This is a genomic window from Bacillus sp. cl95 (assembly GCF_900115925.1).
Taxonomy (GTDB): Bacteria; Bacillota; Bacilli; order Bacillales; family Cytobacillaceae; genus Neobacillus_A.
Map to the genome: position 1 here is coordinate 1 of NZ_FOYF01000002.1, position 57,439 is coordinate 57,439.

Genomic DNA, 57,439 nt, shown 5'->3' on the forward strand with positions numbered 1-57,439 from the left:
ACGGGAAGTAGCTCAGCTTGGTAGAGCACTTGGTTTGGGACCAAGGGGTCGCAGGTTCGAATCCTGTCTTCCCGACCATTAGTTTTATGATTTATGGGGCCTTAGCTCAGCTGGGAGAGCGCCTGCCTTGCACGCAGGAGGTCAGCGGTTCGATCCCGCTAGGCTCCACCATAAATTGAATATTTGGCGGTGTAGCTCAGCTGGCTAGAGCATTCGGTTCATACCCGAAAGGTCGTGGGTTCGACTCCCTCCGCCGCTACCAAATATCCATTTTTGAATCATTTATTCTAACAGGTGAAAACCTTAATTGGACCTTTAGCTCAGCTGGTTAGAGCAGACGGCTCATAACCGTCCGGTCGTAGGTTCGAGTCCTACAAGGTCCACCAAGAACTACTTTTTATTTCGGAGGTATACCCAAGTCCGGCTGAAGGGATCGGTCTTGAAAACCGACAGGCGGGTAACACCGCGCGGGGGTTCGAATCCCTCTACCTCCTCCATTATTTTCATAATAAATATTATTGTCGCGGGGTGGAGCAGCCCGGTAGCTCGTCGGGCTCATAACCCGAAGGTCGCAGGTTCAAATCCTGCCCCCGCAATTAATGTAAGTTATTTTCAAGGAAACTTGAAAAAACTTTGGTCCCGTGGTGTAGCGGTTAACATGCCTGCCTGTCACGCAGGAGATCGCCGGTTCGATCCCGGTCGGGACCGCCATATGTTTTTGGCTCAGTAGCTCAGTCGGTAGAGCAAAGGACTGAAAATCCTTGTGTCGGCGGTTCGATTCCGTCCTGAGCCACCTTATAGAAATTTCAATATTATAATGGCGGTTGTGGCGAAGTGGTTAACGCACCTGATTGTGGTTCAGGCATTCGTGGGTTCGATTCCCATCAGTCGCCCCATTTATATTGCGGGTGTAGTTTAATGGTAAAACCTCAGCCTTCCAAGCTGATGTCGTGAGTTCGATTCTCATCACCCGCTCCATAATGGGCCTATAGCTCAGCTGGTTAGAGCGCACGCCTGATAAGCGTGAGGTCGATGGTTCGAGTCCATTTAGGCCCACCATTTCATTTTTTTATAAAAATGAAATTTATTTTACTATTCCGCAGTAGCTCAGTGGTAGAGCATTCGGCTGTTAACCGAACGGTCGTAGGTTCGAGTCCTACCTGCGGAGCCATATGGGGAAGTACTCAAGAGGCTGAAGAGGCGCCCCTGCTAAGGGTGTAGGTCGGGTAACCGGCGCGAGGGTTCAAATCCCTCCTTCTCCGCCATAAAGGCCCCTTGGTCAAGCGGTTAAGACACCGCCCTTTCACGGCGGTAACACGGGTTCGAATCCCGTAGGGGTCATACGAAAAAACTGATAGCATAGGCTATCAGTTTTTTTGTGCTTATTTTTTGATTTGGACAATATATACTTCTAACAGAGACCATTGCTGCGCGACTAAATGCTTCTATCTCCCTAAATTTAGCTTTCATTTGTCCAAATTTGGAACAAATCAATCCAATTCACCACTCAATCTGTCCAGTGTCACGAAAAGTACAAGTATATAGCGATTAACTCGCACAATCAGTCGAATCTCTCATCTCTCTCTTTCAGCTTCTGGCCAGGATTGTTCAAATCGATCTCAGACAGAAATCCTGGAGAGGGTCCACGAAACATATCGCCCACAGCGAGAATCTTTCCATCAGGTGTATCGAACAAAGGAGTCCCCAATTCTAGTTCTTTTTCACGTAATAAGAATTCTTCTTCTTTGTTTGCCATCATCATTCCACCTTTACTTTTATTGTCTTATTTTGTCTAAAAGAGTTTAAAGATATGTCTATTTGACTTACTTCTCGATGAATGAGGTCGAATTTTGTCCTACCTTAGAAGAAAGTGTCAGAAAACATAAAAAACTATTTAATGGATTCAAGGGCAAATCAAGGTATTATAGATAAAAGTTATTACTTAGATCGATATTTTTATTGGGACGGGGAGAACCATGGCAGTGAATACACTATTTCCAACCGAATATGAATTGTTTTTATTTCATGAGGGGACTTTTTTTCAAAGCCATCGACTATTTGGAGCCCATCTTTTCAAGGATACTGAGAAAGTACGTACTCGCTTTTGTCTTTGGGCACCAAATGCCAGCAAGGTAAGACTTATTGGTGATTTCAATGGCTGGAATGGATCAGGGTATGAATTAATAAAGGTTAATAACGAAGGTGTTTGGGTCTTAGCCGTAGAGGAAGACCTTGAGGGACATTTATACAAATATGAAATTACGACGCAAACAGGAGATATTCTTCATAAATCTGATCCATACGGTTTTCATTCTGAATTGCGCCCTCATACAGCATCGATTGTTTATTCATTAAGCAATTATGAATGGAACGATCAGAAATGGCTTCAAAAAAAGGAAAAGAAAAATCCACTTTCAGGTGCAATGACTATTTATGAACTTCATTTAGGGTCGTGGAAAAACAAAGGGGAAGAGAAGTTCTATACGTATAGGGAGCTTGCACACACGCTTATTCCTTACATTTTGGAGCAAGGATTTACCCATATCGAAGTATTGCCTCTCGTTGAGCATCCGCTCGACGCATCATGGGGATACCAGGGCACAGGTTATTTTTCACCTACATCCCGCTACGGTACACCACATGACTTTATGTATTTCGTTGATCAATGTCACCAGAATGGAATTGGTGTCATTTTGGATTGGGTACCAGGACATTACTGCAAGGATTCACACGGTTTATATCAATTTGATGGAACACATACGTATTCCTACACAAATGAACAAGATCGTGAAAATTTTGTATGGGGTACAGCAAATTTTGATCTTGGGAAAGGTGAAGTTCAAAGTTTCCTTATCTCTAATGCCATGTATTGGTTGGATTATTTTCATATAGATGGATTTAGAGTCGATGCAGTAGCGAATATCATTTATTGGCCTAATAGAGAAGGAAGAAATGTAAATCGTATCGGAATCGATTTCTTAAAGAAATTGAACAGTGCAGTAAATGAATTTGACTCTACATGCTTACTCATTGCGGAAGATTCAACTGATTGGCCAAAGGTGACGACTCCCGTTGAGTACGGAGGTCTTGGATTTACATACAAGTGGAATATGGGCTGGATGAACGATGTTCTTGACTATATGGAAACAGAGCCAGAACAGAGAAGACACTGTCATTCAAAATTGACCTTTTCCCTTATGTACGCATTCAGTGAAAATTTTGTCTTGCCCTTTTCCCATGATGAAGTCGTACACGGAAAAAAATCACTGTTGGATAAGATGCCAGGAGAATATAACGAGAAGTTTGCTCAATTGCGTTTGCTGCTAGGATATATGATGGCCCATCCAGGGAAGAAGCTGCTTTTTATGGGCGGGGAATTTGGTCAATTCATCGAGTGGAATGAAAGAAATCAACTCGATTGGAATTTATTTAATTATGACATGCATTTTAGATTGAATGCATATGTTAGAGAGTTGCTTAAAATTTATAAGAACGCCAAACCCTTATTTGAATTGGATCAACTTCAAGAAGGTTTTGAATGGATAGATGTTAATAACGCGGATCAATCCATTCTTTCTTTTATTAGAAAAGGTCGAAAACCAGAAGACTTCCTCGTAGTCATCGGAAATTTCACCAACCGATCTTATGAAAAGTACAGGGTTGGTGTCCCCGTTCAATGCAACTATCGGGAGATTATCAACAGTGACAAAGACGGATATGGGGGAACCGGAGTTGTTAACAAAAAAGTGATTTCTAGTTCAGATCATCCTTTTCATGGAAAGCCGTATTCCTTAGAATTGAACGTTCCGCCATTTGGAATTGTGATATTAAGACCTGTTAAACATCGAAAGGAGCGAATCGGAAATGGTAAAGAAGAAGTGCGTAGCCATGCTGTTGGCAGGAGGTCAAGGAAGCAGACTTAATTCTTTGACGAAGAACTTAGCTAAACCAGCAGTACCTTTTGGAGGTAAGTACAGAATTATCGATTTTACATTAAGTAATTGTACGAATTCAGGTATTGATACGGTAGGCGTCCTTACTCAGTATCAACCGCTTGTTCTAAATTCATATATTGGAATCGGAAGTGCTTGGGATTTAGATCGTAAGGATGGCGGTGTCACTGTATTGCCTCCTTATACAGAATCTTCAGAGATGAAATGGTATACAGGGACAGCAAGTGCGATTTACCAAAACTTAAATTACTTAACTCAATATGATCCTGAGTACGTGTTGATCCTTTCAGGTGACCATATTTATAAAATGAACTATGAATATATGCTCGAATACCATATTTCGAAAAGAGCAGATGTGACGATCTCTGTTATCGAAGTTCCTTGGGAGGAAACGGACCGATTCGGAATTATGAACACGGATGCTGAATTGAACATTACAGAGTTTGAGGAAAAGCCTAAACATGCGAAAAACAATTTAGCTTCAATGGGCATTTATATTTTTAACTGGAAGGTTTTAAGAGAATACCTTATTCGTGACGAACAAAATCCAAATTCAAGTCATGACTTCGGCAAGGATATTATCCCTATGCTTTTAAAAGAAGGGAAAAAGCTTTCAGCCTATCCTTTTAAAGGTTATTGGAAAGATGTCGGTACTGTAAAAAGCTTATGGGAAGCCAATATGGATTTACTTAATGAAGAAAGTGAATTGAATCTGTTTGACTACGACTGGAGAATTTACACGGTCAATCCTAATCAGCCGCCTCAATATATTTCGCCTGAAGCAGAAGTAGTGGAATCACTTGTGAATGAAGGATGCATGATTGAAGGGAAAATCGAGAAGTCTGTCCTTTTCCAAGGTGTTAAGGTCCATAAGGGAGCTTTTGTAAAAGAATCAGTTGTGATGCCAGATGCGGTCATCGGTAACAATGTGGTCATTGAGAGAGCCATTGTGCCTCAAAACATTACCATACCGGATGGAACGATCATTCGTTCTAAAGAAAACGAAGACATCATTCTCATTAACGAAGACATGCTGAAAGAATTATCTTCTTCATTCTAAAAGTATCCGGAGGGAATTTAACGATGAACAAACAGTTATTAGGTGTAATAGATGCCACAACAACTCATGACAATTTAAAAGAAATGACGACGCACCGTTCACTTGCAGCACTACCTATTGGTGGTCGTTATCGCTTAATCGATTTCGTCCTTTCCAATATGGTGAACTCAGGCATTCGAAGTGTTGCGATATTTCCTAATGCACAAAATCGCTCCTTAATGGATCATCTAGGATCAGGGAAAAATTGGGATTTAAACAGGAAGCGTGATGGATTATTTTTCTTTCCATCGACAAATGTGGCGGGCAGTGGCACGGGAATCGGCTGCTTTGAACACTATTCTGCTAATCTTGATTATTTTTACCGAAGCACACAAAAATATGCTTTAATTACGAATTGCTTCACTGTATTCAATATGGACTTTGGGCCAATGCTCGATATGCATGTTGCTTCTGGTTGTGATATTACAGAAGCTGTTAATGATAAAGGTTCAATGCAATTGTATCTCATTAAAACATCGCTCTTAATACAATTGCTCGAAAATAGAAAAGCGACCGGATATACGTGTATGCGCGATGTTGTAACGGACCTGCAACAGCCTTACCGCATTTGCCACTATAAATATAATGGTTTTGTCTCCATGATTGACTCTGTTGAGACATATTTCAAAACGAGTATGAATCTTTTAAATCCTCAAATTTGGAACAGCTTATTCTTGAAAGAACGACCAATTTTCACGAAAGTAAAAGATGAACCACCAACGCGATACTTAAAAGGCTCCAAAGTTCAAAATGCAATGATTGCAAATGGATGCCAAATTGATGGCATTGTTGAAAATAGCATTATTTCACGCGGGGTGAAGATTGGAAAAGGAACGCATATCAAGAATAGTATTATTATGCAAAAATGCAATATTGGTGAAAATTGTGTGTTAGACACGGTAATAATGGATAAAGATGTAAAAGTGGAGGCGGAGAACATAATCATTGGAAACTTACAATCTCCGTTTGTAATCGAAAAAGGTACGATACAAGGAGCGCTGATGAACAAGTGAAGGTTTTATTTGCAGTTTCCGAATGTGTTCCGTTTGTAAAATCAGGAGGGCTTGCCGACGTTGCAGGCTCTCTTCCAAAGGAATTGAAGAAGCTTGGCACTGACGTAAGAGTGATTTTACCTAAGTATGGAATGATTCCAGACACTTATAAGAAACAAATGAAAAAGGTAAAAGAATTCACGGTTTCTGTTGGATGGAGAAATCAATATTGTGGAATCGAGGAACTCACCTTACAGGGAGTTACTTTTTATTTTGTTGATAATGAGTATTATTTCAACAGGAATCAATTATACGGAGACTATGACGACGGAGAGCGCTTTGCGTTTTTTAACAGAGCTGTCTTGGAAAGTTTGGAGAAACTAGACTTTTTCCCAGATGTGCTTCATTGTCATGATTGGCATACTGCCATGGTGCCTTATCTACTGAGGACAGAGTATTATAGACGCAAGAATTATGGTGGAATACGAACTGTGTTTACGATTCATAATCTACAGTTTCAGGGCATATTCCCTAAAGTGATTCTTGGAGAGTTACTTGGACTAGATGACAGTGAATTCCAGCCTGAGAAATTGGAGTTTTACGGCAATGTGAATTTCATGAAGGGTGCACTTGTCTCCGCAGACAAGATTACGACTGTAAGTCCAACGTACAAGAATGAAATACAAACCGAGTTTTACGGAGAAAAGCTCGATGGGATTTTAAGAGGGCGTGAAGAAGATTTAATCGGGATTCTTAATGGAATCGATGAAGATTTTTATAATCCCTCATCCGATCCATCTCTAAAAGCTAAATACTCTGTTAGAAACATAGAAAAGAAAGTCATGAACAAAATAGAAGTTCAAAAACTTTTTGAGCTTCCCGAGAACGCTGATGTACCGTTAATGACGATGATCACAAGACTGACAAAGCAAAAGGGACTTGATCTTGTTAAATGTGTTCTCCCAGAAATTTTAGCAGAGGATATTCAATTTGCGATTCTTGGGACGGGGGACAAAGAGTATGAACAGTACTTTTTGGAAATGGCGTCCCAATATCCAGATAAGCTAAAAGTCTATATCGGTTTTGATGAAGAGTTAGCACACAAGTTATATGCAGGTTCTGATATGTTCTTAATGCCTTCACTGTTTGAACCTTGTGGCTTAGGCCAGATCATTGCCATGAAATATGGTTCTGTTCCAATAGTGCGTGAAACGGGAGGATTGAACGATACGGTTCAGGCATGGGATGAATTCAAAATGAAGGGGAATGGATTCTCTTTCGGCAATTTTAATGCTCATGATATGCTTTATACGGTCCGTAGAGCAGTTCAATTTTATCATGGGAAGGATTGGTCCAAGATTGTGGAAGCGAGCATGAAGATGGACTACAGTTGGGCTAATTCCGCCTTTCAATATAGTCAGCTTTATGCGGAACTTGTTGCAAGGAGTGAGACCCATGTTTTCTAATAAGGAACAATTCAAAGAAGCTTTCCTGCAAAGGGTAGAGATGGCTTGTGGGAAAAGCTTTGTGGAGAGTACGAAGTGTGATCAATTCCAGACGTTAGGAAATATGGTAAGGGAGCACGTGAGCAGGGATTGGATCAAGACGAATGAAAACTATCGGACTTCTAAGGAAAAACAAGTTTATTATTTATCGATAGAATATTTGCTTGGCAGGCTTCTGCGAGTAAATTTGATGAATGCCGGAATTGAAAGTGTAGTGGAGGAAGGGCTGCAAGAGCTTGGAATCTCTTTGGATGATTTGGAAGACATTGAAGCAGATGCAGGGCTTGGAAACGGAGGGTTAGGTAGGCTAGCTGCCTGTTTCCTCGATTCACTTGCTTCCCAAGGTCTTCCAGGTCATGGGTGTGGAATCCGCTATAAGCATGGTCTTTTTGAGCAAAAGATGGTGAATGGCTATCAAGTAGAGTTGCCAGAACAGTGGCTAAAGCAGGGGAATGTATGGGAAGTACGTAAAGCTGATTTGGCTGTGAAGGTTCCTTTTTGGGGAAAAATAGAAAGCAGGCTTGAAAATGGCCGATTAATGTTCAGCCATGTGCATGAAGAAGCAATTATGGCTGTACCTTATGATATGCCTGTCGTCGGTTTCAATACGAATACTGTGAATACATTGAGGCTCTGGAGTGCAGAACCAGCATCCTTTCCAACTGATAAAGACGTTTTGAAGTATAAGCGGGAAACAGAGGCCATATCTGAATTTTTATATCCAGATGATACACATGATGAAGGGAAGATCCTTCGTCTAAAGCAGCAATATTTTCTTGTTTCAGCAAGCATTCAATCGATCGTTAAAAGATTTAGAAAACAGTACGGGAAACTAGATCAGTTTCATCATCATATTTGTATCCATATCAATGATACTCATCCGGTATTGGCCATCCCCGAACTGATGAGGATACTAATAGATGAAGAAGGTTTTGATTGGGAACACGCCTGGTATATTACGAGTAATACAGTATCATATACAAATCATACAACATTGTCAGAAGCTCTTGAAAAATGGCCAATCCATCTCTTTCAATCATTAATGCCACGGATTTATATGATCGTTGAAGAAATCAATGAGCGTTTTTGCAAGGAACTGTGGGAGGAAAAGCCAGGTGATTGGCAAAGAATCGAGAATCTTGCCATCATTGCCCATGGTCAAGTGAAGATGGCCCATCTTGCCATTGTCGGGAGCTTTAGTGTGAATGGCGTTGCCGCCCTCCACACCGAAATTCTAAAAAAACGTGAGATGAATGATTTTTACAATGTGTTTCCCGAAAAGTTTAATAATAAAACGAACGGAATCACGCATCGCCGTTGGCTGTTAAAAGCAAATCCAAAGCTTGCAGGACTCATTACCGATTCTATCGGGTCTCGTTGGATTCACGAACCCGAAGATTTTAAGAGACTGCTAGAATACAAGAATGATCCATCTTTTCTTGAAGAATTGCAAAGAATTAAGGGATTGAACAAACAGCGTCTTGCAAAAATCATTGAGCAACAGAACGGAATTTCAGTCGATGTGCACTCAATATTTGATGTGCATGTCAAACGTTTGCACGCATATAAGCGTCAGCTATTAAATGTACTTCACATTATGTTCCTTTATAATCGCCTTAAAGAGGATGCAAATTATTCAATGCCTCCGCGTACATTTATTTTTGGGGCGAAAGCTTCTCCAGGTTATTATTATGCAAAAAAGATCATCAAGTTGATCAATACGCTGGCGCATAAGGTAAACAATGATCCTAAAGTTTCAGAGAAAATAAAAGTTGTCTTTTTGGAGAATTATAGAGTGTCACTCGCAGAAAAGATTTTTCCGGCTGCGGATGTAAGCGAACAAATCTCCACAGCGAGTAAAGAAGCTTCTGGTACAGGGAATATGAAGTTCATGATGAACGGAGCATTGACCATAGGCACTATGGATGGGGCAAATGTTGAGATTTTTGAAAGAGTAGGCGCGAACAATATTTTCACCTTTGGATTATCAGCAGATGAAGTTTTAGGATATTACCAAAATGGTGGCTATTATTCTCGGGAGTATTATCAACATGATTCAAGGATTCGTCTTGTTGTCGACCAACTTGTGAATGGCTTTTTTCCAGATGTTTACGATGAATTCGAACCCATTTTCGATTCTTTATTGGATGAAAATGATCAATACTTTGTGTTGAAAGACTTTTCTGGATATGCAGAAGCACAACAGCGGCTTGGAGAAGAATATTTAGACCAACGTGAATGGGCAAAGAAGAGCCTAGTAAATATCGCGCAATCAGGATATTTTTCAAGTGACCGTACAATCATGGATTATGCAGAGGATATTTGGAAGGTCAGTTCTGTTTCTTCCTTAATCAAATAGAAGAAGGTGTCCTAAAAGTTATACTATTAGGACACCTTCTTTTGTTTTGAAAATGTGATAATGTGCAAATTCTAAGTGAATGGGGAATTTTTTAAGGGAATAGAAGAACAAATTGGGGACAGTGCATTGGTGATTAGTACTTCATAAGCATGGTGAAGTACTATTCTCGCTTATGTTTTTTGGGAAAAGTACTTCATAAGCATGATGAAGAACAAATCTCGCTTATGTTTTCGAGGAAAAGTACTTCATAAGCGAAAAAAAACAAATTAATAGGTGGAATCCACTCTACATAGTTCGCGGAAGAAAAAAAACTGACTCAAGAGATCGTTATTAACGACCTTTTGAGTCAGCGTCTTTTTGTTGCTCATTTATTCAGTGAATAGATGGTATACGCTAAATAAGTTGCAAAAGAACTCCATAGCACATATGGGACTAATAGCATGGAAACTGTTTTTGATTTCTTAGCACTAGAGAAAACGAGCATCAATGAGGTGAGCGCTACGAATACACAGTCAACGGTAGCTAACCATAAATTCTTCATATTGAACTGGAAGAAGCTAAAAGCTTGATTGAAAATGTAGTTAATAACTAAAAGCCAATAGTAATTGCCTCCGTCCTTCCCGAAATTCGTTTTTCTAGCTACCAGGACAGTCGCTAGAGAAATCAATCCGAAAAGGACTGCCCAAATGATGCCGATACCTTGTCCAGAAGGAGTCCAAGACGGTTTTTTTAAGGAAGCATACCATTCCTTATCAATAGGAAAAAGAAACCCTGCGAGAGAAAATAAGGCATAGACAATTACAAATAGGCCAACTTCTTTCTTACGGGGAAATCTCATTCAGTATCATCTACATAGCTATCCGTTCGTTTATATGGAATGTTTCCAATAGGTGATTCCAAATTCTCATCATCGAGCATTTGCTCATATTCTTCATGCTTTTTGGAAGGATATACTTTTCTTTCCTTTCCGGTAATATCAGTAGCCGAAAATGTTTCGTAGTCCTCTGCAGATCCTTCCTCATTCGATCCTTCGTTATAGAGACTCCCGTAATCCTCATAGTCACCTTTTAAGTCTGAAGGCGTTTCGGAAGTGCCGTATCTTGCAACTTCCTGAAAACTGTCCTCATTGTCAACCATTTCAGTATTTTGTTTATGTCTGAACGTATTACCGTGTGCCGGTTCAAGGACGTCTTCCTCGACTGGACGATCTTCGGCAATTTTTTGTTCTGGAGTGTGGTCCACGCAGTACAGCGTGGATGGAACTACTTCAAGTCTCTCATAAGGAATATCATTTCCGCATGTTTTACAGGTTCCGTAACTTCCATTTTCGATAGCTGCCAATGCGTCTTCAACTTTACCTAGCTCGGAATCTGCATGCTCTTCTAAGGCGAAATCTTTTTCTCGTTCATAAAGTTCTGTACCAAGGTCGGCAGGATGATTATCATATGCCGATAATTCGCCTACTGTATCACGATGGCTTACACCTTCTAAACTGCCATCCTTGTTTCGGTCTAATTGTCCTTCAAATGCCTTCTTATCTTCTTGCAACAGGTTTTTTAAAGTATTTAACTGTTCGTTTGTTAACATATTTATCACATCCTCAATGTAATACCTTCTCACTTTAGTATGAGCGTTAAAGGGTAAATCATGACGAAATTTCTAGTCTTTTTCATACATTCCCCTTTGAAAGTTAGGTAAAACATAAAAAAGCTTTTACCTTGGAGGCAAAAGCTTCGACTTTTTATAAAGTAATGATGTAATTGATCAATAACCCTACGCTTAGCAAGAAACCGAAAATGGTATTTGTTTGAGCCGTTGCTTTCATTGCTGGCATCATTTCAATCGGCATTGTTTTCCCGATGAAGCCTTTTGTAGCTTTAATGGCTTTCGGGACACTTAGGATAATAACTGCCAACCAAGGTGATACAGTTCCAGTGAAAATCATGGCAAAAATCCATACATATGATACTGCAAACATGACTCCAAGTAAGCGAATGGCATTCTTACGACCCAATAAAATTGCTAATGTCTTACGACCATTAATTTTGTCGCCGTCTAAATCGCGAATATTATTGGCCATCAGAATTTGACCTACTAGTATGGAAATAGGAATGGATACGAGAATACTTATTGTATCAACTGTACCTGTTTGTAAAAAGTAAGCAATGAGAATGATCAAAATTCCCATGAAAAAGCCTGCGACCACTTCACCGAAAGGGGTATAGGCAATCGGCAGAGGACCGCCTGTGTAAAAATAACCGGCTGCCATACAGATAATTCCGATAAGTGCCAACCACCAGCTGCTGTTCGCACAAATGTATAAACCGAGCAAAAACGCTAAACCATAAAATCCAAAGGCTAATTTTAGAACCGTTTTTGGCTGAACACCATCACGAACAATGGTACCGCCTATTCCAACAGAATTCTCATTATCCAAGCCTCTTTTGAAATCATAATACTCATTGAACATGTTAGTCGCAGCCTGAATGAGCAAGCTGGCAATTAGCATACTTAGAAAAAGGCCAATATGGATGTCATGAGTATCAATCGCAAGCACTGTACCCAATAAAACGGGAACGAAGGCTGCTGTTAATGTATGTGGACGAGTCAGTTGCCACCAAACACGAAAACCTTTGTTTGATTGAATGACTGGTGATGAACCTGTTTGCACTTGTGGTTGCATACGATTCTCCCCTTTACTTAAAGATATGATATATTTAGCCAATTTAGGCAAACTAAGTAATTGCAGATTTGTTACCAAAGATAAGTGTAGGTAATATGGACGGGTGTGTCAATGTTATTTTCATGCCACGTAACGGGAGTTACTTCCATATTTTTGGATGAAACTTGTATAAATAATGGTTCGCAGAATTTTTCTTCCTATTAATAAGGAAAAAACTAGTCTGACTGTGAGTAGTATTATTGACATATTTGCTTGATGAGTAGTATCTTAAAATGAGTTTAAAATGAATGGAACACAGTCACTTCGGCTGTTTTGGGGGGATTTTTTTGGTAACCATTCAGGGCACGGAGCTTAAAGAAGGAATCTTGCAGGCGATTATGAAGGCAAAGCAACTGGAGAGACCAGTTCTTGTCAGTGAAGTACATCAAATAGAAGATGTAGACTCGCTGGCGTTTTTTCATAGTGGTGAGAAACGCTTTTTAGGTGAACGCTTTTTTTGGAAGGATCCACTAGATGAAAACATCTTAATTGGCATTGGTATATGTGAACTTATACAGACGGATCAGGTTTCTGACCGCTTTTTTCGTGTTGAAGAAGAGTGGAAGCGTTTTATTGACGAAAGTATTATATATAACCCTTTTTCTACTACTGGGGCGGGTCCGCTCTTATTTGGAGGATTTTCGTTTGATCCTTTAAAAGATAAAACCGAGCTATGGTCCAAGTACTCTGATACCTTATTCCATTTGCCAAAGTACATGTTGAGTAAGGTAAATGGGATCACATACCTTACAACGAATGTTGTTTGCACACGACATGATGATGAGAATACTTTGCTCAATAAAGTAACAGAGGAACGCAACATCCTGCTGGCGGATTCTTCCGTATCAGAAAATAAAACGAATCCTGTCTTGATCAATAAAGAAGCGATAAACCCGCAGGCTTGGAAAGAATCCGTTCAGAAAGTCGTAGAGGAATTAAAAGACGGTGTCCTCAAAAAAGTAGTTTTGGCTAGAGAACTTAGACTATACTTTAAGGATTCAATCGGATTAAGTGATGTTCTAACAAGACTGCACAATGAACAACACGAAAGTTTCATCTTTGCTTTCGAATCGAATGGCGATTGTTTTGTAGGCGCATCACCAGAAAGGCTAATAAAAAAGCATGATAAAGACTTATTTACGACATGTCTTGCCGGATCTATCCCACGCGGAAAGACGGAAGATGAAGATAATTTGCTCGGAAACTTACTATTGCACGACCAAAAAAACCTGATCGAACATCAGTATGTCGTTGATATGATTCAACAGGCAATGGATGGTGCATGTGAAGAAGTTGTTCTTCCTGACCGCCCTGAATTAATGAAAATGAGGGATATCCAGCACCTGTACACACCAGTTATCGGTAAAAGCAAGGAAGACACTACTATACTTCAAATGGTTGAAAAGTTGCATCCAACCCCTGCGTTAGGCGGTCTTCCAAAATTGGAGTCACTCAATAAAATCCGAGAAGTTGAGGAGCTAGACCGAGGTTTTTACGCTGCACCTATCGGTTGGATTGATTATCAAGGGAATGGTGATTTTGCAGTTGCAATACGTTCAGCGCTCATTCAGGGGAAAGAAGCTTCATTATTCGCAGGATGTGGCGTTGTCGCCAATTCAGATCCGGAAAGCGAATATATGGAGACAAACATTAAGTTTAGGCCAATGCTATCGGCTCTTGGAGGAAAAGTGATATGAATCATCAAGAAGCACTTACGGCATATATAGCTGCCTTCGTAGCTGAACTCGTGAATACAGGAATAAAGGATGTTGTCGTCAGTCCTGGTTCGCGCTCAACCCCTATGGCGCTTGTTATGGCCGAGCACCCTGGTTTGAATGTTCACATTCAAGTGGATGAGCGTTCCGCAGCATTTTTTGCTTTGGGCATTGCTAAATCAACGGGCAAACCTGTAGCACTACTTTGTACTTCTGGTACAGCTGCTGCAAACTACTATCCTGCAATTATTGAAGCTTATTATTCAAGGGTCCCACTCATTGTGCTAACAGCAGATAGACCACATGAGTTAAGGGATGTAGGGGCACCCCAAGCTATAGACCAGATTCATCTTTACGGCAAACATGTGAAGTGGTTTGTAGAAATGGCACTTCCCGAAAATAATGTTGAAATGATCCGCTATGCAAGAACGGTTTGTGCACGTGCAGCAGCAACGGCATCAATGGCGCCTTCCGGTCCAGTGCATTTGAACTTTCCGTTTCGAGAACCACTCATCCCTAACTTGCAAAAAGAAGGATTGTTTGAATTTCAAGATAGGGACAAGAGCTATGTGAATATCAATATTGGTCATCTTGAACTCAATCAATATGAAGCTGAAAACTTGGCGGATTTATTGAATTCTTGTAATAACGGAATCATCGTTTGCGGTGCGATTGATCATCCGGGTTTTGCTGAAGCAGTTACTCGGCTGGCAAAACACTTGAATTTCCCTATCCTCGCCGATCCACTTTCACAACTGCGAAGCGGAAAACATGATGGTGTGAATATCATTGATTGCTACGATACCTTCTTACGCAATGGAGACGCCAAAAACGAACTAAGACCTGAGGTCATCATCCGTTTTGGAGCGATACCGGTATCAAAGGCATTGACCATTTTCTTAAAGGAGAATCATGAAGTCCATCAATTTGTAGTAGATGGTGGTGCTGGATGGCGTGACCCATCTGTTCTATCCACACATATGATTTATGCTGATGAGACATTGTTTTGTGAAAAGATGGTGGCTCTTACTTCAGAAAAGGGAGCATCACCGTATCTCGAAAAATGGAAAAAGGCCAACCTTATTACCGCGGAACAGCTCCAATCCGTACGGGATATCACTGATATGAGTGAGAGTAAGTTATTTGTTCAGCTAAATGACCTGCTTCCAGAAAATGCGACCCTGTTTGTCAGCAATAGTATGCCAATCCGAGACCTTGATACGTTTTTCCATATCAACCGTAAGAATATAAAAGTGATGGCAAACCGAGGAGTCAACGGAATTGATGGCATCATATCGACTGCCCTAGGTGCATCCCTCTATGCTCAACCTTTATTTTTAGTTGTCGGTGATTTAACTTTTTTCCATGATATGAACGGATTATTGGCAGCGAAGTTATATAAGTTGGATATTACCATCATTTTAATCAATAATAATGGCGGGGGGATATTCTCATTCCTTCCTCAGTCAGAGCATCCAGCGCATTTTGAACTACTATTTGGGACTCCGTTGGGAATAGAGTTTGAGCATGTGGTGAAAATGTATAAAGGTACACATGAGAAAATCACTGATTGGGAACATTTCGCAGCATCATTAAAGAAGCTTTCCAAGGAATCCGGTTTGAAGGTTTTAGAAATTGTGACAAACAGAGACAGTAATCTAGAACAGCATCGAGAATTGTGGAATTCTGTTTCCCGGGAAATAAGCTTGTGGACTCATGGGGGTTGCCGATGAAATTTGTCATCGATGGCGTCCGTTATCATGTCGATAAGTGCGGAAATGGTTATCCGTTGGTAGCACTGCATGGTTTTACGGGGAGCGGTGAAACATGGAGACCTTTTTGTGACGAGTGGAAAGACCATTCTACTTTGATCATGCTAGATATCATCGGGCATGGTCAGTCAGATTCTCCTACTGACCTTGAAAGGTATAAGATAGAGAATGTCGCTTGTGATTTAATTAAGATTCTTGATAAATTGGAAATAAATCAAGTTGATCTTCTAGGATATTCAATGGGTGGAAGGCTGGCGCTTACTTTTGCCATGCTCTACCCTCATAGAGTGAGAAAGTTAGTACTTGAAAGTGCTACACCAGGAATTGAAAAGCCGCAACATCAAGAAGAGCGAAGATTGAAGGATGAAAAACTTGCTGATTTTATAAAAAAAGAAGGCGTTGAAAGCTTTATTAACTTCTGGGAATCAATTCCGTTATTTGAAAGTTTGACGAAATTGCCTGAGGATAAAAAAGAGAGTCTAAGGATGCAACGTTTGAAAAACAATCAAAAAGGTCTTATCAATTGTTTGCTTGGAATGGGCACTGGATCCCAGCCATCATGGTGGGCAGATTTGCACCAGTTAAGATGCGATGTACTTCTGATTACCGGAAATCAGGATAAAAAGTTTTGTAATATCGCAGAAAAAATGACTTTCCACCTGAAAAATGTCGATTGGCAGGTCATTGAAGACTGCGGTCATATAAATCATGTGGAGAAATCAGAAATATTTGGTACAATAGTAAGTGAGTTTTTGTCGAATACATATTAGGAGGGCTTTGTTTTGACTTTTGAATGGGTAGCAGGTCATCAGTACGAAGATATTTTGTATGAAACATATAATGGTATCGCTAAAATTACCATTAATCGTCCTGAAGTGCGAAACGCTTTTCGTCCTAAAACAGTGATGGAATTGATCGACGCGTTTGCATATGCACGCGATGATGAAAACGTTGGAGTCATTATTTTAACAGGTGCAGGAGATATGGCATTCTGTTCAGGTGGAGACCAAAAAGTTCGTGGACATGGCGGTTATGTTGGGGAAGACAAGATTCCTAGATTGAACGTTCTTGATTTGCAACGTTTAATCCGTGTTATTCCAAAGCCGGTTATTGCAATGGTAAAAGGATATGCAATCGGTGGCGGACACGTTCTTCATATCGTTTGTGACTTAACGATTGCGGCAGACAATGCGATTTTTGGTCAAACTGGTCCTAACGTAGGTAGCTTTGATGCTGGTTATGGTTCAGGATACTTAGCTCGAATCGTTGGCCATAAAAAAGCTCGCGAAATCTGGTTCTTGTGCCGCCAGTACAATGCACAAGAAGCATTGGATATGGGTCTTATAAACACGGTTGTTCCTCTTGAGAAAGTAGAAGAAGAGACAGTTCAATGGTGTAAAGAAATTCTTGAGAAGAGCCCAACAGCTCTACGATTCTTGAAAGCAGCTATGAACGCTGATACTGACGGTTTAGCTGGATTGCAGCAATTTGCTGGTGACGCGACATTGCTTTACTACACAACTGAAGAAGCAAAAGAAGGCCGCGATGCTTTCAAAGAAAAGCGCAAGCCTGATTTTGGCCAATTCCCAAGATTTCCTTGATTTTAAAGTAGAAAAAGTTATTAAAAGCAGCTTGATGGATGTTCCCATCAGGCTGTTTTCGTATATAGATTGTTTGACGACTATCCAATGGAGATGAACAAATTGAGCAAAGAAAAGATTCCAAACTACTTGATCAAAAGGACGTTCTTAACTCCAAATCGTGTAGCAGTGTACTTTCAAGATGAAGTTCTGACTTTTAAAGAGCTTCACGATCGGGCAATGAAGATGGCACGAAGGCTCTCTTCCCAAGGAGTGAAAAGAGGACAATTTACAGGTATTCTGTTGAAAAACTCCCTTGAGACAATCGTGATTTTGTGCGCATTACAGTTAATCGGGGTAAGGGCTGTAATGCTAAATAATCGTTTGTCATGGGAAGAACTCAAGTGGCAGCTCGAAGATTCAAATGCCTCTTTTTTTATCACAGAAAAATCTTTTCATGTGATTCAAAGTGATTTAGTCATCCCTACTCTGATAAAAGAATATATGCATAAGTTGGAAGAAGTGGATTTTCACTTGAATGATGAAATTGATACAGATGAAGTCTGCACGGTTATGTACACTTCGGGGACAACCGGGCGGCCTAAAGGTGTGCTACAATCCTACGGAAATCACTGGTGGAGTGCGATTGGTTCTGCACTTAATATGGGGCTTACAGAAAAGGATTGTTGGTTATGTGCGGTGCCACTATTTCATATCAGTGGATATTCCATTCTCATGAGAAGCTTGATCTACGGCATGCCGATTGTTTTACATGAGAATTTTCATGAATCGGAGGTCATCAAAGACATCTTCGAAAAGAAAGTCACGATTATGTCTGTTGTAACAACTATGCTGATGAGAATGGTTGAACAATTAGGAGAGGAAAAGCTTCCTGAACATTTCCGTTGCATGCTATTAGGCGGCGGGCCAGCTCCGTTGCCTCTATTGGAAATGTGTGCCGAAAAAGAGATTCCCGTATATCAAACGTATGGAATGACAGAAACGGCATCTCAGATCGTCACACTTTCTCCTGAGTATAGTTTAAGCAAGCTTGGATCCGCAGGTAAACCGCTTTTTCCAGCGCAGTTAAAAATTCAGTTACCATCAGGAGAAGAAGCGGTTCCTAATGAAGCAGGAGAAATTCTCGTAAAGGGCCCGAATGTAACCAAAGGATATTTGAATCGCCAACACGAAACTGAGGAGAAGTTGAAGGAAGGCTGGTTACATACAGGTGATATAGGACAATTGGACGCCGAAGGATTTCTTTATGTGTTAGATAGGCGCTCAGATTTAATTATTTCAGGTGGCGAAAATGTTTATCCAGCCGAAATTGAAGCAGTCCTCTTAAGGTGTGAAGCCATTGTGGATGCTGGGGTTACCGGGGTACCTGATGAAAAGTGGGGACAAGTTCCAGTTGCCTTTGTGGTGAAAAGAGAAAACAGCAGTGTAACGGAATCCGATATCCTTGAATTCTGTTCAAGTCGTTTGGCAAAATACAAGCTTCCAAAAGAAGTTCATTTTATAGAGGAATTGCCAAGGAATGCAGCCCGTAAACTCCTGCGCCGCAAATTGGTAGATTTCATTACAAAGGATGATGGAAGTTGAATCTTGCGGAGATACGCCTCTACGTAATTAAAATGCAGCTAAAGACACCTTTTGTGACGCACCTTGAGACCGTCACGAACCGCAAAGCCATCATATTAGAAGCAATAGACGAAAACGGATTGAAGGGGTACGGTGAAGTGGTTGCTTTTTCAAGCCCATGGTATACCGAAGAAACCGTAAAGACATGTTTGCATATGCTAAATGATTTTCTCATTCCATTGTTAAAGACCAATCCGATAAAACATCCTAAAGAACTAACAGCATTATTCTCGGGTATAAGAAGAAATAACATGGCAAAAGCCGGACTGGATATGGCACTCTGGGACTTATATGCGAAAAAGGCCAATGTTCCGCTAAGTAAATTGCTTGGTGGAACCCTGCAAAAGATTCCATCGGGTGTGGTCGTTGGTACAGATTCGATAGAAAAAGCAAAGTTGCAAATTTCTGAGTACCTTCAAAAGGGATATAAACGCGTAAAAGTAAAAATTCACCCATCAAAGGACTTCGAAGTGCTTTCCGAGATCAGAAAAGCTTTTCCTAATCTTGAGTTGATGGCAGATGCTAACTCGGCCTATACACTTGAGGATGTCATGCTCTTGCAAAGGTTAGATGAACTTAACTTGATGATGATTGAACAACCTCTGGCTGTTGATGATATTATTGACCATGCCACGCTTCAAAGTCAGTTGAGAACACCCATTTGTTTAGATGAAAGCATCAACAGTTTTGAAGATGCAAGAAGGGCAATAGAACTGGGGAGTTGTCAGGTTATTAATATTAAAATTGGAAGAGTCGGTGGTATTACCGAGGCATTACGAATACACGATTATTGCTTGCAAAAAGGAATCAATGTCTGGTGTGGTGGAATGATTGAATTTGGAATTTCAAGGGCTCATAACATTGCGCTTGCTTCATTGCCTGGATTTACGATTCCCGGTGATATCTCTGCTTCAAGCCGATACTGGGAAAAGGATATTATCTATCCAGAGGTAGAAGTGGACAATGGTACCATTTCGGTTCCGACAAGTCCCGGAATTGGCTATGGTCTGAACATGCAAAGATTAAAGGAAGTTACTGTTGAGGAACATGTATATATCATGTAAAAAGAGTCTGGTGTCAGCCAGACTCTTTTACTTTGTGTAAAAATCTTTGGTTAAACGAGTTTCTTCATGACTTAAGATAGTTGGTCAACAGGTTCAAACGTTTTGCAGTCTGTTTGGTGTTGAGTCTCTGCCGTATTTCCAGTATGACTCACAACATAAATTTGCTCGGCAGCACAACGATTTCCTTCTTTCCAGTAACTGCAGTTATTGACTTCGCATAGTACGTCTTGTGCCATCTGTATCTCTCCTTTATATTGGGATACATTATAGCTTTTGACGTTCATGGACCATTCATCCGTAACAGAAATAGGAAAGAAGTTATTTCGCTTTGGCTCCTTCTTTTAAATAGCGCTTATCCTTCATGAACAAACTCCAGAAATAAATAAAGCCTGGAAATAATATTGCAAAGCCGGCAATATAAGTAGCGAACACGGCACGGAAAGAATTAGGGTCCGTAAATGCCGATTGAATGGTTACTTCAGGATAAACAATATAAGGCAGATGCGCTTTTCCGTAGACATAACTCGCAATCAGATACTGAATGGTGATGGCTACGACTGATAATCGTGGCATACCGACTCCTCCTTTTTTAAAAGAGGGGATAAACAAGCCTACTCCACCAAGCAAAAAGAAACCGAGCGAAAGATAAAGAAGGTGAATGTCTTCCATCATTTTCGAGTAAAGCCAACCTGCATCATCTTTTAATGTAAGCATAATGAGAAAAGCCATTAGTAACGAAATCGGACCAAGTAGAATCGCATCACGCCGATAAACTATGTATGCTTCGTATTCTTCTGCGACTTTTGAATAGTCGGCAAGCAGTAATGAAGAAAGGAATAATGTGCTGCTTATGGCAAATCCAATAAAGGCATATTCATTAGGATCTTTGAAAAGGCCGATTAAATCCAAGGTTTGTCTTCCATCGGCAATATCGACGTAATTGCCGTGTGTGATAGGTAAAACACTGATGAGTAAACCAGGAATGAGTATTCCAGTAATTCCAGAAACATAAGTCAATGGCTTTTTGTATTCTTCTGCAATATGGGAAAACACAAGGAAAGCACTGCGTATGGCAAGAAGTAGCAGGATCATGCTTCCGGGAACCAATAAAATGGTTCCAAGCGTGTAAGCACCTTTTGGAAAAAGGCTATAGACTGCTACGACTAGTGCAACAATAAAGGTGTTGGTTACTTCCCATGTTGGCGATAAATACCGATTGGCTATATTCGTTGCCTTTGTTTTCGTGCGATTGATATAAATCATGGACCAGAATCCGGCTCCAAAATCCATCGTTGCCATAACTGCGTATATAAAAACAAAACCCCATAATACGGTTATGGCCAGGTAGGCATCAGGCACAACGTTTTCCTCCTTTTATTATTGGCTGTTTTCGCATTGATTTTTGCTTTTAGCATGGTCTCTCATCCCGAATTCTTTATGGCTTCGGGGCTCTTTTCGAGAAGTTCCCCAATCAAGATTTCATAACAAATCGTAAAAATTCAGAAGCCGATTTTTACTTTTGCGTGTGAAAGCGTCAAAGTTTACGAAAAGAGCCTAAGTATTTGATTCGAACAAGGGAACGCCTTTTTGTTCAACGCGGTTCAAGTCATCCTGAACCGTGTTCTTCTTAAAGAAATAACGAAGTACGAAAAGGACTGAAATAGCTAACACCAAGTAAACCAAGACAAACAAGATAAATAGGATGCCTAGGTTCGTGGCGGTCGTAACTGAGTCTTCAGTGGACAACATCCGGTAAATGGTCCAGGGCTGTCTCCCAGTACATGCAAAGATCCAACCAAATTCAATGGCAAGGACGGAAAGGGGGCCACATGCCACAAAAGTCCACATTAGCCATTTAGGGTGTTTTTCTTTCTTGAATAATTTTTTCCAAAGCAATCCTGCGAAAGAGACTACAATTAGGAGTGTACCGATGCCGACCATTGCATTGAACAATGTATGAACAAATAAAGGTGGCCACTCCTTTTCCGGGAAGTCATTCAAACCGACAACTACGGTATCAAAGCTGTTACCAGCAAGAAAGCTAAGTGCCCAAGGAATTTCAATGCCCCATCTTACTTCCTCCTCTTCACGGTTTGTAAATCCACCGATAGCAAGTGGTGCGTGTGATTGCGTTTCAAAAAGTCCTTCTGCAGCAGCGAGTTTCTCAGGCTGATATTCGTGGAGAAGTTGTGCTGACTCGTGTCCATTAACAGCTGTTAGCAAGGAGAAGATAGCCCCGACAATCAAGCTTAGTGTAAGAGCTTTTTGATGAAAACGATAAATCCGCGATCCAAAATCAGCTTTCAGCATCTTGAAAGCTGAAACGGAGGCAATGACAAACGCTCCCACGACATAAGCAGAGAGGGCAACGTGACCTGCCGTAACAAAAAAACTTGGATTGAAGAAAGCTGCCCATGGATCAACATCAACAATTTCACCATTAACGATTCTAAATCCAGCCGGAGTACCTTCAAAAGCGTGAACATTGGTAATCAGAACTGCTGAAGCCATTGCACCTAATGCCACAAGAACCAGACTGATAATCCTCATCCACGGTGGAATCCTTTCAGCTGCGTATACGTAAATGGACATGAAGAGAGCTTCTATAAAAAATGCGTAAATTTCAATCTGAAAAGGGAGAGCCATGACCTTGCCAATGACCTCCATGAAGCCAGGCCATAACAGTGATAATTGAACGCCCGCAATCGTACCGGTCGGAATTCCGACACCTAGTAAAACTGCAAAAGCCTTTGTCCATCTTTTAGCCATCACCACATAATCCTGGTCTTTTGTTTTTTGATAAAGTATTTCAGCGGTGAGAATCATGAATGGCAATCCGACACCAATCGTAGCAAAAATAATATGAAATCCCATTGTTGTGCCAAACATCGAACGGGCAATAACCAAATCATCCATATATAACATCCTTTCTGCATACCTTCACATTTGGTTAGTATTTACAGTTAGGATAGAAGTATGTAATTATTTTCCTCAAAACAGCAAAAACCTCCTTTGGAAGGAGGTTTTACCATTTAGTCATTTAATGCTTTTTTAAGTGTTTCAACGTTTTGATTCATTAGAGTAAAATATGTTTCTTTGTTTTTGATATCTTTATCGGATAAAGTTGATAAGTTGTGAAGTTGCAAAGGTTTTGCGCCGATTTCCTTTTCAACAATATCGCCTAGTTTTGAGGTGATGTTTTGTTCAAAAAGGACATAGTTTAGACCTTCTTTATTTGCCGTATCAATAATTTTTTCAAGTTCCTTTTGTGAAGGTTCGTTTGCTGATGACAATCCTGAAATACTGATTTGTTCAAGACCATAGCGTTGTTCCCAATAGCCAAAAGCAGCATGTGTCACAATGAATTTCTTGTGTTTTGAAGTATCGGCAACATTTTTGAAATCATGGTCTAATTTTTCAAGTTCAACTGCAAGTTCCTGATAGTTCTTTTCGTATTCTTCCTTGTGTTTAGCATCTTTTTTGATAAGTTCCTCTTTGATTGTTCCTGCCATTTCAATGGAATAAACCGGATCTAACCATAAATGTGGATTTACATCTCCATGCCCATGCTCATCTACTTCATGACCTTCATCAGTGTGTTTTTCTTCACCATCATGCTCAGAATCGATTTTCACGTGCTCACCGACAGAAATCATCTCAACATTTTCGTTCTTTAATGTTTCCTTGGATTTTTCAACAAAACCTTCCAATCCCAATCCTACGTAAAAAAACATGTCTGAATCCGCAATTTTCATCATATCTCTTTGTGAAGGTTCAAAAGTATGCTCATCTGAACCTGGTGGGTATACAGTATCAACATTTACGTGTTCTCCACCAATTCTTTTTGCAAAATATTCTAGGGGATAGACCGTTGCATAAACTGAAATTTTACCATCTTTGTTTACAGTGCTCGAGTTTTTTTCCTGTGAGCATGCTGATAATAATAAAGAAAAAGTCATTATGATTGTAATGATAGCCATTATTTTTTTCATGTTCGTCTCCTTAACTATAAAACGTATTTATTACGATTTAATAACAAAAAATAGATTGTGAAATTGATATAATTCGTAATCATTCCGATTTCTTTTGTATCTTACAAAAAAAATTTCAATCATGCAAGTAAAAAATTTGTATATAGCTGATAAAAAGGTATTCTATTTATATATAGAAAAGGAAGGATGCGATACCATGACAGAAATTACATTATTAGACGAAGTACTTTCCCACAATGCTAAATTTGTTGAAACAAAAGAATATGAAAAATATGAGACGACAAAGTTTCCGAATAAACGGATGGTCATTTTGACCTGCATGGATACCCGGCTCATGGAATTACTTCCAAAAGCGATTAACGTAGGCAATGGCGATGTGAAAACGATTAAAAATGCAGGGGCAACCATCATGCATCCATTTGGAAGTATCGTGAGAAGCATTATTGTGGCCGTATATGAGCTTCAGGCCGAAGAAGTATTTGTGATTGGTCACCATGATTGCGGGATGAGTAATATCCAGTCAGATGTAATTATAGAAAAAATGAAGGATCGAGGCATTAAAGAGGAGTCATTAGAAACATTGGAGTACTCGGGCATCGATATCAAAAAATGGCTAAGAGGATTCGATAACGTTGCCGATAGTGTTAAGCACAGTGTTAATACTGTCAAAAACCACCCTTTGATGCCCAAAGATGTATCAGTTCACGGTTTGGTTATCGATCCTCATACAGGAAAACTTGACCTAATTGTTAATGGCTACGAGGATTAACTTTTTTGTTTTTTTCGCCATTGTTCTGGAACAGGATCGAATCCTCCAGGATGGAAGGGATGACACTTTAAGATTCTCACGATAGTAAGATATCCTCCCTTTAAAGCTCCAAAACGACGTACAGATTCAACTCCATAATGGGAACAGGTTGGATAAAATCGGCAGGTAGGAGGCTTTAATGGCGAAATGACAATTTGATAAAAACGAAAAAGACCTATAAGTCCTTTTTTTAACAAAGGTATGACCTCCTTATTTTCATAAGTTGAAGATAACATATCGAAGTTGTTACGTCTAAAATGATTAATTCATATAAAGTTGATGAAAAAACTCGGAATTTAAGTTATACTTAAGAAAGTAATTAAAAGGAGTGATTGTGAATGCCTTCAGTAGAAAGCTTTGAATTAGATCATGATGCCGTTAAGGCTCCATACGTGAGACACTGTGGTGTCCATAAAGTAGGAAGTGACGGAGTAGTAAATAAATTCGATATCCGTTTTTGCCAACCAAACAAACAGGCGATGAAGCCTGATGCTATTCATACACTTGAACATTTGCTAGCATTCAACATTCGTAAGCATTCCGAAAAGTATGACCACTTTGATATTATTGATATTTCTCCAATGGGGTGTCAGACGGGCTATTATCTAGTGGTTAGCGGTGAGCCGAAGGTAGAAGAAATCATCGACCTACTTGAGGATACAATGAAAGATGCTGTAGAAATTACTGATATTCCAGCTGCAAATGAAAAACAATGTGGTCAAGCAAAGCTTCACGATTTAGAAGGAGCAAAGCGCCTCATGCGTTTCTGGTTAGAACAAAGCAAAGAAGAATTGAAACAGGTTTTTGCATAATCCAGCAATAAGAAAAGCTGACTTTTTTGGTCAGCTTTTTTTATTTGGATCAGTTGTGTTTTCCTCTTGGTTAGACAAATGAGGATTATCTTCGAGCGGATCGACGGAATGCTTAAAGTCATATGCTTTAGATGTCGTGATGACGCTTAATAACAAAACGATTACAACAATAATGATAGAAACAACAAGAACTGTATACATGCTAGATTCCTCCTCATCTTATATTTTATCATGCCAAAACCGTTGTTTAAATAAATAAACAATGGTTTTCTTTTCTTTAAAGCAGGGTAGAAAAAAAGCAGGAGGGGATCATACATGTCAAAAAAATTAGTTGATTCAGTAAATGGACAAGTAGCCAATTTTTCAGTACTTTATTTTAAATTGCATCATTATCACTGGTTCTTAAAGGGAAGGCACTTCTTTGAACTTCACGTAAAATTTGAAGAACTATACAATGAAGCGGCTCTTCACCTTGATGAAATAGCAGAAAGATTACTTGCAACTGGAGAAAAGCCACTTTCAACCATGAAAGAATTTCTGAAGGCTGCCTCCGTCAAGGAAGCGACGGGTAAGGAAAAGACAGAAGAAGATATGCTTCAGTCTGTGATTGCCGATTTTTCAAACGTTTCCGAAGAGTTAAAGGAGACGATTAGTCTTGCTGAAGAGGAAGAAGATATGGTTACGGCAGATATGTTAACAGGTGTGAAGCAAAGTCTTGATAAGCATGTCTGGATGCTTAAATCATTCCTTGGAGAATAAATAAACAAGGCTCTTTTCGTAAACTTTGTTGTTTTCACGAGCAAAAGTAAAAATCGGGTTTTGGATTTTTACGATTTTTTATGAATTCTTGGTTCAGTAACTTGTCGAAAAGAGTCCCGAAGCCATAAAGAATACAGGATGAAAGTAACATCCGAAAATCAACAATTCAATGAGAAAACAGCAATAAACAAAGAAACAAGCAGCCTATGCTGCTTGTTTCTTTGTTTATTGGATTTTATTAGCCGCTACTTCTTATATTGGTATGTATGGTTAATGGATATCGCGGGAATGGAAGGACTGTGGTCGGTGAGAGCCATATTCTTCGCGGGCAAATTTTCCTTTTAGGCTTTCAATTAAATAAAGTCCCATTAGATTATTTAGTTCTTGCTTATCCATTTCGTGAAGAAGTCCCAATAAATCTTCTCTATTCATTTCTTCGAGAAAGGCAAATGCAAGCATGTCAATGTCTTCTTCATCACCAGTTAGCTTGTGGCGATACATTTCATAAAGCTCATCTACTAGTTTCACATTCATCACCCCGCATTCATGATATTTACAATATTCGGTTCTAATGTATCAATACCCTTCCATTTGCAAAATATTCCTTTGGAGATTTTTACGTTTTATTTCTTATTATTATATTATAACTATGGGCAGATTGTTCATGTATGAGTATATAAAATTAATAAAGTATAATTCCTTCATGTTTGTGGAAAACGATAACTAGGCGAGTGAAAATGGAGGAAAAAAAATGAGTGAGAAAAAAAAGACCTATTACATAAATATCGGAAGCGGCGAAATCATGCAGAGTGCCACCAGTTCGACATGGAATTTCAAAATTGAAGCAAATGATGAGGAAATCATTCAACTGCGAGAATACTTTGACCAAAATTACTCGACAGAGTGGCAAAATTTTTTCCGTGCCCACGTTCCGTACGTTCAGTATCACTATGATAGAGAAAACGATGCTTATGATGAAACCTTGAAGAAAGTATATGGCATGATTTACGATCTTGGAGACGAAGAAGCAAAGCAACATATTAGCAGTATCGGAATACTGTCTGAAGACAAGGAATGAAAGTCGCAACTCTAGTTGTCGGCTTTTTTCTTTTTATATACAGGTCGGCTTAATTTGTCCATACTCCCTCTATGCACGGTTTGATTGCTTCTACTATAATGGTAATAAGAAGAAATATGGCAGACGGCAGACGAGGTATATGATGGTTGAATTTAAGGATATAACCGGTAAGAATATTGTCCTATCATTTCAAGAAGCCAGTTTTAAAAAGGAAGCCAATCATGTATTGGTCATGTGTGAAGCAGAGCAAGGCTGGGTACTGACTCAACATAAAGAAAGAGGTTGGGAGTTTCCAGGTGGAAAAAGGGAACCTGGAGAAACCCTTCAAGAAGCAGCAATAAGGGAAGTCTTTGAAGAAACGGGAGCGATCTTGTGTGATTTGAAAAAAATCGGTGAATATTGTGTATCTGATGAAGGCTATTCCTTTGTTAAAGCTATTTTCTGGGGGAAAGTAGAGAAGTTCATTCAGAAAGAAAACTACCTGGAAACAGATGGACCCATCATCATTCCAGAAAATCTCCTTGATTTAAGGTTTGAAGAACAATTCAGTTTCATCATGAAGGATGAAGTAGTAGAAGTTTGTTTAGAAAGAATAGAAAAGCTTAAACTGCAAAAATAAAAAAGCGGCATTTTACCGCTTTTCACTCTTTCACGATCTTCTTTTCAATAAAAGCAACGATATTATACATAATGGTGGCAAAGACTGCGATTACGAGTAACGACAATAGGACGAGCGTAAAATTGAATACCTGAAATCCATATATAATCATATAACCTAAGCCTTTGGATGAAACGAGGAATTCTCCGACAATTACTCCCACCCAAGAAAGGCCGACGTTAACTTTTAAAGTAGAAATGATAGTCGGAAGTGACGCAGGAAAGATGGCTTCCTTAAAGCATTGAAATCTCGAAGCACCAAATGATTTAAGGACTTTCAAGTAGTTTGGATCAACCTCTCTAAAAGCCGTATATACGACAATGGTTGTGATTATGACAGAGATGATGGCACCCATGGCAACAATAGAAGTAAGTCCCGTACCGAGCGCCACAATCAATATCGGACCCAATGCCACTTTTGGCATTGCATTCAGGATGACGAGATAGGGGTCAATGATCTTTGAAAAAAGAGGAGACCACCATAGAAGGGCTGCCAAGAGTGTTCCAAGCAATGTTCCTAGGATAAAGCCCAGAATCGTTTCGGTTACTGTGACGCTCAAGTTAGTAACGAGTGAACCATCACCTATTTTCTCTAAAAAAAGGGACCAAATCTTTGAAGGTGCACTAAACAAAAGAGGATCGATCCATGCCTGCCTGCTCGCTAACTCCCACCCTATGAAAAAGACGATGAAGATTAGAATCTGAAAGAAACGGACAATGTTTTTTTCTTTTTTTAAAGACCGAATATATTCCTGATGTAATTGGTTCAAATTAGTTTGTTCCGCTTTCAAGCGATTCCAGCTCCTTCCATATCGTTTGAAAGACTTGAGGGAAATCTTCATGATTTCTTGCTTCAAAAGGTGTCAGTTTTTTTAATGATTCGGGCATCTCAAAAATTCGGTGGATTTTTCCAGGTCCAGGTGAGAATAGAATAACGCGGTCGCTCATTGCAATGGCTTCGCCGATGTCATGAGAAACGAGAATGGCCGTCTTGCCGAATGAAGTTAATGTTGCTGAAACTAAGTCCTCAAGCTTTAATTTAGTTTGATAATCCAGTGCTGAAAAGGGTTCATCGAGCAACAACAGTTTTGGTTCAGTTGCAAGGGTTCTGACTAAAGCGACACGCTGTCTCATTCCGCCTGATAGCTGTTTTGGTAATTGGTCTTCTACTCCTGATATCCCCATTTGATTGAGCAGTCTCAGGGTGGCAAAATGATTTGCCGGAGTAAGGCTACCTGATAGTTTTAGCCCCAATAAAATATTTTCCTCAATGGTCTTCCACGGAAACAAGTAATCCTGTTGAAGCATGTAACCTATCTGTATTTTTGAAGTAGAGATAGGATTTTTTTCTAAAAAAACTTTTCCTGCTGTGGGTTTCAAGAGTCCTGATATGATAGATAATAAGGTTGTTTTTCCACAGCCGCTAGGGCCGAGGAAGGAGACGAATTCTCCTTCCTCAATTTCCATGGACACATCGAAGAGGGCCGTTTTTGCCGATGTTTTGCTGAAATAGGTGTGATGGATTCCGCTAATAGATAAAAAACTCATGAGACGGCCTCCTCGTCTAATTAATCTTTAACTTTCGTAGCAAGTTCTGTATTCACTAACGTTTTGTAATCCACTTGTTTAGGGAGTTCTCCGGCTTCGTCCATAATATTTTGCAAGTTGTTCCATTCTTCTTCATCCAAAATAGGATCTGTTGCAAAGGAACCTTGACTCTTATAGCGCTCGACAACCGTTTCGATTAAGGAAAGGTCGGTATCTTTGAAGTAAGGCTGAATCACTGATGCAATTTCTTTTGCACTATGGGTGTCTACCCACTGTTGCGCTTTATAGATGGCTGCCGTGAATTTTTCCATCACGTCTTTATTTTCCTTCATGTAGCTTTCCTTTGCCATGAACGTGGTATAAGGAATATGTCCGGATTCCTTACCAAAAGATGCGACGATGTAGCCTTTTCCTTCTTTTTCAAAGACACTAGCAGTAGGTTCGAAAAGTTGAACAAAATCGCCTGTGCCGGAAGCGAATGCATTTGCGATATTGGCAAAGTCAATATTCTGAATCAGATTGAGGTCATTATGAGGATCAATTCCGTGATTTTTAAGGACGAATTCACCGGCCATTTGCGGCATGCCGCCTTTTCGTTGACCAAGGAATGTGCTTCCTTTTAACATATCCCAAGTGAAATTTTCAATTTTTTCACGGGATACCAAGAAGGTGCCATCGGTTTGCGTGAGTTGGGCAAAATTGATAACGGGGTCTTTTGAACCTTGGGCATAAACATAAATAGAAGTTTCAGACCCAACAAGAGCTACGTCTGCTCCATTTGATAATAAAGCGGTCATGGTTTTATCTCCGCCCCAAGTGGTTGTCAATTCTACATCCAATCCTTCTTCTTTAAAAAAGCCTTTTTCGATAGCTACATATTGAGGTGCATAGAATATGGAGCGCGTTACTTCCGCAATGCGGACCTTTTGAACTTCTTCCTTGTTACAAGCTGCCAGTGGAATAATGAGAATGCTAATGAGGAGTACGGAAAAACTAATCTTGAACCATTTTATCATTGAATTTAACCTCCTTAAGTCTTGCATAGTATTAGTGGGCATTTGTCACCTGTGATATCGTATGAAAAGGATAAAAATGTGTGAATGCCTATGAAGGGAGAGAAATATACTGCAAACCATAGATGGAAAAATAGTCAGCGTACAAGCGTTTCCTTCACCTAATCCGCATGTGGAAATATCCCTCATAACCTATTTGTCGCAAGGTTTAGCCATCAAGGGGATGCTTGCACAGCCAAAAAAGGAAGGAAATTTTGATGGTTTTTTATATTTAAGAGGAGGTATTAAGAATGTCGGAAAGGTAAGACCTGCGAGGATTGCACAATTCGCTTCCGAAGGTTTTATTGTATTTGCCCCTTTTTACAGAGGAAACCAAGGTGGGGAAGGCAATGAGGATTTTGCCGGGGATGATCGTCATGATGCCTTTGCAGCTTATCATTTGTTACGTTCACTTCCGAGAGTCAAGAAGATTCACGTCTTCGGTTTTTCTAGGGGAGGCGTAATGGCACTCATGACCGGAATTGCCTTTCCTGATGTGGCATCTGTTGTCACTTGGGGAGGTGTAAGTGATATGGAACTTACATATGATGAAAGAAAAGATTTACGCCGAATGATGAAGAGGGTGATAGGAGGGACACCAACAAAATATCCAGAAAGATATCAGTCCAGAACACCTCTATATGAAATAGAAAAATTGCAGGCACCCGTCCTTATCATTCATGGCATGCAGGATCGAAATGTCTCCGTTGAACATGCTTTTCGACTCCAGCGAAGACTAGATGAACATGACAAAAAGGTAACAAGCTGGTATTTTAAAGAATATACACATTATTTCCCTCCTGCCATTAATCGGAAAATTGTCTCTGATGTTGGAAGATGGATGAAATTACAGAGTGAATGATGATAAAATTAACGTGAAATTATTTATATGAGATGTAAATTTTGAAAGGGGCCAATTGCATGGGTATGCCATTAGAGTTGAATACGATGATTGTCACAAAGGGTAAAGAGAAGCGCATAGAAGAGAACATTTTCGCATTACAAAAAGAGGGCTATCGCTTATATCCAATTGATATCCCAATTGATGTAAGAAAAACGATTGAGAGTGACTCAAATGGTACAGGTGTCATAAAGAAAGTAGAATGGCAAAGAAATACTACGGTATTGACTTATCAGTTAGTTTCATTAAACTCAACAAACTAAGGAATTTAAATAAACGCATCAGAAAAGGCATCCAGTCATTGGATGCCTTTTCTGATTAATTGTTGATAGGCCCGCCTTTTTCACTAATTTCAGCAGGGACATTTGCAAACTTTTTGAAGTTTTCTTGGAACTGACTTGCTAATTCTTTCGCCTTCATTTCGTATGCTTCTGCATCATTCCAAGTCTTGCTTGGCTGGAGTACTTCATCAGGCACACCAGGAACGTGAAGGGGTATATTTAAACCGAAAATGTCATCGCGAACCGTCTCGACATTATTTAATTCACCTTCAAGAGCTGCTTGTACCATTGCTCTTGTATAAGATAGCTTCATCCGGCTACCAACTCCATATTCGCCGCCAGTCCAACCTGTGTTAACAAGGAAAACTTTCGCGTTATGCTCGTCAATTTTTTCTCCAAGCATCTCTGCGTAACGAGTAGCTTGTAACGGTAAGAATGGAGAGCCAAAACACGTTGAGAACGTTGCTTGCGGAGAAGTGATACCACGTTCTGTACCCGCTAGTTTTGAAGTGTATCCACTTAAGAAATGGTACATGGCTTGTTCTTTTGTCAGCTTTGCAATTGGAGGTAAGACGCCGAATGCATCAGCTGTTAGGAAAACAATCGTGTTCGGATGTCCTGCTACACTTGGATCAACTATATTTTGGATAGCTTGTAAAGGATAGGCTGCACGAGTATTCTCTGTCAATGTAGCGTCATCATAATCAGCGACGCGGGTTTCTTTATTAACGACGACATTTTCTAGAACGGAACCAAAGCAAATAGCGTCAAAAATTTGTGGTTCTTTTTCACGGGATAAGTTAATGCACTTCGCATAACATCCACCTTCAATATTGAAGACTCCATTTGGAGACCAACCGTGTTCGTCATCTCCGATCAAACGACGATTTTCATCAGCAGATAGAGTTGTTTTACCTGTGCCAGATAGACCGAAGAATAGAGCAACGTCACCTTCGCGTCCAACGTTAGCAGAGCAATGCATAGAAAGGATGCCTGTTTCAGGTAACATGTAATTCATCACAGAGAAGATGGACTTTTTCATTTCGCCTGCATACTCTGTTCCCCCGATTAAGACTGTTCGTTTTTCAAAGGAAATGATGATGAAAGTTTCAGAACCTGTTCCATCTACAAGAGGATCTGCTTTGAAATTTGGTGCAGAGATTACAGTGAATTCAGTTTTATGATTTAATAAGTCTTCTTCGTTTGGACGAATAAATAATTGGTGGGCAAATAAATTATGCCATGCAAATTCATTGATAACCTGAATCGGCATTTGATATTTTTTATCGGCGCCAGCATATCCGTTAAAGACAAAGATTTCTTCCTTATTTTTGAGGTAATTGATTACTTTTGTATATAGTTTTTCGAATACTTCTTCTGAAATTGGTTGGTTGACTGGACCCCAAGCGATTTTATCTTTTGTAGAAGCTTCTTCTACAATATATTTATCTTTTGGGGAACGTCCTGTATAAGTTCCCGTTGTTGCCCGGATAGCACCTGTGGAAGTGAGGGAACCTTCTTTTCTTTCGAGCACCTTTTCCACAAGTTGAGGAACGGATAATTGAATGTGAACATGGTTTTCTTTTAATAAATCATTTAGTTCATTTGGGATATGCACAGAGTTCATCTGAGAATACCTTCCTTTATCGTTTTTTGTAAGTGTTTACATCTCACCATTAGTATAACACATTGGTTTCAATAATCTATACTAATTAGTCAAATAGTGTTCAAGTTTTAGTTAGTTTAATTATTCTGAAAAATACATTGGCTGGACTGTGTTAATATGAGTTTACTAGTTTTTTATTCGAATATCCAGGATGGTGGGTCATGAAAATACTTTCATTATATGATGAAAAATGCTCGCTCTGCCAAACTTCAAAGAAATCGTTTATGAAACTCGACTGGCTTCATAAGGTAAGGTGGGTTTCCTTGCAGGGTTATGAAAAAGACGAACAGTCCCTCTTACTGAATAGAAGCGACTTGCGGAAAGAACTGCATATTATATTGCCATCAGGCCGCCTGCTAAAAGGATTTTATGCAATCCGAAGATTATTGTTGTGTTTTCCGATTACATTTTTAATCGGAGTATTTCTATATCTCCCATGTATGCCCATCATAGGTAATCCGGTTTATAAATGGATAGCCAAAAATCGGTATAAATGGTTGCGAAAGAATTGCAAGGGAGATAGTTGCTCGTTGTAGGATATTATGGTTAAAAATGCACAAATAATCGTTGACATTGTTCGACAACGTGAGTTATGATTTTACCTTGAACGGATACTCTCTTATCCCGAGCTGGTGGAGGGACAGGCCCTATGAAACCCAGCAACCTGCTATATGAGAATGGCTACGAAGAGTTGGTCTTTTTCCTAGCGAAGGTGCTAATCTGACGCAAGGCTACGACCTTGAACGATAAGAGTGAAAGGCCCGGAACAACCTTTCCTCACAGTGGTAAGGTTTTTTGTTTTGATTAAGTCCTTTTATGATAAGAGTTAGGAATAAAGAATTTAGTTTATTCCCTTCTAATAAAAATCCTTTGTTTATTTCATACTACTAAGGGAATGAGTACCGTATCAATGTCTGAGGTTCAAGAAGTATTCCTGTAACCTTCATAAAACCTCGATGATCACATTATATAGGAGGAATTCAGTTGTCAACAAAACGTCGTTTGTTCACTTCTGAATCAGTAACTGAAGGTCATCCGGATAAAATCTGTGACCAAATTTCTGATTCCATTTTAGATGCAATTTTAGCAAAGGATGCAAATGCAAGGGTAGCTGCTGAAACTTCAGTAACGACTGGTCTTGTACTTGTAGCTGGAGAAATCACAACTTCTACTTATGTAGATATCCCAAAAATCGTACGTGAAACAATTAAGAACATTGGTTACAACCGCGCAAAATACGGGTTTGACTCAGAAACTTGTGCAGTACTAACTTCAATCGATGAGCAATCTGCTGATATCGCAATGGGTGTTGACCAAGCGTTAGAAGCTCGTGAAGGTAAAATGTCTGATGAAGAAATCGAAGCAATCGGAGCTGGTGACCAAGGCTTGATGTTCGGTTTTGCTTGTAATGAAACAAAAGAATTAATGCCATTGCCAATCTCTTTGGCTCACAAATTGGCTCGCCGTTTGACAGAAGTTCGTAAAGAAGAAATCCTTCCTTACCTTCGTCCAGATGGAAAAACTCAAGTTACAGTGGAATATGATGAAAACAATAAGCCAGTGCGTATTGATACAATCGTTATTTCTACTCAACATCACCCAGAAGTGACTCTTGAGCAAATCCAACGCAATCTTAAAGAATACGTTATCAACCCGGTTGTTCCAAAAGAACTAATCGATGAAAACACTAAATACTTCATTAACCCAACAGGTCGTTTCGTAATCGGTGGACCTCAAGGTGATGCTGGTCTTACAGGCCGTAAAATCATCGTTGATACTTATGGCGGATATGCTCGCCACGGCGGTGGAGCATTCTCTGGTAAGGATCCTACAAAAGTTGACCGTTCTGCTGCTTATGCTGCACGTTATGTTGCGAAAAATATCGTTGCTGCTGGTCTTGCTGATAAAGTTGAAGTTCAACTTGCATACGCAATCGGTGTAGCAAAACCAGTATCTATCTCTGTAGATACTTTCGGAACTGGAACAGTAAGTGAAGATGTATTGGTTGATCTTGTAAGTGCAAACTTTGATCTTCGTCCTGCTGGAATCATCAACATGCTTGACCTTCGTCGTCCGATTTACAAGCAAACTGCTGCTTATGGACATTTCGGTCGTTCTGACGTTGATCTTCCTTGGGAAAGAACAGACAAAGCTGAAGCATTGCGTGAGCAAGCAAACAAATAATTATATTGGGGAGTTACATAAAAAATGTAACTCCTCTTTTTATTTTCACGTCTATAAAAAGAGGTTTACACAGTAAAGAATAAGTGTAAACTTCCTTTGGTACCTGAATTTTCCTATGGCTTTCAGTGCCATTTTCTGATGAATAATGATAGTATAAGAAGGTATGTAAACAAAAGCGAAAAATCGCATGAAACGAAACGGAGTAGGTGACTTACATAATGTGTGGTTTTATTGGATGTGTACACGATCAGACACAAAATTACATTGATGAACAAAAGCAACTTTTCAAGAATATGAACGATATTATTACTCATCGTGGTCCAGACGATGATGGATACTTCTATGATGAGCATATACAATTTGGTTTCCGCCGTCTAAGCATTATTGATATTGAAAGCGGGCATCAGCCATTAACATACGAAAATGAACGCTATTGGATTATTTTCAATGGTGAGGTTTATAACTATGTAGAGTTGCGTGAAGAACTTCTTAAAGAAGGCCTTACTTTTGCAACAAGCTCTGATACTGAAGTCATCATTGCTTTATATAGTCACTTAAAAGAAAAAGCTGTTGAAAAACTTCGTGGAATGTTCGCGTTTGTTATTTGGGACAAAGAAGAGAAAAAACTTTTTGGTGCACGTGACCATTTCGGAATCAAACCTTTCTTCTATTTTGAAGATGGTGAGCGAACGCTTTTTGGATCCGAGAAAAAGAGTATCTTGCTTGCTCTTGAAAACGATAAATTGAACTATGAATCACTACAGCATTACTTAACTTATCAATTCGTTCCTGAGCCAGAAACAATGTCAGCGGGTATCCACAAGTTGGAGCCGGGACATTATTTCACGAAAAAAATAGGTTCGAAGATGGAGATTAAACGTTACTGGAAAGCGAATTTCCAACCCGTACAAAAATCAGAGTCAGAATTTGTTAAAGAAATCAAAGATGTTCTTTTTGACTCTGTGAAGATGCATATGCGCAGTGATGTTCCTGTCGGTTCGTTCTTATCAGGTGGAATCGATTCATCCATCATTGCTTCTATCGCAAAAGAATATCACCCCTCGATCAAGACTTTCTCTGTAGGCTTTGAAAGAAACGGATTCAGTGAAATTGATGTTGCGCAGGAAACAGCTGATAAATTAGGTGTTGAAAATATCAGTTATGTGATCACACCTCAAGAGTACATGAATGAACTTCCGAAAATCATGTGGCATATGGATGACCCATTAGCGGATCCTGCATGTGTTCCATTGTATTTTGTCGCACGTGAAGCGAGAAAGCACGTAACAGTTGTACTTTCAGGTGAAGGTGCAGATGAATTGTTCGGTGGTTACAATATTTATCGTGAACCACAATCGCTTGAAGTGTTCAATAAGATTCCACGCGTAGGTAAGTCGTTGTTACGAGGCATTGCAGGTATGATGCCAGAAGGTACAAAGGGGAAGAGTTTTATTGAGCGCGGTGTGACGCCGATGGAAGAACGCTATATTGGTAATGCAAAAATGTTCACGGAAGAAGAAAAACGTGACCTTCTTAACGTTTATAAAGAAGGCTTGAATTATACAGACATTACAAAGCCGTTGTATCAGGAAAGTAAGGGTTATGATCCTGTAGATCGCATGCAGTATATTGACATCCATACATGGATGCGCGGAGATATCTTATTAAAAGCAGATAAGATGACGATGGCTCACTCATTGGAGTTGCGCGTGCCATTCCTAGATAAAGTTGTCTTTGATGTTGCTTCCAAGATTCCTACAAGTTTGAAAACGGCCAATGGAACAACAAAGTACATTTTACGTAAAGCTGCTGAAGGTGTCGTACCTGATCATGTCTTAACACGTAAGAAATTAGGCTTCCCGGTACCGATTCGTCATTGGCTGAAGGATGAAATGAACGATTGGGCAAAAAAAATAATCCGCGAAAGCGACACGGATCATTTGTTCAACAAATCATATATGCTTAAGCTTTTGGATGAACATTGCCAAGGTAGGGCAGATAATAGCCGTAAAATATGGACTGTGCTTATGTTCATGATATGGCACCAAGTATACGTTGAAAATAAATATTCTTTTCAACAGGATTACATGAACGCAAAAGCTCTTCAACATTAGGAATTAATGGGGAAGATAGGTAATCGCCTGTCTTCCCATTTGCACCCAGGATTCTTCGAAATCCTTGATGGGTGCTTTTTTATTTTTTTCTCCTGACAGTGGATCGTTAAAGTAAACAAATTGTTGATCGTACCCTGTCATGACTACAGAATGTTCTCGAAATGTGATTTTTACTTTTCCGGTAGGGGTAATCCATGTTTGGAATTGATCTTCTGTAAGTTTCTCATACTTCGTATTGATGATGACCCAAACAGGTCTTTGGTCTGAAAGATGGATTTTTAAATCTTGGAATTCACTACCGGTTAGATCTTTAATTTTTCCGGGTAAATAATCTTCAGCTAATTGACTGATGGGTTCATGGTAAACACCAAGTCCAGGTTTGTCCTTTGTGTACATATCTCCAACAAAGCCAACATGTGGATTACCGAAATGGATTTGACCATTTTCTGTCCTGTAAGGTGTTGAATCTTTTTTCACCTGTTCTGCGAGAGTCATTTTATCGACGTTTATATTTGCGTAGTTCAATAACATCGTTAAACTCGTAACCTCGCATCCACGGGGGAGTTCTGGCAATTGTAAAACAAGAGGCACATCGAGTAGGACTTTTTCCTGTATTTCAATTACGGGCATTTCGGTATAATGATGACCGATGATATTTGATTTTTCGATGGGAGACTGAACCCAATCTTTAAACGAACTTACAGCCCTAGCTACATGTTCATTTTGAGGAATATTTAGAATGAAGCCAGATAAGGCTACTATGATAATAAATAGAATCAAAGCTGTTGTTTTTAGAAAACGTAAAGTACTCTTTAGACTTTTTATTAGAATGAATAGTCCTGTAGCTGATAAACCTATGATCAAATACAGTAATGACAACGAAATCACCTGCCGATATGTAGCTTTATAAGTATATATCGGCAAATTTCCCGTTTTTTTGAGTTTCAAAGGGACATACTAGGAATAAATAATTCGGATGTTATTTTTGAATCGATTTATAATATTGGGCTTTTTCAGCGTATTCCCTCGAAATTCTTTCCATATCCAATATATCTTCTGGTGTTAGTTCTCTGACTACTTTAGCAGGTCGACCGAAAGCAAGCGTGTTTGGAGGGATTTTCTTTCCTTGTGGCACAAGGCTTCCTGCGCCGATGAATGCGCCTTCTCCAATTTCAGCGTTATCAAGAATGATGGAGCCCATGCCAATGAGCGCATTTTTCTTTACGATGCAGCTATGTAAGATACATTGGTGACCAACCGTTACTTCATCTTCTAGGATAAGTGGATTATTCGGGCTTTGATGAAGAACGGAATTGTCTTGGACATTTACTTTATTTCCGATGATTGTTGGAGCAACGTCACCTCGGATAACCGAGTTGAACCAAATACTTGATTCTTCTCCGATGATTACATCACCTGTAATCGTAACGAAGTCAGCGATGAAAGCAGATTCTGCAATTTGTGGATGTTTTCCGTTAAAAGGATATATCATGGTCATCTCTCCTAATGGTTATTGTTGATGTATTAATTTTACCTAATGTTGACTGTTTATGGTAAAGCTTTTTGCGCGTAACGACTCGGCAACTATGATATAGTATTATGCAATGCGCCCAAAATCGGATTAGATGGAAGGGCTTTTAGGGAGGTTACATATATGTGGAAATGGGAAGCAGATGGGGACGCCAAAGCGATCATCGTGATGGTTCATGGAGCAATGGAACATCATCGTCGTTATGGCTGGCTCATCGAAATGTGGCGAACGTCCGGTTTTCATGTCATCATGGGCGATTTGCCTGGACAAGGACTCACTACGAGAGCTAACCGTGGACATATCCATTCATTTGACGAGTATACAACGGAAGTGAAGGACTGGATTATTGCCGCAAGTCAATATGGACTTCCTGTCTTTTTGCTCGGTCATAGTATGGGAGGACTCATTTCAATCAGATTACTGATGGAGGAAAAATTAGAGATTGCTGGTCTCATCTTATCATCTCCTTGTGTTGGCCTGATAGAATATCCATCAAAAGTGATGAATGCTGCTTCATACGGTTTGAATGCGATCATTCCGAGTTTAAGGATGAAAACAGGACTCACCGTGGATATGGCCACAAGAAACCCTGATGTCATCGAAGCAGATGAAAAAGACACTCTTTATGTTACGAAGGTTTCTGTCAGGTGGTATAGAGAGCTTATTGCAGCGATGAAAGATGCTTTTCTTGATATCGATCAAATGCAGGATATACCCTTATTGCTCATGCAAGCTGGGGATGACAGGGTCGTAGATAAGAAAGCAGTGAAAGAATGGTTCAATAACGTCGATCTTTCTGAAAAGCGCTATAAAGAATGGCCGCAATGCTATCATGAAATCTTCAATGAAACCGAGAGAGAATCTATTTTTGAATATGCAAAGGACTTTGTTCACAGTCAATTAAAGGCCATCGGCTATATTATATAAAGTGAGGTTTTCTTATGTCAGTTCCAACGATGCCATTAAGTTTAATGACCAGAGTGTACGTAAAAATTCTGCCAACGGTTCATCAGGAACTGGCATATTGGAAAAAAAGAGCGGCAGAAATCCCTAATCCAGAATTGAGAAAACAGGCTTTGGCGAGCATTGAACATAAAACGTTTCATTGTGAGGGCGGTGCCATTCTTGCATTAATGGCAAAAGAAAAATATAGACATGCGATTAAATTCATTGTTGCATATCAAACGATTAGCGATTATTTGGATAATCTTTGTGACCGTAGCGTGTCCCTTGACCCCGATGATTTTTCTTTATTACACGAATCCATGACGGATGCTTTAACCATTAACGCAAACCCGAAGAATTACTATGAACTGCGTGAGGATCAAGATGACGGAAACTATTTGAACGATTTGGCAGAAACATGCAGGTCTGTACTCAGAAATCTTGAACACTATCATGAAATCCAAAATTCGCTTCTAGAATTATCGATGTACTACTGTGATCTTCAAATACATAAGCACGTTAAAGTTGAAGAGAGAGTCCCTAGGTTGCAATCATGGTTTGATCAATTTAAAAATCATCTTCCTGAAATGGAGTGGTATGAATTTTCGGCTTGTTCTGGTTCAACTTTAGGGATATTCTGCCTAGTTTCATATGCGATGAGAGAAGATTTTAAGAAAGTTGATGCAGCCAATCTACATGCGGGTTACTTTCCTTACATACAAGGATTGCATATTCTGCTCGATTATTTTATTGACCAAGAGGAAGATCGTCTTGGTGGGGATCTGAATTTTTGTACGTATTATGAAAATCAGGAAAAGCTTTTTAACCGGTTAAAGCATTTTGTAAGAGAAGCGGACAGGCATACAGAGGGACTTCCACATAAGAGGTTTCATCAACTCATAAACAGGGGGTTACTGGGGATTTATTTATCAGACGAAAAAGTTCGCAAGCAAAAGAACGTCAGAAAGTTGGCAAAGGAAGTCATCAAGGCAGGCGGAGCCATCAGTTACTTTTTCTACATAAATGGTCTTGCCTATCGTTCTTTCCAAAGATATATTCCAATGGGTTTGGTCAAACTAATATCAAAATAAGAAAAACGGCCTAAGAGGAATTAGTTCCTATCAGGCCGTTTTTCTATTGCGATGATAAAAGGCGGGTTGTTTTGTTGGTTGATAAATTGATATTGCAGAACATGAGCCTTAGTTTGATCAAGAGAAATGGCGAACTCAATCAGATGGTCGCGCTCCACTTTTCCCTGTTCGTGACCATGGTAAATGACGATTACAATGATGCCGCCTGGTTTTAAAAGATTCATTAATTGATTCAAGGCTGAAATCGTCGTTAACGGTGTTGTAGTTATAGATTTATCGCTTCCAGGCAAGTAACCGAGATTGAAAATAGCTCCAGCTAATTTGCCATGGTATTCAGTGGGAATGAGTAACCCTAAGTTTTCATGACCGCTGTGAAAAAGAGTGACGCGATCTTCGAAGCCTTTTTCACTTATTTTACTCAAACTGGTTTCAATGGCTTGTTTTTGGATGTCAAAACCAAATACATGGCCGTCTGAGCCTACCAGATTTGCCAAGTATAACGTATCGTGGCCGTTGCCTAACGTTGCGTCTACAACGGCATTTCCATCCGTTACTGCTTTTTCAAGTAATTTTCTTGCAAAAGGGAGAATTCCATCGAGATTCATGAGTGTTATCCTAAACAAGCTGAAGCATGGAATTTACCTTGCCAGCTATTCCTTTTTATCATTTCTTTATCAATGGCATTTAAGACATCCCATTTGCTTACACTCCACATTGGACCAATCATCAATTCGATAGGTCCATCCCCGGTAATACGATGGATAATCATTTCAGGAGGCAAAATTTCCAATTGGTCGCAAACCAATCCAATATAGTTTTCAAACGTTAAGAATTCCAACATTCCTTTTTCATACTGTTTAACCATCGGTGTACCTTTTAAAAGATGCAATAAGTGTATTTTGATTCCTTGCACATCCAATTTTGCGACTTCGCGAGCCGTTTCCATCATCATCTCGTTCGTTTCAAGGGGAAGTCCGTTTATGATGTGGGAACAAACTCGGATGTTATGCTTGCGCAATTTGTTTACTCCATCTACATAACATTGAAAATCATGTGCACGATTAATTAGTAGTGCAGTTCGTTCATGAACGGTTTGTAATCCAAGTTCCACCCATAAGTAAATTCTTTCGTTCAGTCCGGCTAAATATTCAACAACATCATCAGGTAAGCAGTCCGGTCTTGTGGCTATTGACAAGCCGACAACACCTTCTTCGTTTAGAACTGTCTCAAATTTTTCGCGCAGCACTTCTACAGGTGCGTGGGTATTGGTATAGGCTTGGAAGTACGCCATATATTTTCCGTCTTTCCATTTGGTATGCATTTTTCTTTTGATTTCACTAAATTGTGTTTTAAGGTCGTCAGCACGATTTCCTGCGAAATCCCCTGACCCGGCTGCACTGCAGAATGTGCAGCCACCATGGGCAACGGTGCCATCTCGATTAGGACAATCAAATCCGCCATCAAGGGCTACTTTAAAAACCTTATGACCGAAATGATTGCGTAGATGATAATTCCATGTATGATAACGTTTATTGTCTGATGCATATGGAAAAGGGTTGGTCTGATTCATGTCAGATCCTCCTTGATTTTAAACTTTTGGCTGTTTTCGTATACTTTGTTGCTATTTAATTTATTGAAGTGTGGTTGATTTCCACTCCAGCGGGGTCTCACCTGTCCCGCTACTCTCACAGGACATTGAAAGGCTTCCTTGAAGGAACCCACGTACGAAGGAAATGCGATAGCACAAGGAAAGCTTCCATGAATTCACCTCGCACGAAATGATGCGATAGCATCATGAGGATTTCCGGGGAGTCTCGCACCTTCCTCTTCAATCAACTACTAGGTTTACTTTCAAAAAACTTATTCCAAAAACAACAACCTTTTAGAAAAGAGCCTAACTTTTACATATAGAGAATTTTATCATGAAGTATGGGGTTATCCAATGACAACGTGGCTGCATCGGGAAAATGTGCCTTGTTTTAAAAAGATTATTGCTAAATCCGACACAATTCTGCTGATTCACGATTGATTGTTGCCAGCATTTTTCACTAGTATCCCATAATAGGAAAACGAGTTATGAACAAACTATATTATGAAGCAAACTGCTTCAAGGGAAATAATGAGGGAGGGTCTCAGATGGCTACAAGACAATCTATGGATGATCTTCTGCAACGATGCGAGAATGCTCTTCGTTGTGCTCAGGAACAATACAATGAAGGTGGCAAACAAGAGCATTATAACGATATCGAGTACACAAATGCGATGCAGGGGCTTGAGGATGCCTACAATGATTTAGCGACAATGGCCCATAGTGCCAATGCCCAGCAAAGGGAAGAACTTCATCGAATGAGACTGCAACTGCAACAATATCAAAACAACATGACGCTGCAAGACCATTAGGAGGCAATCATGAAAAAACGCTCAAAACAAAATAATCCAGAACAAAAAACACGCAATGGCATTAATAATCAAGATATGGAGTTCGGTGCGGACTATGATGCTGTGAAGCAATCTAAAAAAGCATATGAGAAGACGGGTGGACAACCTGTTAAATCAAAGTTCCATCAAGAGCAAAATCAATCGAAGTAAACTCATACCTGCAGCCCCAGTCGATCGACTGGGGCTTTTTCAATATTCGTCTCGGGAAGCAAGCGACTGGAGCGGAAATCAACAGGCGAGATTAACATGCCTATTTTTTAGGGAAATCAACGTGGATATCCCTGAATTCGTAATTTTTCTAAAAGTCGTATTTGAACTTAGCGAAAAAATTTTTGAAAACGTTGTTTACCATGAAAAAAAAGGCGATAACATTTTTGAAAATGGCGATTACGATTAAAAAACAGGAGTATAAAAAAGATCGTAAACCCTACGAGGGTATAATGTAATGTTCTCATATCCACTTTAAAAGAGATAATTAAGCCAAAATCTAAATATTTAATCATGCGAATCTTCGTACAATTAGACTTTTCATGTCTTCAGCTATCACATCTCTAAAAAATTGCACTTTTTTAGAGATGTGATAGCGCATTGGGCTTTTCAAAAATTCGTCTCGGAAAGAAACTGACTGGAACGGAAATCAACAAGGAAGTTTTACAGTGCCGAATATGTAGAAAAATGTATTTATTGGAAGAACCAAATATGGCGATGAAAAAAGATTGCAAGAAGCAAAGAAAAGTTCTAGAATTTACTTTGGCAATCGGAAGAATTGCGGAAAATGAATATATACGACTTATTAAAAATTGTATACTTTTCTACTTGTAGGTAGTTTTGAAAGGAGCGTTTTCATGCCTCGTGCCTTATGGCTTTTGGTTATTGGGATGGCAGTGAATGTAACGGGCTCTTCTTTTTTATGGCCCTTAAATACGATTTACATTCATGATCATCTTGGAAAATCCTTGTCTGTGGCAGGGATTGTATTAATGTTGAATTCAGCTGCCAGCGTTTTCGGTAATCTGATTGGCGGCAGTTTATTCGATAAAATAGGTGGCTATAAATCAATCCTTCTAGGAATTGGCATAACGCTACTTGCTCTTCTCGGCTTGACGTTTTGGCATAATTGGCCTCAATACATTATTTTTCTTACGATTGTTGGTTTTGGCAGCGGAATCGTCTTTCCATCCATGTATGCCATGGCCGGATCAGTTTGGAAAGAAGGGGGACGAAAAGCTTTTAACGCCATCTATGTTGCTCAAAATGTAGGGGTGGCTGTAGGCGCAGCCCTAGGGGGAATTGTGGCAGACTACTCGTTCCAGTTGATTTTCTTAGCAAATACCTTGATGTATGTAATATTTTTGCTCATCGCTGTATTTGGTTATCGCAAAATTGAATTGAACCCAGGTGCTCAAACATCAATACTCCAGGAAAACTCAAGAATAAAGAACCATCAAAAAATGTACGCCCTTCTTATTCTTTGTGTAGGATATCTGCTGTGCTGGGTAGCTTACGTGCAGTGGCAAACGACGATTGCCTCATTTACACAAGAAATTAACATTTCTCTTACGCAATATAGTTTATTGTGGACAATCAATGGAGCGATTATTGTTTTAGGGCAGCCACTCATGAACGGCTTCCTCAAGCGCTTCTCGAAATCGCTCAAAACTCAAATGATTGTCGGCATGTTGATTTTCATTGGTTCATTCATTGTGGCGTCAAAAGCGCATGATTTTTCTGGATTCATGGCAGGAATGATTATCTTGACCATTGGAGAAATGTTAATTTGGCCTGCTGTACCGACGATTGCAAGTGAATTAGCTCCAAAAGGAAGGGAAGGCTTCTATCAAGGTGTTGTAAACAGTACTGCAACAGGCGGACGAATGATTGGACCGTTGTTAGGTGGGCTTCTTGTCGATGTTTATGGCATGTCTATGTTGTTTACTGTTTTGATTTCCTTGTTCATTGTGGCGATCTTTACCACAACCATTTATGACCGTAATCTAAAACGTACAGCTGAATTGAAGGTAAATGCTTCAATTTAAAAAATAACCTGCACATCAATATCGGATTTGCATATGCTATTTTTATATTCCCTTTAGGATGAGCCCGCTTGCATCCTGGAGGGAAATTTTATACAATAGCATATATCGTTATATATCAATGACTGTGATAAGGAATAGTAGTGATGCGAATCCCGCAAAAGAGAGTTGACGGTAGGTGCAAGTCAACCGGGAACATCATGAACTCGCCTTTGAGTTGCAGATGTGAAATCAGTAATGTCTGCCGTTTTCCGCGTTAAGGATGAATGAAGCGAGTGTTTTCACACTAATGTGGGTGGTACCGCGGGAAGATTCATACATAATCCTCTCGTCCCAATTTTGGGATGAGGGGTTTTTTTGTTTTCTTTTTTTAAAAAAGAATAAGCAGATTTAACGAACAAAACTGTCTAGCTCCAGCACCCAGCCCCTCGGGGTTGTTTCTTAAAGCCGAAACAACCTTAATTGTTTTCTAAAGCCAAAACAATTTTGGTCATAAGCCAAATCACTCCAGAAATCAGGACATGGAACGCTTCGTCAGCATTAACATCGCACGAAGAAAAAGCGATAGCACAAGGAAAGCTTCCATGAATTCACATCGCACGAAATGGATGCGATAGCATCATGAGGATTTTCGAGGATGACTGCGTGATTCGTCTTATGCCTGTCGGGGCTAAGCAGGGCGCTTGCGCTTTTCTACGAAAAAGGAGGAATAAGTTATGAGTTTTACACATCAAAGTATTGAAAAGAAATGGCAAAAGCTTTGGGAAGAGAATAAGACTTTCAAAACGAGCGAAGAAAAAGGTCGCCGTAAGTTTTATGCGCTAGATATGTTCCCTTACCCTTCAGGAGCAGGCCTTCATGTTGGACATCCAGAAGGTTATACAGCAACAGATATTTTATCCCGTATGAAGAGAATGCAAGGCTATAACGTGTTGCATCCAATGGGGTGGGATGCGTTTGGCTTACCGGCAGAGCAGTATGCTCTTGATACAGGAAACGATCCGGCAGAATTTACCAAGAAAAACATTGATACATTCCGCCGTCAAATTAAAGAACTTGGTTTCTCTTATGATTGGGATCGTGAAGTAAGCACAACAGATCCTGAATTCTATAAATGGACGCAATGGATTTTCTTAAAGCTTTATGAAAAAGGACTTGCGTATATTGATGAGGTTGCCGTGAACTGGTGTCCGGCATTGGGTACGGTATTAGCAAATGAAGAAGTAATTGATGGTAAAAGTGAACGCGGTGGTCATCCTGTCGAGCGTCGTCCAATGAAGCAATGGATGCTTAAAATTACGGCTTATGCGGATCGTTTACTTGAAGATCTTGAAGAACTAGACTGGCCTGAAAGCTTAAAAGATATGCAACGTAACTGGATTGGCCGTTCTGAAGGTGCTGAAGTTACGTTTGCGATTGAAGGGAACGAAGAGAACTTTACTGTTTTCACAACTAGACCTGATACACTTTTCGGCGCTACTTATGCCGTTCTTGCTCCAGAGCATCCGTTAGTTGCTAAAATAACTTCGGATGAACAAAAAGAAGCTGTTCAGGCTTATTTAGAAAAAGTCAAAATGAAAAGTGACTTGGAACGTACAGACCTTGCGAAAGAAAAGACAGGTGTTTTCACAGGTGCATATGCGATTAATCCAGCTAACGGAGAGAAAATGCCAATCTGGATTGCAGATTATGTTCTTGTAAGCTATGGAACAGGTGCCATTATGGCAGTTCCTGCACACGATGAGCGTGACTACGAATTCGCAAAAGAATTCAATCTTTCAATCGTCGAAGTTGTAGCAGGTGGCAACATTGAGAAAGAAGCTTACTCTGGTGATGGAGAGCATATCAACTCATCATTCTTAAACGGCATGCAAAAAGAAGAAGCAATCAAAGCAATGATTTCGTGGCTTGAAGATCAAAAAATCGGTACAAAGAAAGTAACATACCGTTTGCGCGATTGGTTGTTCAGCCGTCAACGCTACTGGGGTGAGCCAATTCCAATCATCCACTGGGAAGATGGAACATCAACGGCAATCCCGGAAAGTGAACTTCCGTTGATTTTACCAAAAACGACTGAAATCAGACCTTCTGGTACAGGAGAATCTCCACTTGCAAACATTCCAGATTGGGTGAATGTGACGGATCCTGTTACTGGAAAAAAAGGACGCAGAGAAACGAATACTATGCCACAGTGGGGTGGCAGCTGTTGGTATTACTTACGATATATTGATCCGAAGAACGATCAGGCCCTAGCAGACCCTGAAAAATTAAAAGAATGGCTTCCGGTTGACATCTATATTGGCGGAGCAGAGCATGCAGTATTACACTTGTTGTACGCACGCTTCTGGCATAAGTTCTTATACGATATCGGAGTTGTCCCTACGAAAGAGCCGTTCCAAAAACTTTTCAACCAAGGAATGATTCTTGGTGAAAATAATGAGAAAATGAGTAAATCAAAAGGAAACGTTGTTAATCCGGATGAAATCGTAGAAAGTCACGGTGCAGACACACTTCGTCTATACGAAATGTTCATGGGACCGTTGGATGCTTCCATTGCCTGGTCAACAAATGGACTGGATGGTTCACGCAGATTCCTTGACCGTATTTGGCGTTTATTCGTTGAAGAAGATGGTTCATTAAGCGACAAGATAGTTGCTGATGCAGATTCTTCTCAATTGGAAAAGGTATATCATCAAACAGTAAAGAAAGTTACTGAAGATTATGAGGGCTTAAGATTCAATACAGCTATCTCACAAATGATGGTATTCATCAATGATGCGTACAAATCACCAGTATTACCGAAGGATTATGTTGAAGGTTTTGTAAAGCTATTGGCTCCAATTTGTCCGCATGTTGCAGAAGAATTATGGGAAAAGCTTGGTTATAGCGAAACGATTGCTTACGCTGCATGGCCGGCATTCGATGAAGCAAAACTTATTGATGATGAGGTAGAAATCGTCATTCAAATCAACGGAAAAGTAAAAGCTAAGTTAATGGTTCCAACTGACGCTACGAGAGAATCTTTAGAGCAAATTGCGATTGAAGATGAAAGCGTGAAAGAACAAATTAGCGGAAAAACAATCCGTAAAGTCATTGCTGTACCTGGTAAACTAGTCAACATCGTTGCAAACTAATGGTAATATGGCCGGCTTCTTGCCGGTCTTTCATTTAGGCTCTTTTCGTAACTTTGTTGTTTTCACAAGCAAAAGTAAAAATCGGCTTCTGGATTTTTACGATTTTTTATGAATTCATGGTTCAGTAACTTCTTGAAAAGAGCCCCGAAGTCATAAAGAATGCGGGATGAAAGTAGCATCCGGAAAGAAACAATCATTGCGAAAATAGCCTTCATTTACATATGAGAGGATGAATTAATAAGTGAAAACAATCGAAACGATTTCTACTGAAGAATTGCAAAAGAAAATTGAGGCAGGCGAAAAGCTTGAACTTATCGATGTGAGAGAAGACGAAGAGGTTGCCGAAGGAATGATTCCTGGTGCAAAACATATCCGTATGGGCGATATTCCTCAGAATCTAGACTATTTTGATAAAGATAAAGAATATATTTTCATTTGCCGTTCTAGCCGACGTAGTGAGAATGTTTGCTATTATCTCCATGAACAAGGCTACAAAGTGCGTAATATGACCGGTGGAATGCTCGAATGGGTTGGAGAAATAATTCTATAAAATACAGTTAGGATCAATCCGATACAGGATTGATCTTTTTTGTGTAGGCAAAGACGTTATTGGTTTTATATCAATAAACGGTTGTGTTATATTAAAAATTAAAAATTAAAAATTAAAAATTAAAGCTATTGAGCTTGGAAGGATGGTTTGGATGAGAGATGTATTATTAGTAAATATATTTGAACATCATATCGCACAGAAGTATTTAAACCGTTCTGGTCTCGCTCATGCAATTGCTGTAGCATATCATGCTTTTAATTTAGCAAGAGAGTATAACGTAGATGTTGATATTGCGGCAAAAGCTGGTTTTCTCCATGATATGGGGCATTACACTTGGTACAAAAATGGGAAATGGGACTATGATTTGTACAAGCAGAACGATATTCATGCCATAAAAGGAGCGGAAAGAGCACATAAATTATTGATTCGGCTTGGTGAGAATCCAATAAAAGCGAAAACCGTTTCATTAGCAATCCTTTTCCATACTGACAGCTTCCTGCCAACAAATGATATTGTGAGAACGCCATTACAACAGATCGTCAAATGGGCAGATGAAAAGGATGAAGAAGAGGGTGGTATGCATCATTACCGAACAATTGAATATGATCGTGCCAAACAAAGTATTATCCGCCTCGATACTTTAATTGACGAAGTATTAAGCGAACACGACTCTTAAAGAGAATTGCCCGCTTATTCTTTCTTTATTGTGCGGATGAAACTTGGTGTTGGTGAACAAGATTTTGTAATTGTTCTTTAACGTTTTCAGTGCAAATCCCGCCGTGATAACAAATGACTCTTTCGATATCATATTCTAGAAATTTTCCTATTGATTGAAGTGCGGTATCCATATCCAGTGTTGTTTGTTTTACGGGAGCGTGCAGGTTTCCATCTATACAAATCATGGCATCCCCTGCAATGAGAGTCTTACTTTTATGAGCATATAAGCTTATATGTCCTGCGGTATGTCCAGGTGTAAAAATCACTGTAATGCCACCGCAATAAGGGAGGAAATCACCGTTCGCTAAAGTCTTGGTGACCTTTGTTTTAGGTGGGTTTTCGAATAACTGACGTGCTTCATCAGGCATTGATTGAAGCATTTCTTTGCTCATTTTTGAGGTGTCTGTCTTGATGAGTGGAAAGGTGCCCTCGATATATGGTTTGTCTAGTTCATGTGCCCAAACTTCAATAACTATCTTTAACTCTTTAATTAGTTCCTGAACACTTCCGATATGATCGATGTCTTGGTGTGTAAGAATAACTCCTTGCAAAAGATCCGGCTCAATTCCAGCGCTCACCATGGTGTTGTGGATGTTAGTCCATTCTCCTGGCATGCCTGTATCAACAAGAATTGCCGATTCCTCATCCCAGATAACGGTCGGGTTCAAGACAGCGCTACTTCCAAACGCCGCTACTTTCAACTGGATCATTTCGATTCCTTCATATACTTTCATTCAAGTTCCTCCTTTAAGAGTTAAGGTAAGATGATTTGGAAAAATTTATGATGTTCTATCAAGTATATTAAATGCTTTGAAAATTAAGGTCAACAGAAAAATATTTTATTATAACATAAAAATTTTTATTTGTCAATGATTAAATGATAATTTTTTCTATCGGTAAATTGAGAGTTGGATTTTATTTTCTGAATTTTGTGGACATAATGGGTAAAAAGGTAATTTTAAGGAGGAGAAGCACTTGATTCAAGTGAAATTATTTGATCGTGAGCATGAAAAAGATCTGGAAGTGGAGATGAACCGTTTTTTAAAGGGAATGGATGAACAAAAACTCGTTGATATAAAGTATAATGTTGCAGCCATGCCTGAAGAGGAAGAGGAGCAAATTTACTGTTTTTCAGCGATGATTATATATAGAGCCTGATGAAGCCATCAGGCTCATTTTTATACCAAAAACTTAGTTTCGTTGCAATGCAGAACGAGCAGCATTAAGTCCAGCCAGTCTGCCTGTTACGAGAGCTGCGGTAATGTTGTATCCTCCTGTATAACCATGAATATCTAGGATTTCTCCGCAAAAATAAAGACCATTCATTAGTTTTGATCCCATTGTTTGTGGTTCGATTTCTTTTACCGATACACCCCCGCCTGTAACAAAAGCCTTGTCCAGTGGGAGTGTGCCATTCACTTTGAACTCAAAACCCTTCACCAATTTAACGAACTCTCTTAACTTCTCATGGGAAAGGACTGCACCTTGCATGCCAGGATCAATATCGATTCTTTCCATTAAGAATAGTAGATATCGTTCAGGAAGCAATCCCTTGAAGAGGTTTTTTAAGCTTTTCTTGGGATCTTCTTTAATCATCTTAATCATTTCCTGAAAAAGACTTTCTTCTTTGATATCAGGTAGAACGTCTAAATGCATCGTGACTTCTTTCAAATCCCACTTTTTTAATGCTTTCACAACAAACTGGCTGCAACGTAAAACAGCAGGACCGCTAACGCCAAGATGAGTGAAAATCATGTCCATCTTATGAGTGATGATCGATTTACCTTTCGGATTTAAAACACTCAAAGCAACATCACGCAGTGATAAACCTTGTAATACTTTTTGTTTGATAAACGGTTCATTTGAAGTTACAGGCACTTCAGTAGGGAATAGTTCTGAAATCGTGTGCCCAGCTTTCTCAGCCCAAGCGTAACCGTCACCAGTCGAACCTGTGTGTGGAACGGATTTTCCTCCTACCGCAACGACAACAGCATCTGCATCGATACGATTGCCGTTTTTCTGTGTAACAGCGACGGCTTTTCCATTATCATAAATAATTTCATGTACGGGAGAGTTCTTATAGATAGTGACTTTAAGTTGATCCAGTTTTGAGAGCAATGCATCAACGACTGATTGAGCTTTATCGCTAACTGGAAACATTCGTCCGTGATCTTCTTCTTTTAACTCGATTCCAAGTTTTTCGAAAAAAGTGATAATATCTTCATTATTAAATAGCGAGAAAGCGCTATATAGAAATTTTCCATTGCCAGGCAAATGCTTCATGATTTCTTCCACTGGCAAGCGGTTTGTTACATTACAGCGTCCACCACCTGAAATGGCCAGTTTTCTTCCGAGTTTTTCACCCTTATCAATCAGCAACACTTTTGCACCTTTTTCCCCTGCAGCGATAGCAGCCATCAACCCAGACGGTCCGCCGCCGATAACAATTACATCAAACTTCATGTCTTCACCAACTTTTCTTTATTACACTCTAGTATTATATCCATAACTGCGAATACTGAAAAGGAAACAAACATCTCTTGCTATTTCTTATGAGAAATTTGAAATAAAGAGGATTGTTAGTAGCATCATAGGGAAAAGAGAGGTAAACTACAAATAGTTGAAATGCATCAATATTTATTGTCTATACGAAGGGATTAGAATTGTATGTCGTCGAAGCTGATTAGAGGGACATTTATTTTGACGCTGGGAACCATGATATCAAAGGTTCTGGGCTTATTTTATGTAATACCTTTTTACGACATTGTCGGAAAAGCAGGCACCGAACTTTATGGTTATTCATATGTGCCATATACCATTTTTCTTAGTATCGCGACTGCAGGGGTGCCGCTAGCAGTCTCAAAATTCATTTCGAAATATAATGCACTTGGGGAATATGCCGTCGGAAGAAAACTTTTCAAGTCAGGCGTAATAGTTATGCTTTTTTCAGGGATCGTTGCCTTCTTGGTGATGTATATTTCCGCACCATTATTAGCCGAAATGAGTGTAAAGGATAAAGCACAGGTTGAAAAAATGGAAGATGTTGTAACGGTTATTCGTGCTGTAAGCTTTGCGCTTATCATCGTGCCGTTTATGAGTTTGATACGAGGTTTTTTCCAAGGTCATCAGTCTATGGGGCCATCTGCTGTTTCACAAGTAGTTGAACAAATTGTTCGAATAGGATTTTTGCTAGTGGGAGCGTACGTAGTCCTTAACATCATGGATGGGAGTATAGTTACTGCAGTGAGTGTCGCTACCTTTGCTGCTTTTGTCGGGGCAATGGGGAGTCTCGGTGTCCTATTTTGGTATTGGTTCAAAAGAAAGCCTCATCTTGATGAACTTCTTGAAGAGGATAAAGGAACCATGGATATTTCTCTAAGGGAAATGTACAAGGAAATCCTTCTTTATGCAGCTCCTTTTGTGTTTGTGGGAATTGCCAACCCTCTCTTCCAATTGATTGACCAGCTCACTTTCAGCCGGGCCATGGTACAAATCGGCCAAGGAGATTTGGCGGGAGGAGCTTTCTCTATTCTAAACTTTCAATCACACAAGCTTGTCATTATTCCTGTTTCATTAGCCACTGCTTTTTCACTTACGTTAGTGCCGAGTATTACAAAGTCTTTTGTTGAAAATGATCGTAAAAGTATGAGCCGGGAACTCAACCAAACATTCCAGGTTGTGATGTTTTTGACATTGCCGGCAGTAGTAGGATTATCGCTTTTAGCGCATCCGATGTACACCGTTTTTTATGAAAATGATCCGCTCGGTACAGAAATCTTAAGGGTGTATGCTCCAGTTGCAATCCTTTTTGCACTGTTTTCAGTGACAGCAGCAATCTTGCAGGGAATCAACGAACAGCGCTTCACCATTTTGAGTTTACTTGTAGGTTTATTGGTTAAATTAAGCCTAAATATTCCCCTTATTAAAATGTTTGAGACACAGGGGGCCGTTTACGCCACTACCTTAGGATACCTTGTGGCAATAATCATTAATATGTATGTAATCAAGGCATATTCGGGATATCGTTTTAGATTAGTGTTAAGAAGAGGTCTATTAATCGTCCTTTTTACTTTTGCGATGTGGGTAGTTTCGGGCATTTCATATGAGCTTTTAACTTTGGTCTTATCACCAGCAAGTAAGTTTCAGTCAATCATCATCGTCCTTATTTGTGCGCTTGCTGGGGCAGTTGTATACTTCTACTTAGGACTGAAATCGCGGCTTGTCTATTTCTTGTTCGGAAACAGGGTAGACCGTGTGATGCAGAAATTAAGACTACGAATATAAGAATAAGGGGGCTGGCATTGCGCAGCCTCTCTTCTCTTTCTTAATAGTCGTCGCCGTAGTTTTTTCTTATTGATGAAAAGTGCACGAAATAAGAATCCTTACGTGTTGTTGCCTTTATCGTAAAGCAACAATCTATGTGAGAACAGTCTTGTTATGAGATGGAGGTTCAAAATGAGAATTGATAAAATGCTGGCCAACCTTGGGTTTGGCAGTCGCAAAGAAGTAAAGCAACTCCTGAAAAGCGGATCAGTTAAGATAAATGGGAGCGTCATTAAGGATGCTAAATCCCATGTTGATGTGAATAATGACGTTGTGACGTTAAATGGTGAAGAGATTGAATACAGGGAGTTTATTTATTTAATGATGAATAAGCCTCCAGGGGTCATTTCAGCCACAGAGGACACAAGGGATGAGACAGTCATTGATCTTCTTCAATTAGAAGACCAAATCTTTGAACCGTTCCCTGTTGGTAGGTTAGATAAGGATACGGAAGGTTTGCTGATTATTACAAACGACGGACAGCTTGCGCACCGCCTTCTTTCGCCGAAAAAACATGTACCTAAGACCTATTTCGCTGTCATAGAAGGGGAAGTGACAGAGGAGGATATCGAAGCCTTTAGACAAGGAGTCGTTCTAGATGATGGGTACTTGACCAAACCAGGAGAGCTACATATTTTGAAGTCCGGTGAAAGTTCCGACATTGAACTAACCATCAGTGAAGGAAAGTTCCATCAAGTAAAAAGAATGTTCCAGGCTGTTGGCAAGAGAGTTGTTTATTTAAAAAGAATGTCAATGGGACCACTTGAACTTGACGAAACACTTGAACTAGGAGAATATCGCGAGTTGACAGATGAAGAAATTCAAATTTTAAAAGAATATGAAATAAAATAGGAATCGCCATGAGGCGATTCCTTTTATATTAGCTGTTTAAGATGACATTTTCACTTTTTTCTGCGTAGTTGTCCACTTGCCTCTGCTTGGGCTCTGCACCAAGTCATTGTATGCTAGAACATTTAAATCTCGTTGAATGGTGCGGGGTGTAATACCAAATTCCTCTACCAGGTCTTGTGTAGATACAATTCCCTTATTGCGAATAAAGACGTAGATGCATTTGATTCGGTTTAACATCCGGTTAGTCGAAGGCTTCAAAGAACCACTCCCTATCCTTTTTTCAAACCATGGCAAAATCCTGCAACTGACATTTTCAGACGGAATCTGTCTTCAACAATATGTAAATTCTTTTCCGCGGACAACTCCTTTTCACTATGGCGAAGAAGGTACTAGATTTCTCCACCTAGATTTATTTTACCCAACTAAAGGAAATAATTCTACTAATTATTATAAATTTACAAAATATTAACGGGAATAGAGTTAAAATGTTCGGAAATGATTCCTCCTTTACATTGTTTTATATAACTTATGGTTGAAGGGGGCAATCATATGTATAATTTTTGGAATTTTTAGAATTAATTTGATGTTTCGATTGACTTTTTTTACTTTTGAGATTATCGGATGAAATTGTTCGTGAAGGGAAAAATAGTAAAAATATTTTTGATGGAGGCTCCTGAATGAACTTTTTTCAAATAGCAAAGGATACTTTTGAACTGTTTAGCGATGATGAAAAACGACCCCTGCATGTTGGAGAAGTAATGAATCTTTGGTTTTACTTGATTGGCACGGAACAGACTCTCAGGGGTGACCAAATTTCTTATAACATATGCGAGGATGAAGAATTGAAGAAGAAGTTACATGAGGTTATCCATGATGTACATCTACCGATGATTGAAGAATTAAAGGGATTTTTTAATAAAGAAGGTATCCCCTTACCTCATACAACGCCCGAAAAAACACCAGGAGATTATAAAAATATTCCAGAGGGAGCGAAAATGAGCGACGAAGAGGTCGCTAACTTTCTTGCTTATAACCTTGTTGTTGGTATCAATGCTGCTGTCAGGGGATTAACCGAATCTGTAAGAGCAGACGTAGGCTATATGTTTGTTAAGTTTCAAATGATGAAAGTGGCATACTCCGTTACCTTAAAAAAGTTGATGGATGACAAGGGCTGGTTGAATGTACCGCCATTTTATAACCAGGATCGCTATTAAAACGGAACGATTGGAGACCATAGGCGTGGGTCTTCTTTTTTTGTACTAAAATTGGTAAGATGTTTTCAGTATGTTATCGAAAACTACATATTTTGCTTGCAAGAAGGAGGAAACATTAATGAAGATCGATTGGATGAAAGAAGTTGAAAGCAGGAAAGAGGATTTAATTAAAGATACGCAGGGATTATTACATATTAAGAGCGTGCTTGACGAGGAAAATGCTACAGAAGATGCACCACTTGGCAAAGAAGTGAAAGAAGCCCTCGATTTTATGCTGCAATTAGGCGAAAAGGACGGTTTTACAGCGAAAAACGTTGGCAACCTTGCAGGACATCTTGAATTTGGCGCAGGCA

Annotated in this window: 56 protein-coding genes, 14 tRNA genes, 1 riboswitch and 1 other annotated feature (1 of these 72 cut by a window edge); of the genes, 48 read left to right on the forward strand and 22 right to left on the reverse strand. The window is 39.6% G+C overall.

The annotated features are described in order from the left end of the window. The first annotated feature begins 1 nt into the window (after position 1). The 14 genes from BMZ31_RS05245 (at position 2) to BMZ31_RS05310 (ending at position 1,341) form a co-directional block, all read left to right on the forward strand. Positions 2–78: transfer RNA gene (locus tag BMZ31_RS05245), tRNA-Pro, on the forward strand. 17 nt (positions 79–95) lie between these two features. Further along, positions 96–171: transfer RNA gene (locus BMZ31_RS05250), tRNA-Ala, on the forward strand. A gap of 14 nt (positions 172–185) precedes the next feature. Further along, positions 186–262: transfer RNA gene (locus BMZ31_RS05255), tRNA-Met, on the forward strand. Between the two features lie 47 nt (positions 263–309). Further along, a tRNA-Ile gene (locus BMZ31_RS05260) sits at positions 310–386 on the forward strand. Positions 387–404: 18 nt separating this feature from the next. Continuing rightward, positions 405–497: transfer RNA gene (locus BMZ31_RS05265), tRNA-Ser, on the forward strand. Positions 498–522: 25 nt separating this feature from the next. Continuing rightward, a tRNA-Met gene (locus tag BMZ31_RS05270) sits at positions 523–596 on the forward strand. Positions 597–635: 39 nt separating this feature from the next. After that, positions 636–711: transfer RNA gene (locus BMZ31_RS05275), tRNA-Asp, on the forward strand. Between the two features lie 9 nt (positions 712–720). After that, positions 721–793, forward strand: a tRNA-Phe gene (locus BMZ31_RS05280). Between the two features lie 27 nt (positions 794–820). Then, positions 821–896, forward strand: a tRNA-His gene (locus BMZ31_RS05285). A gap of 8 nt (positions 897–904) precedes the next feature. Next, positions 905–978: transfer RNA gene (locus tag BMZ31_RS05290), tRNA-Gly, on the forward strand. A 4-nt stretch (positions 979–982) separates the two neighbouring features. Continuing rightward, positions 983–1,059 (forward strand) — tRNA-Ile (locus BMZ31_RS05295). Between the two features lie 37 nt (positions 1,060–1,096). Then, positions 1,097–1,171 (forward strand) — tRNA-Asn (locus BMZ31_RS05300). A gap of 3 nt (positions 1,172–1,174) precedes the next feature. Beyond that, positions 1,175–1,265 (forward strand) — tRNA-Ser (locus BMZ31_RS05305). A 4-nt stretch (positions 1,266–1,269) separates the two neighbouring features. Further along, positions 1,270–1,341: transfer RNA gene (locus BMZ31_RS05310), tRNA-Glu, on the forward strand. A 220-nt stretch (positions 1,342–1,561) separates the two neighbouring features. Here BMZ31_RS05310 and BMZ31_RS05315 read toward each other — a convergent pair. Continuing rightward, positions 1,562–1,756, reverse strand: a complete 195-nt coding sequence (locus BMZ31_RS05315) for a hypothetical protein (RefSeq protein ID WP_090830700.1) — start codon at positions 1,754–1,756, stop codon at positions 1,562–1,564. Between the two features lie 220 nt (positions 1,757–1,976). On the opposite strand from BMZ31_RS05315, the gene glgB reads away from it, so the two are divergent. From glgB to BMZ31_RS05340, 5 genes are read left to right on the forward strand one after another with little or no spacing between them, the layout of a single operon-like run. After that, entirely contained in the window at positions 1,977–3,923 is a 1,947-nt protein-coding gene (gene glgB, locus BMZ31_RS05320; RefSeq protein ID WP_090830701.1) for a 1,4-alpha-glucan branching protein GlgB, read from the forward strand. After that, entirely contained in the window at positions 3,865–5,013 is a 1,149-nt protein-coding gene (locus BMZ31_RS05325; protein WP_090830702.1) for a glucose-1-phosphate adenylyltransferase, read from the forward strand. Before glgB ends, BMZ31_RS05325 begins: the two co-directional genes overlap by 59 nt. 23 nt (positions 5,014–5,036) lie before the next feature. Beyond that, on the forward strand, positions 5,037–6,065 hold the full coding sequence (locus BMZ31_RS05330; protein ID WP_090830703.1) for a GlgC family sugar phosphate nucleotidyltransferase: 1,029 nt from the start codon (positions 5,037–5,039) through the stop codon (positions 6,063–6,065). Continuing rightward, positions 6,062–7,510 (forward strand): glycogen synthase GlgA, encoded by a 1,449-nt coding sequence (gene glgA / locus BMZ31_RS05335; RefSeq protein WP_090830704.1) that lies wholly within the window; start codon positions 6,062–6,064, stop codon positions 7,508–7,510. The genes BMZ31_RS05330 and glgA overlap by 4 nt, the downstream gene beginning before the upstream one ends. Continuing rightward, a complete protein-coding gene (locus BMZ31_RS05340) occupies positions 7,500–9,908 on the forward strand; it encodes a glycogen/starch/alpha-glucan phosphorylase (protein WP_090830705.1) in 2,409 nt (802 codons plus the stop codon). The genes glgA and BMZ31_RS05340 overlap by 11 nt, the downstream gene beginning before the upstream one ends. Positions 9,909–10,272: 364 nt before the next feature. On the opposite strand, the gene BMZ31_RS05345 is transcribed toward BMZ31_RS05340, so the two are convergent. The 3 genes from BMZ31_RS05345 to BMZ31_RS05355 all read right to left on the reverse strand — a co-directional run bounded on the left by BMZ31_RS05345 (position 10,273) and on the right by BMZ31_RS05355 (position 12,591). Beyond that, a complete protein-coding gene (locus BMZ31_RS05345; protein ID WP_090830706.1) occupies positions 10,273–10,746 on the reverse strand; it encodes a TspO/MBR family protein in 474 nt (157 codons plus the stop codon). Further along, positions 10,743–11,495, reverse strand: coding sequence for a TraR/DksA C4-type zinc finger protein (locus BMZ31_RS05350; protein WP_090830707.1), 753 nt, complete (start codon positions 11,493–11,495; stop codon positions 10,743–10,745). The genes BMZ31_RS05345 and BMZ31_RS05350 overlap by 4 nt, the downstream gene beginning before the upstream one ends. 154 nt (positions 11,496–11,649) lie before the next feature. Then, a complete protein-coding gene (locus tag BMZ31_RS05355) occupies positions 11,650–12,591 on the reverse strand; it encodes a 1,4-dihydroxy-2-naphthoate polyprenyltransferase (RefSeq protein WP_090830708.1) in 942 nt (313 codons plus the stop codon). Positions 12,592–12,917: 326 nt separating this feature from the next. Here BMZ31_RS05355 and BMZ31_RS05360 point away from each other — a divergent pair, with 326 nt between their 5' ends. From BMZ31_RS05360 to menC, 6 genes are all read left to right on the forward strand, one after another. Then, positions 12,918–14,327, forward strand: a complete 1,410-nt coding sequence (locus tag BMZ31_RS05360) for an isochorismate synthase (protein ID WP_254778624.1) — start codon at positions 12,918–12,920, stop codon at positions 14,325–14,327. Further along, on the forward strand, positions 14,324–16,078 hold the full coding sequence (menD, locus tag BMZ31_RS05365; RefSeq protein WP_090830710.1) for a 2-succinyl-5-enolpyruvyl-6-hydroxy-3-cyclohexene-1-carboxylic-acid synthase: 1,755 nt from the start codon (positions 14,324–14,326) through the stop codon (positions 16,076–16,078). Before BMZ31_RS05360 ends, menD begins: the two co-directional genes overlap by 4 nt. Beyond that, positions 16,075–16,887: a 2-succinyl-6-hydroxy-2,4-cyclohexadiene-1-carboxylate synthase gene (gene menH, locus BMZ31_RS05370; RefSeq protein WP_090830711.1), complete on the forward strand. Its 813-nt coding sequence runs from the start codon at positions 16,075–16,077 to the stop codon at positions 16,885–16,887. Before menD ends, menH begins: the two co-directional genes overlap by 4 nt. A gap of 12 nt (positions 16,888–16,899) precedes the next feature. Next, a complete protein-coding gene (gene menB, locus BMZ31_RS05375) occupies positions 16,900–17,718 on the forward strand; it encodes a 1,4-dihydroxy-2-naphthoyl-CoA synthase (RefSeq protein ID WP_090830712.1) in 819 nt (272 codons plus the stop codon). A 93-nt stretch (positions 17,719–17,811) separates the two neighbouring features. Continuing rightward, on the forward strand, positions 17,812–19,302 hold the full coding sequence (locus BMZ31_RS05380; RefSeq protein WP_175478041.1) for an o-succinylbenzoate--CoA ligase: 1,491 nt from the start codon (positions 17,812–17,814) through the stop codon (positions 19,300–19,302). Beyond that, on the forward strand, positions 19,299–20,405 hold the full coding sequence (gene menC, locus BMZ31_RS05385; protein WP_090830714.1) for an o-succinylbenzoate synthase: 1,107 nt from the start codon (positions 19,299–19,301) through the stop codon (positions 20,403–20,405). Before BMZ31_RS05380 ends, menC begins: the two co-directional genes overlap by 4 nt. 71 nt (positions 20,406–20,476) lie before the next feature. On the opposite strand, the gene BMZ31_RS05390 is transcribed toward menC, so the two are convergent. From BMZ31_RS05390 to BMZ31_RS05405, 4 genes are all read right to left on the reverse strand, one after another. Further along, positions 20,477–20,641 carry a DUF1540 domain-containing protein gene (locus BMZ31_RS05390; protein ID WP_090830715.1) on the reverse strand — a complete coding sequence of 55 codons (165 nt, stop codon included), beginning with the start codon at positions 20,639–20,641 and terminating at the stop codon, positions 20,477–20,479. 82 nt (positions 20,642–20,723) lie between these two features. Beyond that, positions 20,724–21,764, reverse strand: a complete 1,041-nt coding sequence (locus tag BMZ31_RS05395) for a cytochrome d ubiquinol oxidase subunit II (protein WP_090830716.1) — start codon at positions 21,762–21,764, stop codon at positions 20,724–20,726. A 195-nt stretch (positions 21,765–21,959) separates the two neighbouring features. Then, positions 21,960–23,321, reverse strand: a complete 1,362-nt coding sequence (locus tag BMZ31_RS05400; protein ID WP_090830717.1) for a cytochrome ubiquinol oxidase subunit I — start codon at positions 23,319–23,321, stop codon at positions 21,960–21,962. 116 nt (positions 23,322–23,437) lie between these two features. Next, complete coding sequence (locus tag BMZ31_RS05405; protein WP_090830718.1) at positions 23,438–24,397, reverse strand: metal ABC transporter solute-binding protein, Zn/Mn family; 960 nt, start codon at positions 24,395–24,397, stop codon at positions 23,438–23,440. A gap of 205 nt (positions 24,398–24,602) precedes the next feature. Between BMZ31_RS05405 and BMZ31_RS05410 the strand changes: the two genes are divergently transcribed. Continuing rightward, a complete protein-coding gene (locus tag BMZ31_RS05410) occupies positions 24,603–25,166 on the forward strand; it encodes a beta-class carbonic anhydrase (RefSeq protein WP_090831367.1) in 564 nt (187 codons plus the stop codon). Here BMZ31_RS05410 and yidD read toward each other — a convergent pair. Then, positions 25,163–25,402, reverse strand: a complete 240-nt coding sequence (gene yidD, locus BMZ31_RS05415; protein WP_254778627.1) for a membrane protein insertion efficiency factor YidD — start codon at positions 25,400–25,402, stop codon at positions 25,163–25,165. The two genes, BMZ31_RS05410 and yidD, sit on opposite strands and share 4 nt — an antisense overlap. Before the next feature lie 141 nt (positions 25,403–25,543). Between yidD and BMZ31_RS05420 the strand changes: the two genes are divergently transcribed. Further along, positions 25,544–26,017, forward strand: a complete 474-nt coding sequence (locus BMZ31_RS05420; protein WP_090830720.1) for an S-ribosylhomocysteine lyase — start codon at positions 25,544–25,546, stop codon at positions 26,015–26,017. Positions 26,018–26,047: 30 nt separating this feature from the next. Here BMZ31_RS05420 and ytzI read toward each other — a convergent pair whose 3' ends face one another. Next, complete coding sequence (gene ytzI / locus BMZ31_RS05425) at positions 26,048–26,218, reverse strand: YtzI protein (protein WP_090830721.1); 171 nt, start codon at positions 26,216–26,218, stop codon at positions 26,048–26,050. A gap of 114 nt (positions 26,219–26,332) precedes the next feature. On the opposite strand from ytzI, the gene BMZ31_RS05430 reads away from it, so the two are divergent. Beyond that, on the forward strand, positions 26,333–26,776 hold the full coding sequence (locus tag BMZ31_RS05430; RefSeq protein ID WP_090830722.1) for a Dps family protein: 444 nt from the start codon (positions 26,333–26,335) through the stop codon (positions 26,774–26,776). A 270-nt stretch (positions 26,777–27,046) separates the two neighbouring features. On the opposite strand, the gene BMZ31_RS05435 is transcribed toward BMZ31_RS05430, so the two are convergent. After that, positions 27,047–27,304, reverse strand: a complete 258-nt coding sequence (locus BMZ31_RS05435; RefSeq protein ID WP_090830723.1) for a DUF6154 family protein — start codon at positions 27,302–27,304, stop codon at positions 27,047–27,049. 223 nt (positions 27,305–27,527) lie between these two features. Here BMZ31_RS05435 and BMZ31_RS05440 point away from each other — a divergent pair, with 223 nt between their 5' ends. Both BMZ31_RS05440 and ytkD read left to right on the forward strand, forming a co-directional pair. Then, positions 27,528–27,854 (forward strand): hydrolase, encoded by a 327-nt coding sequence (locus BMZ31_RS05440; protein WP_090830724.1) that lies wholly within the window; start codon positions 27,528–27,530, stop codon positions 27,852–27,854. Between the two features lie 139 nt (positions 27,855–27,993). Beyond that, the gene (ytkD, locus tag BMZ31_RS05445) at positions 27,994–28,473 is read left to right on the forward strand and encodes an RNA deprotection pyrophosphohydrolase (RefSeq protein WP_368086629.1); all 480 of its coding nucleotides are present in this window, start codon (positions 27,994–27,996) and stop codon (positions 28,471–28,473) included. Positions 28,474–28,495: 22 nt separating this feature from the next. Here the strand turns inward: ytkD and BMZ31_RS05450 are convergent, their stop codons facing one another. The 3 genes from BMZ31_RS05450 to BMZ31_RS05460 are packed head-to-tail and all read right to left on the reverse strand — an operon-like array spanning position 28,496 to position 31,075. After that, complete coding sequence (locus BMZ31_RS05450) at positions 28,496–29,302, reverse strand: ABC transporter permease (RefSeq protein ID WP_254778629.1); 807 nt, start codon at positions 29,300–29,302, stop codon at positions 28,496–28,498. Further along, the gene (locus BMZ31_RS05455) at positions 29,283–30,059 is read right to left on the reverse strand and encodes an ABC transporter ATP-binding protein (protein WP_090830727.1); all 777 of its coding nucleotides are present in this window, start codon (positions 30,057–30,059) and stop codon (positions 29,283–29,285) included. The genes BMZ31_RS05450 and BMZ31_RS05455 overlap by 20 nt, the downstream gene beginning before the upstream one ends. 20 nt (positions 30,060–30,079) lie before the next feature. Beyond that, positions 30,080–31,075 (reverse strand): ABC transporter substrate-binding protein, encoded by a 996-nt coding sequence (locus BMZ31_RS05460; protein WP_090830728.1) that lies wholly within the window; start codon positions 31,073–31,075, stop codon positions 30,080–30,082. Positions 31,076–31,184: 109 nt separating this feature from the next. On the opposite strand from BMZ31_RS05460, the gene BMZ31_RS05465 reads away from it, so the two are divergent. Together BMZ31_RS05465 and BMZ31_RS05470 are read left to right on the forward strand one after the other, a co-directional pair. Then, entirely contained in the window at positions 31,185–31,973 is a 789-nt protein-coding gene (locus tag BMZ31_RS05465; protein WP_090830729.1) for an alpha/beta hydrolase family protein, read from the forward strand. Positions 31,974–32,032: 59 nt separating this feature from the next. Further along, positions 32,033–32,275, forward strand: a complete 243-nt coding sequence (locus tag BMZ31_RS05470; RefSeq protein WP_090830730.1) for a DUF2584 domain-containing protein — start codon at positions 32,033–32,035, stop codon at positions 32,273–32,275. Positions 32,276–32,330: 55 nt separating this feature from the next. Here the strand turns inward: BMZ31_RS05470 and pckA are convergent, their stop codons facing one another. Next, a complete protein-coding gene (gene pckA / locus BMZ31_RS05475) occupies positions 32,331–33,920 on the reverse strand; it encodes a phosphoenolpyruvate carboxykinase (ATP) (RefSeq protein ID WP_090830731.1) in 1,590 nt (529 codons plus the stop codon). Positions 33,921–34,120: 200 nt separating this feature from the next. Here pckA and BMZ31_RS05480 point away from each other — a divergent pair, with 200 nt between their 5' ends. The 3 genes from BMZ31_RS05480 to asnB all read left to right on the forward strand — a co-directional run bounded on the left by BMZ31_RS05480 (position 34,121) and on the right by asnB (position 38,257). Then, positions 34,121–34,495 (forward strand): thiol-disulfide oxidoreductase DCC family protein, encoded by a 375-nt coding sequence (locus BMZ31_RS05480; RefSeq protein WP_090830732.1) that lies wholly within the window; start codon positions 34,121–34,123, stop codon positions 34,493–34,495. An 80-nt stretch (positions 34,496–34,575) separates the two neighbouring features. After that, a riboswitch (SAM riboswitch) is annotated at positions 34,576–34,712 on the forward strand. A gap of 231 nt (positions 34,713–34,943) precedes the next feature. After that, a complete protein-coding gene (metK, locus tag BMZ31_RS05485; RefSeq protein ID WP_090830733.1) occupies positions 34,944–36,143 on the forward strand; it encodes a methionine adenosyltransferase in 1,200 nt (399 codons plus the stop codon). A gap of 218 nt (positions 36,144–36,361) precedes the next feature. Continuing rightward, positions 36,362–38,257 (forward strand): asparagine synthase (glutamine-hydrolyzing), encoded by a 1,896-nt coding sequence (gene asnB, locus BMZ31_RS05490; RefSeq protein ID WP_090830734.1) that lies wholly within the window; start codon positions 36,362–36,364, stop codon positions 38,255–38,257. Between the two features lie 3 nt (positions 38,258–38,260). Here asnB and BMZ31_RS05495 read toward each other — a convergent pair whose 3' ends face one another. Then, positions 38,261–39,142 (reverse strand): C39 family peptidase, encoded by an 882-nt coding sequence (locus BMZ31_RS05495; protein ID WP_254778688.1) that lies wholly within the window; start codon positions 39,140–39,142, stop codon positions 38,261–38,263. 94 nt (positions 39,143–39,236) lie between these two features. Further along, on the reverse strand, positions 39,237–39,749 hold the full coding sequence (locus BMZ31_RS05500; protein WP_090830735.1) for a gamma carbonic anhydrase: 513 nt from the start codon (positions 39,747–39,749) through the stop codon (positions 39,237–39,239). Between the two features lie 162 nt (positions 39,750–39,911). Between BMZ31_RS05500 and BMZ31_RS05505 the strand changes: the two genes are divergently transcribed. Together BMZ31_RS05505 and BMZ31_RS05510 are read left to right on the forward strand one after the other, a co-directional pair. Continuing rightward, on the forward strand, positions 39,912–40,715 hold the full coding sequence (locus BMZ31_RS05505) for an alpha/beta hydrolase (protein WP_090830736.1): 804 nt from the start codon (positions 39,912–39,914) through the stop codon (positions 40,713–40,715). A 14-nt stretch (positions 40,716–40,729) separates the two neighbouring features. Beyond that, the gene (locus BMZ31_RS05510) at positions 40,730–41,824 is read left to right on the forward strand and encodes a tetraprenyl-beta-curcumene synthase family protein (protein ID WP_090830737.1); all 1,095 of its coding nucleotides are present in this window, start codon (positions 40,730–40,732) and stop codon (positions 41,822–41,824) included. A 20-nt stretch (positions 41,825–41,844) separates the two neighbouring features. Here BMZ31_RS05510 and BMZ31_RS05515 read toward each other — a convergent pair whose 3' ends face one another. Both BMZ31_RS05515 and BMZ31_RS05520 read right to left on the reverse strand, forming a co-directional pair. Further along, positions 41,845–42,429: a tRNA 5-(aminomethyl)-2-thiouridylate-methyltransferase MnmM gene (locus BMZ31_RS05515; RefSeq protein ID WP_090830738.1), complete on the reverse strand. Its 585-nt coding sequence runs from the start codon at positions 42,427–42,429 to the stop codon at positions 41,845–41,847. A gap of 5 nt (positions 42,430–42,434) precedes the next feature. Then, positions 42,435–43,394: a tRNA modification radical SAM protein MnmL/YtqA gene (locus BMZ31_RS05520; protein ID WP_090830739.1), complete on the reverse strand. Its 960-nt coding sequence runs from the start codon at positions 43,392–43,394 to the stop codon at positions 42,435–42,437. A gap of 566 nt (positions 43,395–43,960) precedes the next feature. On the opposite strand from BMZ31_RS05520, the gene BMZ31_RS05525 reads away from it, so the two are divergent. The 6 genes from BMZ31_RS05525 to BMZ31_RS05555 all read left to right on the forward strand — a co-directional run bounded on the left by BMZ31_RS05525 (position 43,961) and on the right by BMZ31_RS05555 (position 50,656). Next, a complete protein-coding gene (locus tag BMZ31_RS05525; protein ID WP_090830740.1) occupies positions 43,961–44,224 on the forward strand; it encodes a YtzC family protein in 264 nt (87 codons plus the stop codon). A 9-nt stretch (positions 44,225–44,233) separates the two neighbouring features. Further along, positions 44,234–44,413, forward strand: a complete 180-nt coding sequence (locus tag BMZ31_RS05530) for a glycogen biosynthesis protein GlgD (RefSeq protein WP_090830741.1) — start codon at positions 44,234–44,236, stop codon at positions 44,411–44,413. 695 nt (positions 44,414–45,108) lie between these two features. After that, a complete protein-coding gene (locus BMZ31_RS05540) occupies positions 45,109–46,299 on the forward strand; it encodes an MDR family MFS transporter (RefSeq protein ID WP_090830743.1) in 1,191 nt (396 codons plus the stop codon). Positions 46,300–46,414: 115 nt separating this feature from the next. Continuing rightward, positions 46,415–46,635: a binding site (T-box leader), on the forward strand. 377 nt (positions 46,636–47,012) lie between these two features. Further along, positions 47,013–49,430, forward strand: coding sequence for a leucine--tRNA ligase (leuS, locus tag BMZ31_RS05545; protein ID WP_090830744.1), 2,418 nt, complete (start codon positions 47,013–47,015; stop codon positions 49,428–49,430). Positions 49,431–49,671: 241 nt separating this feature from the next. Continuing rightward, positions 49,672–49,980 carry a rhodanese-like domain-containing protein gene (locus tag BMZ31_RS05550; protein WP_090830745.1) on the forward strand — a complete coding sequence of 103 codons (309 nt, stop codon included), beginning with the start codon at positions 49,672–49,674 and terminating at the stop codon, positions 49,978–49,980. Positions 49,981–50,131: 151 nt separating this feature from the next. Further along, positions 50,132–50,656, forward strand: a complete 525-nt coding sequence (locus BMZ31_RS05555; RefSeq protein ID WP_090830746.1) for an HD domain-containing protein — start codon at positions 50,132–50,134, stop codon at positions 50,654–50,656. A gap of 25 nt (positions 50,657–50,681) precedes the next feature. On the opposite strand, the gene BMZ31_RS05560 is transcribed toward BMZ31_RS05555, so the two are convergent. After that, positions 50,682–51,431: an MBL fold metallo-hydrolase gene (locus BMZ31_RS05560; RefSeq protein ID WP_090830747.1), complete on the reverse strand. Its 750-nt coding sequence runs from the start codon at positions 51,429–51,431 to the stop codon at positions 50,682–50,684. 241 nt (positions 51,432–51,672) lie between these two features. Between BMZ31_RS05560 and BMZ31_RS05565 the strand changes: the two genes are divergently transcribed. Further along, positions 51,673–51,855, forward strand: a complete 183-nt coding sequence (locus BMZ31_RS05565) for a sporulation protein Cse60 (protein WP_090830748.1) — start codon at positions 51,673–51,675, stop codon at positions 51,853–51,855. Between the two features lie 33 nt (positions 51,856–51,888). Here BMZ31_RS05565 and BMZ31_RS05570 read toward each other — a convergent pair whose 3' ends face one another. After that, positions 51,889–53,160, reverse strand: coding sequence for a BaiN/RdsA family NAD(P)/FAD-dependent oxidoreductase (locus BMZ31_RS05570; RefSeq protein WP_090830749.1), 1,272 nt, complete (start codon positions 53,158–53,160; stop codon positions 51,889–51,891). Between the two features lie 204 nt (positions 53,161–53,364). Here BMZ31_RS05570 and BMZ31_RS05575 point away from each other — a divergent pair, with 204 nt between their 5' ends. Beyond that, entirely contained in the window at positions 53,365–54,981 is a 1,617-nt protein-coding gene (locus BMZ31_RS05575) for a putative polysaccharide biosynthesis protein (RefSeq protein ID WP_090830750.1), read from the forward strand. A 171-nt stretch (positions 54,982–55,152) separates the two neighbouring features. Next, a complete protein-coding gene (locus tag BMZ31_RS05580; protein WP_090830751.1) occupies positions 55,153–55,872 on the forward strand; it encodes a pseudouridine synthase in 720 nt (239 codons plus the stop codon). A gap of 36 nt (positions 55,873–55,908) precedes the next feature. On the opposite strand, the gene BMZ31_RS05585 is transcribed toward BMZ31_RS05580, so the two are convergent. Next, the gene (locus BMZ31_RS05585; protein WP_090830752.1) at positions 55,909–56,130 is read right to left on the reverse strand and encodes a DeoR family transcriptional regulator; all 222 of its coding nucleotides are present in this window, start codon (positions 56,128–56,130) and stop codon (positions 55,909–55,911) included. 419 nt (positions 56,131–56,549) lie between these two features. On the opposite strand from BMZ31_RS05585, the gene BMZ31_RS05590 reads away from it, so the two are divergent. Together BMZ31_RS05590 and pepV are read left to right on the forward strand one after the other, a co-directional pair. Next, a complete protein-coding gene (locus BMZ31_RS05590; RefSeq protein WP_090830753.1) occupies positions 56,550–57,086 on the forward strand; it encodes a DUF3231 family protein in 537 nt (178 codons plus the stop codon). A 118-nt stretch (positions 57,087–57,204) separates the two neighbouring features. Continuing rightward, on the forward strand, positions 57,205–57,439 hold the 5' portion of the coding sequence (gene pepV, locus BMZ31_RS05595; protein ID WP_254778631.1) for a dipeptidase PepV. The gene runs 1,190 nt beyond the window's last position; 235 of the gene's 1,425 nt are visible here — the first part of the coding sequence; its start codon is at positions 57,205–57,207; its stop codon lies off the right edge, out of view.

Excerpts from the sequence above, each read along its gene's own strand:
- BMZ31_RS05315 (WP_090830700.1), bottom strand. The coding sequence starts at position 1,756 with ATGGCAAACAAAGAAGAAGAATTCTTATTACGTGAAAAAGAACTAGAA.
- glgB (WP_090830701.1), top strand. The coding sequence starts at position 1,977 with ATGGCAGTGAATACACTATTTCCAACCGAATATGAATTGTTTTTATTT.
- BMZ31_RS05325 (WP_090830702.1), top strand. The coding sequence starts at position 3,865 with ATGGTAAAGAAGAAGTGCGTAGCCATGCTGTTGGCAGGAGGTCAAGGA.
- BMZ31_RS05330 (WP_090830703.1), top strand. The coding sequence starts at position 5,037 with ATGAACAAACAGTTATTAGGTGTAATAGATGCCACAACAACTCATGAC.
- BMZ31_RS05340 (WP_090830705.1), top strand. The coding sequence starts at position 7,500 with ATGTTTTCTAATAAGGAACAATTCAAAGAAGCTTTCCTGCAAAGGGTA.
- BMZ31_RS05345 (WP_090830706.1), bottom strand. The coding sequence starts at position 10,746 with ATGAGATTTCCCCGTAAGAAAGAAGTTGGCCTATTTGTAATTGTCTAT.
- BMZ31_RS05350 (WP_090830707.1), bottom strand. The coding sequence starts at position 11,495 with ATGTTAACAAACGAACAGTTAAATACTTTAAAAAACCTGTTGCAAGAA.
- BMZ31_RS05355 (WP_090830708.1), bottom strand. The coding sequence starts at position 12,591 with ATGCAACCACAAGTGCAAACAGGTTCATCACCAGTCATTCAATCAAAC.
- menD (WP_090830710.1), top strand. The coding sequence starts at position 14,324 with ATGAATCATCAAGAAGCACTTACGGCATATATAGCTGCCTTCGTAGCT.
- menH (WP_090830711.1), top strand. The coding sequence starts at position 16,075 with ATGAAATTTGTCATCGATGGCGTCCGTTATCATGTCGATAAGTGCGGA.
- BMZ31_RS05380 (WP_175478041.1), top strand. The coding sequence starts at position 17,812 with ATGAACAAATTGAGCAAAGAAAAGATTCCAAACTACTTGATCAAAAGG.
- BMZ31_RS05390 (WP_090830715.1), bottom strand. The coding sequence starts at position 20,641 with ATGGCACAAGACGTACTATGCGAAGTCAATAACTGCAGTTACTGGAAA.
- BMZ31_RS05400 (WP_090830717.1), bottom strand. The coding sequence starts at position 23,321 with ATGGATGATTTGGTTATTGCCCGTTCGATGTTTGGCACAACAATGGGA.
- BMZ31_RS05405 (WP_090830718.1), bottom strand. The coding sequence starts at position 24,397 with ATGAAAAAAATAATGGCTATCATTACAATCATAATGACTTTTTCTTTA.
- BMZ31_RS05420 (WP_090830720.1), top strand. The coding sequence starts at position 25,544 with ATGCCTTCAGTAGAAAGCTTTGAATTAGATCATGATGCCGTTAAGGCT.
- ytzI (WP_090830721.1), bottom strand. The coding sequence starts at position 26,218 with ATGTATACAGTTCTTGTTGTTTCTATCATTATTGTTGTAATCGTTTTG.
- BMZ31_RS05430 (WP_090830722.1), top strand. The coding sequence starts at position 26,333 with ATGTCAAAAAAATTAGTTGATTCAGTAAATGGACAAGTAGCCAATTTT.
- BMZ31_RS05440 (WP_090830724.1), top strand. The coding sequence starts at position 27,528 with ATGAGTGAGAAAAAAAAGACCTATTACATAAATATCGGAAGCGGCGAA.
- ytkD (WP_368086629.1), top strand. The coding sequence starts at position 27,994 with ATGATGGTTGAATTTAAGGATATAACCGGTAAGAATATTGTCCTATCA.
- BMZ31_RS05455 (WP_090830727.1), bottom strand. The coding sequence starts at position 30,059 with ATGAGTTTTTTATCTATTAGCGGAATCCATCACACCTATTTCAGCAAA.
- BMZ31_RS05460 (WP_090830728.1), bottom strand. The coding sequence starts at position 31,075 with ATGATAAAATGGTTCAAGATTAGTTTTTCCGTACTCCTCATTAGCATT.
- BMZ31_RS05470 (WP_090830730.1), top strand. The coding sequence starts at position 32,033 with ATGGGTATGCCATTAGAGTTGAATACGATGATTGTCACAAAGGGTAAA.
- pckA (WP_090830731.1), bottom strand. The coding sequence starts at position 33,920 with ATGAACTCTGTGCATATCCCAAATGAACTAAATGATTTATTAAAAGAA.
- BMZ31_RS05480 (WP_090830732.1), top strand. The coding sequence starts at position 34,121 with ATGAAAATACTTTCATTATATGATGAAAAATGCTCGCTCTGCCAAACT.
- asnB (WP_090830734.1), top strand. The coding sequence starts at position 36,362 with ATGTGTGGTTTTATTGGATGTGTACACGATCAGACACAAAATTACATT.
- BMZ31_RS05500 (WP_090830735.1), bottom strand. The coding sequence starts at position 39,749 with ATGATATATCCTTTTAACGGAAAACATCCACAAATTGCAGAATCTGCT.
- BMZ31_RS05505 (WP_090830736.1), top strand. The coding sequence starts at position 39,912 with ATGTGGAAATGGGAAGCAGATGGGGACGCCAAAGCGATCATCGTGATG.
- BMZ31_RS05510 (WP_090830737.1), top strand. The coding sequence starts at position 40,730 with ATGTCAGTTCCAACGATGCCATTAAGTTTAATGACCAGAGTGTACGTA.
- BMZ31_RS05515 (WP_090830738.1), bottom strand. The coding sequence starts at position 42,429 with ATGAATCTCGATGGAATTCTCCCTTTTGCAAGAAAATTACTTGAAAAA.
- BMZ31_RS05520 (WP_090830739.1), bottom strand. The coding sequence starts at position 43,394 with ATGAATCAGACCAACCCTTTTCCATATGCATCAGACAATAAACGTTAT.
- BMZ31_RS05525 (WP_090830740.1), top strand. The coding sequence starts at position 43,961 with ATGGCTACAAGACAATCTATGGATGATCTTCTGCAACGATGCGAGAAT.
- BMZ31_RS05530 (WP_090830741.1), top strand. The coding sequence starts at position 44,234 with ATGAAAAAACGCTCAAAACAAAATAATCCAGAACAAAAAACACGCAAT.
- BMZ31_RS05540 (WP_090830743.1), top strand. The coding sequence starts at position 45,109 with ATGCCTCGTGCCTTATGGCTTTTGGTTATTGGGATGGCAGTGAATGTA.
- leuS (WP_090830744.1), top strand. The coding sequence starts at position 47,013 with ATGAGTTTTACACATCAAAGTATTGAAAAGAAATGGCAAAAGCTTTGG.
- BMZ31_RS05555 (WP_090830746.1), top strand. The coding sequence starts at position 50,132 with ATGAGAGATGTATTATTAGTAAATATATTTGAACATCATATCGCACAG.
- BMZ31_RS05560 (WP_090830747.1), bottom strand. The coding sequence starts at position 51,431 with ATGAAAGTATATGAAGGAATCGAAATGATCCAGTTGAAAGTAGCGGCG.
- BMZ31_RS05570 (WP_090830749.1), bottom strand. The coding sequence starts at position 53,160 with ATGAAGTTTGATGTAATTGTTATCGGCGGCGGACCGTCTGGGTTGATG.
- BMZ31_RS05575 (WP_090830750.1), top strand. The coding sequence starts at position 53,365 with ATGTCGTCGAAGCTGATTAGAGGGACATTTATTTTGACGCTGGGAACC.
- BMZ31_RS05580 (WP_090830751.1), top strand. The coding sequence starts at position 55,153 with ATGAGAATTGATAAAATGCTGGCCAACCTTGGGTTTGGCAGTCGCAAA.
- BMZ31_RS05590 (WP_090830753.1), top strand. The coding sequence starts at position 56,550 with ATGAACTTTTTTCAAATAGCAAAGGATACTTTTGAACTGTTTAGCGAT.